This window comes from Chelatococcus albus (assembly GCF_030067675.1).
GTDB classification, from domain to species: domain Bacteria; phylum Pseudomonadota; class Alphaproteobacteria; order Rhizobiales; family Beijerinckiaceae; genus Chelatococcus_A; species Chelatococcus_A albus.
Genome location: NZ_JASJEV010000013.1, coordinates 1 through 55,640 on the forward strand (window position 1 = coordinate 1; position 55,640 = coordinate 55,640).

Consider the following 55,640-nt stretch of genomic DNA (forward strand, 5'->3'; position numbering starts at 1 on the left):
CCGCTTCACCCGCCCAGCAGGGCATAACCAATGCCGGAAGCGAACTCAGAACTGGATAGAGCTTGGGGGCAACGTCACCGATCATCTCGCGCAGAGAATCGGCATCGGAGCTCTTCTCCAGCAGCCCGCGCAGACTCATCATCTCGTCGTTCATCGGAGGTCTCTTGGGTCAGGTGTGGATCTCGCAACCCAAACCTAACCGGCAACCGCCGATGACCACCCAGCTACACCACCATCAGGGGCACGACCCGTCAGTTAGGTGCCCTTGTCGGAGACGATCATCAGCGGCCGGCCGCGCGTCTCGACGAGAGCATCGAGTTCCCGCGCCACCCGCCTGCCTGACAGCGATGCGTCCACCACGAGCGCCAGGCACTCGCGGCTGAAGTCATCGACCACCACCATCACGCGGAAGCGTCGACCGTCGGCCAGCATGTCCGCGACGAAGTCGAGGCTCCAGCGCTGGTTCGGGCCCTGCGGCAGTGTCATCGGCGCCCGCATTCCTAGGGCCCGCTTGCGGCCGCCGCGCTTCCTCACCGTCAGGCGTTCCTCCCGATAGAGGCGGAACAGCTTCTTGTGGTTCAGCTCGATGCCTTCTCGCCGCAGCAGGATGTGCAGGCGCCGGTAGCCGAACCGCCGCCGCTGCTGCGCCAGTTCCTTCAGCCTGCCCCGCAGGGCGGTGTCGTCCGGCCGCCGCGACACGTAGCGGTAGGTCTTCGGGTCGAGCCTGACCAGACCGCAAGCGCGCCGCTGCGAGCAGCACTTCTCTTCGATCGCCCAGGTCACGAAGCGCTTCCTTGTCCTGGGCGTCAGAACTTTCCCAGCGCCTCCTTCAGCGTCGCGACGTCCAGCATCGATTCCGCCAGCAGCTTCTTGAGCCGTCGGTTCTCATCCTCAAGGCTCTTCAGCCGCCGAGCCTCCGATACCTCCATGCCGCCATAGCGGCTGCGCCAGTTGTAAAAGGTCGCCTCCGAGATCCCATCCTTGCGGCACAGCTCCGCCGTCGGGATTCCCGCCTGGTGCTCCTTCAGCACGCCAATGATCTGATTCTCGCTGAACCGGCTCTTCTTCATCTCCGTCTCCTCTCGACGGAGTCCAGTTCAAACCGAGGGCACTCCAGGGGGCAACGTCAAGGCCATGACGGAAGAGCCGGCCATGGCGGCGTGACTCAAACCAAACGGCCTCCGGCGAACCCGGGGCGGTTCAAGGTCGTCGGAGTGACCGAGCGATGGCGGCGAGCGCCCAAGGTTGGTTCTGCAGTTGGTGCGGCAGCACGCTTCTAGCGTAGTGCCTCGCCACATGAAGAGGGATCTGCGGCGTTTCGCCTACGAGTGCCAGCTCCTCAGCGACCAAGGGATAAAGGAATCCCTTCTCAACGAGTTCTCTGAAGTATGAGGCAAGCCCTGCGGGTATCCCTGGGACGCGCGCGCGGCTGGCCGCTAGAAGCGCCATGGCATCCATCGTTCGGTAGGATATATGAGCGGCAGTCGTATTCACGTGATCTCCCGGATAGGCGGGTGTATTGGTTGAGACATCGTCTTCAACGGTCCATCCTTGGAAGAAGTCACCACTTGAGTATCTCCAGAATATGGGTCTGCTGGATATATTCTCCTCCCTCAAAAAAGTGTCTACCATCCTGCTAACGGTCATCATGAGATTTGGATTCTTGTCCAGGGCACCTAACATTGCCAGGGCTTCAATCCAAGCGCTTTGATAATTCCAGGCAACATTCACCCCGTCGGCCCAGAACGGACTGTTTCGCAAAAAGCGTATTTCCGTCCGTCCTTTCTCAGTTGAATCAAAAATACGTTCAACCGAAATGGTTGGACTCACTAGTTCCGCTTCAAGTGCCTCAAGGGTGCGATCAGTACCAGAATCTTGGGTTAGCTCGCGAGCTCGTTTGAGAACCCTGGCAATGCGCCCCAGATGAACAACCGAAGCGATTGGCTCTCTATTCAAACTATACCGCTTCGAGAGATACCAAGGATATGGCTGATCGTTTAGGCTTGCGATACGTCTCGCCTCCAGACGAGCACGTTCAGTCGCGTCTTGACGAAGTTTCTCAAATGCGCCAGGCAATCCAGATTGATTTCGTCCAAGCGTAATCAAGCCGTTCACGTAGTAAACACTGCTCCACGCGATTTGCCCCTCCATATTATTCTGCGAATAGCCCGCAACTCCTGATCCGCGCAGTCGGCGCAGATCGAAGGACAGCAGGTCCACTAGATCATCGACCGTGTGAACCGCTTGATAGGCAGGTCTGCCGTCTTGAACGCGCAACTTATATGGTATGATTGTCGCGGGCACATTCTCACAGTCGGGCTGGGCTGCAATCCGACATACAGAAAAGACAGGATCATCCGGACTTGGCGCTTTCGAGAGACGATCGTCGAACTGGACTTGGAATAGGCCCCAAGCCACCCGACCATCACTGGCCAACTCCACCAGAATCCCTTTCTCATTCAATGGGGTCTGGAGTTCTCTGACCTCAATAGCATTGTCACTGCCTGCGATCAGGCTGCAAGAAGTTTGACTACATACCAAGTGCCCTCCCGCGATCTGAGCGTCCAATCCTGCTATATCAAGGCCGGACGGCATTGGTGCCGTCGTAAGTTTTTCCAGTAAGGCGCGATCGCCATCAATTCTGATTTCGTACAGGTCATTGCCTTCAGACGGTCGGGAAAATCGTCTACCCGACGGAATATTCACTGAAGCGTCATACACAAGGAGAAAAATTCTCCCATTCGCCACAAAGGCATGTTGAATATTAAAGCTGTTCCTTTCGTCGTATGCCAAGTTTAGTGGCTTGAAGCCTTTTCCCTTAACTTCAGCGAGAAGAGCAAAGTGCCCAATAGGTGCCCTTCTGGCGATGATATATCGCGTCCCCGAACGCTCCAAGAGTGCCAGCGGAATGTATGAATTTGGAATGCTTGTCCCATCGGACAGGCAAGCAGGCAATCCATCTGTATTGATGATTATGTCACCCGCGCCGGTCGTTCGGGAAATATTCGCAAACGGGAGCACTGGCCCGCTGTTACAGGAAGTTTGAGTTTCTGCACTCGCCACTGTTGGCAGCATGCCGACAAGCCACAGAGCGGCAACGAAGATAAGGGCTTGCATTAGGCTCATGTGACGTGCTCCCCATTCTCCTGCCGATCATAAGTTAGGCCCGGCTGGTTTTGAGCCTGCCGCCGATGCTGGATCGGCCTGCTGGCCGCTTCCAGGAAACCGGAGGCAGATCAGTATAAGTCGGTCACCGCGGGCTGCACGCCGGTGGCCGATTGACGAGCGATATCGGGGGCTTGTTGCCGATCGCGCTGTGATGTCGTAGCTCGTTGTACCCCCTTGGCCAAGCCTCCACTTTCTCCCGGGCGTCAGGCAGGCTCATGAACCAGTGCGCGTTGAGGCATTCTGGCCGTGCCGCAGGGGTCGAACCAGCGCTGGAGCCTCGACTTCGTCTCCGACATGCTCGCCGACGACCGGCGCTTCTGCGTGCTGGTGGTGGTCGACGACTTCAGCCGGGAGTGCCTGGCGCTCGTCGTCGACACCTCACTGTCGGGCATCCGCGTCGCCCGCGAGCTCGACGCGGCCCGCGGCCGGCCGCTTATGATCGTCAGCGACAACGGCACCGAGCTGACGTCGCGGGCGATCCTGCAATGGCAGGAGGGCCAGGCCGTCGAATGGCGCTACATCGCGCCTGGCAAGCCCATCCAGAACGCCTTCGTCGAGAGCCTGAACGGCCGCTTCCGCGACGAATGCCTCAACGAGCACCTGTTCCGTAGCCTGCCGGCTGATCGAAGAATGGAGGATCGACTACAATGCCCATAGGCCGCACATGAGCCTCGGCGGCCTCACCCCGAACGAGTTCGCAGCCAGGTCCCAGATGGACCAGATCGAGAACAAGGTTCAATTATGAACGAGGGCAAAATGGGGGCAAGGTCATTGGGCCATGAGAAGGAACGCGGTGTCGAGCGCCATCGCTGTTTGCCTTTGAAAAATCGAGCGAAACAAGCCACTAATCACAAGAGTCGGCAGTGCCAGTCGACCCAATCTCGTGTGGCTTTAAAAAATCGTAACAAATGATTGGAAAATATCGGCAATTTTCCGTTGCGCCCATGCTCGACTGGACGGACCGCCGCTGCCGGTTCTTCCATCGCATCCTGTCGCGCCGGGCGCGGCTCTACACCGAGATGGTGACGACCGGCGCCGTCGTTCACGGGGATCGCGAGCGCCTGATCGGCTTCAGTTGCGAGGAGCATCCGGTCGCCGTGCAGCTCGGCGGCTGCGATCCGCGCGAGCTCGCGCTGGCGGCCCGCATCTGTGCCGATTTCGGATATGACGAGGTCAATCTCAATGTCGGCTGTCCGTCGGATCGCGTGCAGGACGGGCGCTTCGGCGCCTGCCTGATGCTGCGGCCGCAACTCGTCGGCGAGTGCGTCGCCGCCATGAAGGCGGCCGTGCGCATCCCTGTCACCGTGAAATGCCGCATCGGCGTCGACGACCAGGATCCCGAAGAGGCGCTGGACAGGCTGACGGAGGCGGTGGTCGCCGCCGGTGTCGACGCGCTCGTCGTCCACGCCCGCAAGGCCTGGCTGCAGGGCCTCTCGCCCAGGGAGAACCGCGAGATCCCGCCGCTCGACTACGAGCGTGTGCGGCGCCTGAAACGGGCGCATCCCGACCTGCCGATCGTGCTCAACGGCGGGCTTGCCACGCTCGATCAGGCCGTGGGCGAACTCGCCCATGTCGATGGCGTCATGTTCGGGCGCGCCGCCTACCACACGCCGGAGATCCTCATCGGCGTCGATCCGCTCATCTTCGGCGAACCGGCGCCGGTGGCGAATGCCGAGGAGGCGGTCGAGCTGTTCATCCCCTACATCGAGACCGGTCTTGCCGCCGGCGCCCGCCTCAGCGAGTATACCCGCCATCTCCTCGGCCTCTTCGCCGGCCGGCGGGGCGCGCGTGCCTTCCGACGGCATCTCGCGACCGAGGCGGTGAAGCCCGGCGCCGGGATCGGCGTCTTGCGCGCCGCGCTGGCGCATGTCACGCAGGCCGTCGAACCCGCCAGCACCGCAGCCTGACCGCCCATCGCGAGACGAGCACATGCCGGCCCATGTTCCGAAGGATACGGATTTCGAAGGGCGCGTGCGCCGCAGCTTCGCCCGACAGGGCGTGATGGAGACCATCGGCGCAGTGATGACGCAGGTCGCGCCCGGCGAGGTCGAGATCGCCATGCCCGTTTCCGCGCAGGTTGGCCAGCAGCACGGCTTCGTCCACGCCGGCATCGTCGCCACCATCGCCGATTCCGCCTGTGGCTATGCCGCCCTCACGCTCATGCCCGCGGGCACCGGCGTGCTCACGGCCGAGTTCAAGATCAACCTGATGGCGCCGGCCGCCGGCGAGCGCCTGATCGCGCGGGGCACCGTGGTGCGCTCCGGGCGCCTTCTCAGCGTCGCCCAGGCGGAGGTCGCGGCCGAGGGCGACGGCCAGCGCAAGACGGTCGCCCTCATGACCGCGACCCTCGTCAATGTCGAAGGGCGCGACGGCATCGCGGACTGATTCCATCGTCCGCAGGCAGCCCGCGCGCGACGCCGGCAGGCTCCGGCCCGCCGCGGGGCTGTCATGAGGCCTGCGCCCTTGCTCTCGCGGCACAAATGGCGGAGATGGGGTATTCCTGCCGGGTTGTGGAACGCTCCCCCCATGTTCTCCGGAATTCCAGTGTCGGAACTCGCGTGGCTCGCGGCCGCGCTGCTCGCAGCCGGGGCACTCACCGGCATTCTCGCCGGCGTCTTCGGCGTCGGCGGCGGCGCCGTCGTCGTGCCGGTGCTCTATGAACTCTTCCGCATGGTCGGCGTGCCGGAGGAGGTGCGCATGCCGCTGTGCGTCGGTACCTCGCTCGCCATCATCATCCCGACCTCCATCCGTTCCTTCAACGCGCATCGGGCGCACGGCGCGGTCGATCTGTCCATCATCAGGATCTGGGCGGCGCCGGTCGTCCTCGGCGTCGTGGCCGGCAGCTTCATCGCCCGCTATGCTCCGGCGGACCTGTTCAAGGGCGTCTTCGTCGCGGTCGCCGGCGTGTCGGCCGTGCGCCTCCTCTTCGGCAGGGATTCCTGGAAGCTCGGCGACGACATGCCGTCGACGCTCGTCATGCGCCTCTACGGCACGCTCATCGGCATTCTGTCGTCGCTCATGGGCATCGGCGGAGGCCAGCTCTCCAACCTGTTCATGACCTTCTACGGCCGGCCGATCCACCAGGCGGTCGCCACCTCCTCCGGCCTCGGCCTGCTGATCTCGGTGCCCGGGGCGCTCGGCTACATCTATGCCGGCTGGCCGCGGGCGGCCGAGTTCCCGGATGTCGCCGCCCTGCAGCCGCCGCTCGCGCTCGGCTATGTTTCGCTCATCGGCTTCATCCTCTTCGTGCCCACGAGCATCTGGACGGCGCCGATCGGGGCGCGCATCGCCCACGCGCTGCCCAAGCGCAAGCTCGAGGTCGCCTTTGGCGTCTTCCTGCTCACGGTCTGCCTGCGCTTCTTCGTGAGCCTCGTGACCTGACGGGACGGAACGGAGCGCCTACCGTCAGCGCAGGATCAGGTGCCCGTTCCGCACCTCGTAGGAGGCGAGGCGCTCGAGGAAGCTCATGCCCAGGAGGTTCTCGGACAAGGCACCGGGCCTTGCCACGAGGGCCGGGACGCGCCGCTCGATGATCGGCCCGACCGCGAGTCGATCGAGGACGACGGCCGCCGCGACGGTGCGGCCGTTCGCCGTCGTCATGGGATGCGAGTAGTCGAGTGTCCTTGCGTCGAAGCCCGCCACGCCGGCGGTCTCGCTCGTGAGCACGACCGTGCTGGCGCCGGTGTCGAAGACGAACTGCGCCGGTCGCCCGTTCACCTCGGCGGAGAGGATGAAACTGCCGCCGGCGTGCCGCGCGACGCTCACCTCGCCCCCGTCGGCGACCACGACATATCCCGGGGCGACTTCGCCGAGGAGGCGGTTGGCGAGGCGCGCGAGGTCGAAGCGGTAGCTGTAGAGCGCAACGAGGGCGACGATGAGGGCGAGCCAGAAGGCGAGCGCCTCGAGCGCCTGCGTCCACCGGCCGCGGAAATGCCGCACCACCCAGCCGAGCACAAGGATGCCGACGGCGCTCACCCAGGCGAGCGACGCGATCTGGTCCGGCCGGAAGCCGCCGATCGTCTCCTCGCCGTGGAAGACCAGGAGCAGCGCGACAGCACCGAGCACGATGGCGAGGGCGATCGCGCCGCGCATGGCTCAGGCCCCTTCGACGCCGGCGACGTGCGCGCGGCGGGCCCGAATCTCGGCGAGCCGCTGCGGCAGGCCGGTCATGATGCGTCGCCGCTGCCATTCGCTCATGCGCAGCCAGCGCGCCACCTCGGAGCGCGTGCGGCCGCAGCCCTCGCAGAAGCCCGTCTGGTCGTCGAGCACGCAGATCTTCACGCAGGGGGTCGATATGGTGGTCATCGTCGCTGGTTGCCTTCGGCCCTGCCCATCATTGCCCCGTTCGGCCCGTCGCCATCAAGAGGCCGATGAGGAGGCCGATCTCGGCAAGCTGCTGCACCGCTCCGGCCACATCGCCCGTCTGACCGCCGATCTTGGCACGCGCCACGGCCGTCGCGCCGAGGGCGAGGGCGGTGGCGAAGGCGAGCGCGAAGGCCAAGCCCGGCGCGGGAAAGCTCCCGGCCGAGGCGCAGAGCGCGGCAATGGCGAGGGCGAAGCCTGCCGCGAGCCCCAGCGTCCGCCGCGTCGGGCGGCCGACGGCGGCCGAGGCGCCGTCAGGCCGCGCCGGCGGCAGCAGGGCGAGCGGCACGAGCCCTAGGGTGCGGGAGACCGCCGCGGCGGCGATCATCGCGCCGGCCGTGCCCGCCACGCCGGTTCGCTCGAAGAGTGTGGCGAGGGCTCCGACCCGCAGCATCAGGGCGAGGGCGAGCGCCACGGTGCCGTAGGAGCCCACGCGGCTGTCCTTCATGATCTCGAGGCGGCGCTCGCGCGTGGTGCCTCCCCAGAAGCCGTCCGCCACGTCGGCAAGGCCGTCCTCGTGGAAGGCGCCGGTGACGGCAACGAGGGCCGCGACGGCGAGCCCGCTCGCGACCAGCGGCCCCGAACCGAGCCCCGCCGCCGCGACAGCGACGGCCGCGCCGATCGCGCCGATGAAGGCGCCGGCAACAGGCGCCATGCGCGGCATGGTGCGAAAATCCGGCAGGGCGTGCGGGTCGGCTTCGCCCGGCAAGCGAGGCAGGGGCAGGCGCGAATAGAAGCGCAGGCAGCCGGCAAGGTCGCGCATCAGCGGCGTGACGAGCCCCGCCGTTCCTGCCGGAGAGGCCGTATCGCGCCTGTCGTTCGAGGTTCTGCTCATCGCCTTACCTTCACCCGCGCCCGCTCGGGGGCTATAGGACGCCAGCCTTGCCTGAATCGCCAGCGCCGAGCCGGCCTCGCGGAGGAGACGAGATAATGGATGCGATCGCCACGGGCCTGCCCTTCGACGACGTGCGGCGGCTCGTCGCGATGATGCCGGGAGCGGACCTCGACGCCGTCGCCGCCGTGCGCGAGCGCGACCGCGAGCTCACGAAACCCGCTGGCGCCCTCGGCCGCCTGGAGGAGATCGCCCGGTGGCTTGCCGCGTGGCAGGGCAATGCCCGGCCCGCGGTGACGCGCCCGCTCGTCTGCGTCTTTGCGGCCAACCACGGCGTCGTCAAGCAGGGCGTGTCGCCCTATCCGCAGAGTGTGACACGCCAGATGTTGGAGAACTTCGCTGCCGGGGGCGCCGCCATCAATCAGATCTGCGCGGCCTACGACCTCGGCTTCAAGGTCTTCGACCTCGCCCTCGACCTGCCGACCGGCGACATCAGCGAGGAGCCGGCCATGGACGAGAAGGCCTGCGTCGCCACCATGGCCTTCGGCATGGAGGCCATCGCCGGCGGTACCGACCTTCTCTGCCTCGGCGAAATGGGCATCGGCAACACGACGATCGCGGCAGCGATCTACGCCGCGCTCTATGGCGGCCCCGTGGCCCAGTGGGTCGGCCGCGGCACGGGCCTCGACGACGCCGGCCTCGCCCGCAAGGTCGCGGTGGTCGAGAAGGCGCTCGCCACGCATGCGGGGCACCTGAGCGATCCCCTGGAAGTGCTGCGCCGGCTCGGCGGGCGCGAGGTCGCCGCCATCGCCGGCGCCATCCTCGCCGCGCGCCTGCAGCGCATCCCCGTGATCCTCGACGGCTATGTCGTCACGGCGGCGGCGGCGATCCTGCAGGCGCTCGATCCGACTGCGCTCGACCACTGCCTCGCCGGCCACTGCTCGGCGGAAGGGGCGCACGGCGAAGCGCTGCGGCGGCTCGGCAAGGCGCCGCTCCTCGACCTCGGCATGCGCCTCGGCGAGGGCACGGGCGCAGCGCTCGCGGCTGGCATCGTCAAGGCGGCGGCGGCCTGCCACAACGACATGGCGACCTTCGCCCAGGCACACGTCGACCAAGCCGAGGCGGCTCCGACGACGGCCGGGTAGGCGCGGGCAGCCCGTCGCCCCGCCGGGCGATGGGCGTGTTGCCCGTCAGGCGGCGCTGCGGCGGCGCTCATCCGGGATCGTCGACTGCGCCGACGGGACAGGCGCGAGCGCGTCCATCACCCGCTCCGGCGGGAAGGTGACGATGGCCTCGGTGCCCTCGCGCGGCTTCGACTTGAGCGTGAAGCCGCCGCCGTGCAGCTCGACGAGGCCCTTCACGATCGGCAGGCCGAGGCCCGAACCCTGCTCGGCCGTCTTGATGGCGAGCGAGCCGCGGCCAAAGGAGGCCATGACGACGGGGATCTCTTCCTCCGGAATGCCCGGGCCGTTGTCGCGGATGCTGATGTACTGGCCGCCCGCGGCCGTCCAGCCCACCTTGATGGTGACCTCTCCACCCTGGGGGGTGAACTTGATGGCATTGGACAGGAGGTTGAGAACCACCTGTCGCAGGGCACGCTCGTCCACCCAGAGCCGCGGCAGGTTGTCTTCGATCGCCTCGCGGATGGTGAGGCTGCGCGCTCGCGCCCTGAGGGCGAGCATGTGTTGGCATTCCTCGACCACCTGCGCCAGGGGCACGGCCTCCTCCTGCAGTTCGTAGCGCCCGGCCTCGATGCGCGACAGGTCGAGGATCTCGTTGATGAGGTTGAGGAGGTGCTGGCCGCTGGCGTGGATATCGTCGGCATATTCCTTGTAGGCCGGAGCGACATGCCGGCCGAAGATCTCGTTCTTCATCACCTCGGAGAAGCCGAGGATGGCGTTGAGCGGCGTGCGCAGCTCGTGGCTCATCGTGGCGAGGAAGCGCGACTTGGCGAAGCTTGCCTCCTCGGCGCGGCGGCGCGCCTCGTCGGAATTGGCCTTCGCCTCTTCGAGCTCGGCGAAGAGCGCATCCTTCTCAGCCCGCGATTCGAGGGTGGCGACGGCGCTCGAATAGAGGCGGTGGGCGAGGAAGATGAAGAAGAGCTGCGCACTCGCCCCCATCAGCGCCATGGTCAGGGCGTCGATCTCGCGCGAGGGCGTGAAGAAGCCGATGAGCGCGACGGCGACCGGTACGAGGCCGGCGTAGACCGCGATGGGAATGGTGGCCGACAGCATCGCCGTGACCGCGGCCACCATCAGCAGCACGAAGAGCACGAAGATGCGCGCCGCCGGCTGGTCGGTCGCGAGCAGCACGGTGACGATCAGCGCCCAGGCCGAACCCTGCAGCATCTCGCCGAGGACGAAGCGGCGCCGCCAGACAGCGACGTCCACGTCCTCGGCCGCCTGCGTGAGGAACCGGCGGGACAGCATCACCATGGCCGCGAGCGCACCCGTGACGGCGAGGAACCAGAGCGCCGCAGCCTGGGCCGCGATGAAGGCGCAGGCCATGGCGGCGATCGCCGCGGCGAGCACGATCTGCGGGACGAAGGCGCCGAGGCGGTACTGGCTGAAGAGGCGGACGAGCTCGTAGTCGAAGGCGCGCTGCAGGCCGGTCGAGGAGGTGAGGCGTTCGCGCGCGGCCCGCACGTCCTGCGCCAGCCTGCGGCGACGGGCGATCTCGGCGGGATCGGCACCGCCGCGCCCGCGCTGAATCATCTCGGCGGTCAGCTCAGTCATCGTCGTACGCGCACTCGACCGACGCCGGCCCGTTCTGGTCCGGTTGTACCCAGAATTGCCATGAAACCGTTAATGTGTGGCTCACACGAGTCGGAGGATTGTCGGCTTTCGTGGTGAATCGAACGCTAATGCGCCCGCGGGCGCGGCGCTCCCGCCGCCTGATCGACGGCATGGCGGCGCTCGCGCTCCTCGGTGGACTGGCCGTGCTCCTGGGCGTCCAGGAGAAGAAGACCCGCGTTTCGCTCGCCGGCCGCGGCGAGGCCATCGACGGCGATTCCCTGCGCCTCGGCGGGCGCGAGCTGCGTCTCGACGGCATTGATGCGCCCGAGCTGCATCAGCTCTGCGAACGCGAGGGACACCCCTATGAATGCGGCCGGCTCGCCCGGCGCGTCCTGGCCGAGAGGCTGGCTCGGGGCTCCGTCTCCTGTGACGTTGTGGGCGATGACCGCTACGGCCGCGGCCTCGCGCGATGCAAGGCCGAGGGCAAGGATCTCAATGCCGCCCTCGTGCGCGAGGGCATCGCCCTCGCCTACGGCGCCTATGCGAACGAGGAGGCGGAAGCGCGCTCCGCCCGCCGCGGCCTGTGGGCGGGCAGTTTCGAGCGCCCGGCGGACTGGCGCCGGCGGCATCCGCACCCGTGAGCCTCGAGCTGGAGGTTCGGCGCTGACAATCGGCGGCCATCCCGGTCGCAGCGGGGCCGGGAGGGCGGTTCCGGCAAGCGAAGCGACGGCACCCATAGCGCAAACGCGTGCGCCGCGATGTGCGTTGTCGCACCTGCCGTTGATCTGAATTCGTCCAGTTTCAGCCGGAGAGGCGGCGCACGTTTCTCCTCGCGCGTCCCCGTGTCTCTCCTTTCCAGACATGTGCGAGGCCGCCATGATCAAGCTCACGATCAATGGGACCGCCCGCGAGCTCGATGTCGATCCCGACATGCCGCTGCTCTGGGCCATCCGCGACCACGTCCAGCTCACGGGAACCAAGTTCGGCTGCGGCCAGGCGCTGTGCGGCGCCTGCACCGTGCATCTCGACGGCCAGCCCATCCGCTCCTGCCAGACGCGCGTGGGCGACGTCGGCGGCGGCGAGATCACGACCATCGAGGGCGTCAGCGGCAGGGTGGCGGAGGCCGTGCGCGCCGCCTGGCGCGAGCTCGACGTGGTGCAGTGTGGCTACTGCCAGTCCGGCCAGATCATGTCGGCCATCGGCCTCCTGTCGCAGACGCCGAAGCCGACGGACGCCGACATCGACGCCGCGATGGACGGCAACATCTGTCGCTGCGGCACCTACCAGCGCATACGCGCCGCCATCCACGACGCATCGCGCGGGCTCGGCTGAGTGGAGGGGATCCATGTTCGCCAAACCGCTTGACAAGGCCGCCCTCGCGGCAACTTCGCGCCGCACCTTCCTCAAGGGCGCCGGCGCGCTCGGCGGCGCCTTCGTGCTCGCCACCCAGCTGCCGCTCACCGGCAAGGCCTTCGCCGCCAAGCCGGGCGATCCGCCGGCGCCGAATGCCTTCGTCCGGATCACCCCGGACAACACAGTTACCGTGCTCATCAAGCATATCGACATGGGGCAGGGGGTGACGACGGGCCTGCCCACCATCGTCGCCGAGGAGCTCGATGCCGACTGGGGGCAGATGCGCTTCGCCTTCGCCCCGGCGAATGCAGAGGTCTACAACAACCTCTTCTTCGGGCCGGTGCAGGGCACCGGCGGCTCCACCTCCACCGCCAACTCCTGGGAGCAGCTGCGCAAGGCGGGTGCTGCCATGCGCAGCATGCTCGTCGCCGCGGCGGCCGAGACGTGGAGGGTGCCTGCCGCCGCGATCACGGTGGAGAAGGGCGTCGTCCGGCACGCTGCCTCGGGCCGGTCGGCCACCTTCGGCGAGCTCGCCGCCAAGGCTGCGACAATGCCCGTGCCGGCCGAAGTCAAGCTGAAGGACCCGAGGGAATTCAAGCTCATCGGCACGCGCCTGCCGCGCCTCGACACGCCGGACAAGATCACCGGCAGGGGGACTTACGCCCTCGACGTCCGCCGCCCCGGCCAGCTCACCGCCGTCGTCGCCCATCCGCCGCGCTTCGGCGGCAGGGTGAAGGGCATCGATGCGGGCGAGGCGAAGAAGGTCCCGGGCGTCATCGACGTGGTGGAGATCCCGACCGGCGTCGCCGTTGTCGCCAAGGACACCTGGTCGGCGATCAGGGGCCGGGAGGCCCTGCGCGTCACCTGGGACTTCTCGGCGGCCGAGAACCGCTCGAGCGAGGCCATCATGGCCGAGTACAAGGCGCTCGCGGCCAAGCCCGGCCTCAAGGCGGCGGCCCGCGGCGACGTCGGCAAGGCGCTCGCCGGCGCGGCCAAGGTGCTCGAGGCGGAGTTCGAGTTCCCCTATCTCGCCCATGCGCCGATGGAGCCCCTGAACGGCGTGATCGAACCCACGCCCGGCGGCGCCACGATCTGGACCGGCTCGCAGTTCCAGACCATCGAGCAGGCTGTGGTCGGGTCGATCCTCGGCCTCGCGCCCGAGAAGGTGGCGATCACCTCCACCTATGCCGGCGGCTCCTTCGGCCGCCGGGCGACGCCGAATGCCGACTATCTCGCCGAGGCGGCGACGATCGCCAGGGCCACCGGCATGAAGGCGCCGATCCACCTCGTCTGGACGCGCGAGGACGACATGAAGGCCGGCCGTTACCGGCCGATGGTCTACCACAAGGTCCGGGCAGGCCTCGATGCGCGGGGCCGGCTCGTCGGCTGGGAGCATGTCATCGTCGGCAAGTCGATCCTTGCCGGCACGCCCTTCGAGGGAATGCTGGTCAAGGATGGCATCGACGCGACGACCGTCGAGGGCGTGGCCGACATGCCCTATGCCGTGCCCGACTTCCTCGCCACGGTGCACAACACGAAGGAGGGCGTGCCCGTGCTGTGGTGGCGCTCGGTCGGCCACACCCACACGGGTCACGCCGTCGAGACCTTCATGGACGAGCTCGCCCATGCCGCCGGCAAGGATGCCGTCGCGTTCCGGCTCGACCTCCTCGCCCACCATCCGCGCCATGTCGGCGTCCTGAAGCTCGCGGCGGAGAAGGCCGGCTGGGGCGAGGCCCTGCCCAAGGGCCGCGGGCGCGGGATTGCCGTGCACGAGTCCTTCTCGAGCTACGTCGCCATGGTCGCGGACGTGACGGTGAGCGGCGGCAAGCTCAAGGTCGACCGCATCGTGGCGGCCGTCGACTGCGGCCTCGCCATCAATCCCGACGTCGTGCGGGCGCAGGTGGAGGGGGCCGTCGGCTTCGCGCTCTCCTCCGTCCTGCGCAACCGCGTCACGCTGAAGGACGGCGAGGTGCAGGAGACGAATTTCGACGGCTTCGAGCCGACGCGCATGTCGGAGATGCCGAAGGTGGAGGTGCACATCCTCCCCTCCGCCGAGCCGCCGACCGGCATCGGGGAACCGGGCGTGCCATGCCTTGCACCGGCAATCGGCAACGCCGTCTTCGCGGCGACGGGCAAACGCCTGCGCTCCCTGCCGCTCGATCTCGCGAGCCTGAGCGGCACGTGACATCTCGCGGCGCGTGCCATTTCGCACATCGCGTGCCTGCGACCGGGCGTAGGGTCATGACCATCAAGTGACCCTCCCTTGACCCCTGCCACTGGGGCGCGGTGCCGAACCGCGCCCCTCTTTTTTGCCGGTCGGCGAAGGCTCCCCGGGTCGGGTCCTCCGCGGCCTTGGCGGCTTCGTTGAGTCGGATTGTGCGGACGGGACGAGGCGGTGAACCGGCCTTTCAGGAATGCCCGCCAAGAGATTCACCCGACTCGTCAAATCGCGCTGCCTGAATCGAAGTCTCAACGCTCCGCGTCGATGGAGGGGCCGGCGTTGACGCTGTCCCGCGCGGGCGTGATCCTCCCCTGGAGGGAGGAGAATTCATGCAGCTCTACGACGGTGGCCGGGCGCCCAACCCGCGGCGCGTGCGCGTGTTCCTGGCCGAGAAGGGCATCACGCTGCCGCTCGTGCCGGTCGATCTCGGCAAGCTGGAGCACAAGCGCCCCGCCTTCACGGCGATCAACCCCTTGCAGCGGGTGCCGGCTCTGGTCCTCGACGCCGGCACCGTCATCGCCGAATCGGTGGCGATCTGCCGTTACTTCGAGGAGACACATCCCGAGCCGCCGTTGTTCGGCGTTGGCGCCATCGACCGGGCGACGGTGGAGATGTGGAACCGGCGCATGGAGTTCGAGCTCCTCTTCCCGGTCACGCAGGTCTTCCGCCATCTGCACCCCGCCATGGCGGAGATGGAGGTGCCGCAGGTGCCGGCCTGGGGGGAGGCCAACAAGCCCCGTGTCATGGCCTTCCTGGCCCTGCTCGACGAGGCCCTGCGCGGGCGCCGCTATGTCGCCGGCGAGGCTCTCTCCATCGCCGACATCACCGGGCTCGTCGCCATCGACTTCATGAAGCCCGCCAGGCTCGCCGTGCCGGAACACCTGACGCAGGTCAGGCGCTGGCACGCCGACCTTTCGGCGCGCCCCAGCGCAGCGGCCTGACCCCATGCGCCTCACCATCGTCGGCTCGGGCGATGCCTTCGGCTCGGGAGGCCGGTTCAACACCTGTTTCCTGTTGCAGGGCTCGGGCGGCACGCTTGCCGTCGACTTCGGCGCCACGTCGCTCGTGGCACTCAAGCGGCTCGGACTGAGCACGAACGACATCGACGCCGTGGTCCTCAGCCACCTGCACGGCGACCATTTCGGCGGCCTGCCTTTCCTCCTGCTCGACGGCCAGTTCGCCGCGCGTCGGGACAAGCCGCTCGCCATCGCGGGCCCCGTGGGCACCGCGGAGCGCCTGCGCCAGGCGATGGAGATCCTCTTTCCCGGCTCATCCGGCAATGCCTGGCGCTTTCCGGTCGTGGTGGAGGACCGCCCCTGCCGCAAGGCCTTCTCCCTGTGCGGCCTGCGCATCGAGAGCATCGAGGTGATCCATCCCTCCGGCGCACCGGCGACGGCCCTGCGCATCGGCGACGGCGAGCGCGTCTTCGCCTATTCGGGGGATACGACCTGGACCGATGCGCTCGTCGACGTGGCGGCTGGCGCCGACCTCTTCATGTGCGAGTGCTACAAGCCGGGCGCCGCGCCCGCCAACCACCTGGGCTTCGCCACCATTGAGGAAAACCGGCCGCGGCTTTCAGCGCGCCGCATCATGCTCACCCACATGAGCGACGACGTCCTCGACCGCCTGGCCGAGATCGAGGCCAAGGGCTACGAGATCGCGCGCGACGGGCTGATGGTTGACATGTGAACCATATTCGCGGGACACAGGAGCAACCGCAAGAGCTCGGCCGGGGAGAAACGCCGCATGACCTTTTCGACCATCCGCTTCGAGGTCGCAGACACGGTCGCGACCATAACGCTCGCCCGGCCCGACAAGCTCAACGCCCTCAACGCGGCCATGCACGCAGACCTGCGCGCGGCGCTCGACCAGGCGCAGGCGAACGAGGGCGTGCGCGTCGTCGTGCTCACCGGCGAGGGCCGCGCCTTCTCCTCCGGCCAGGACCTGACGGAGGACCTGCCGCGTGACGGCGACGGGCGCGTCGATCTCGGGCCCCCGCTCGCGCGCGACTACAACCCCCTCATCCTGCGCCTCGCGAACTTCCCGAAGCTGACCGTGGCGGCGCTCAACGGGCCGGCGGTCGGCGCCTCGATGAACATCGCGCTCGCCTGTGACGTGGTGGTGGCAGCGCGCTCGGCCTATCTCCAGGAGGCCTTCGCCCGCATCGCCCTCGTCCCCGATGCGGGCGGCACATGGATCCTGCCGCGGCTCGTCGGGCCGAAGCGGGCGCTCGCCCTGATGCTCACGGCCGAGCAGGTGAGCGCCGAGGAGGCCGAGCGCATGGGTCTTCTCTACAAGGTCTTCGACGATGCTGCCTTCCCGGCGGAGGTGGCGGCGCTCGCCCGGCGCCTCGCGGCGGGGCCTGGGCTCGCCTTCCGGTTCATGAAGCAGGCGGTGGCCGAGAGCCTCGCCAACGACCTGCCGGCGCAGCTCGCCCTCGAGGCGGAGCTGCAGCGCAAGGCGGGCTTCAGCCGTGATTTCATCGAGGGCGTGACGGCATTCCGCGAGAAGCGGCAACCCCGGTTCGAGGGGCGTTGAGGGATCCGGCTACCTTCGACAGGCGGCCGTTCACGTCGGGTTCAAGCGCTTTGGCCTTGTCTGCGTCGGGGAAGACCCCATCTCGACGGGAAAGGGAGGAAGCGCAATGGTGCGCCGAACCTGCCTGATCATCCTCGCTGCGCTGGCGATTGCACTCGGATCAGGCTACGCCACGGCACAGTCGAGACTGGGCCTCGTCATCGGCCAGTCGGCTTACACGACGGGTGAGTTGCCGACGACGCTCAACGACGCCGGCCTCGTCGCGCAGACCCTGAAGGACGCCGGCTTCGAGGTGCTCGGCGGAGCCAATCTCAACGGCAACGACCTGCGCAGCGCTGTCGGCGATTTCCTCGACAAGGCCCAGGGGCTCGGGCCGGATGCCGCTGTCGTCGTCTATCTTGCCGGCCGCGGCCTGCAGTTCGAGGGTGAAAATTACTTCCTGCCGGTCGATGCCCGCATCGCGCGCGATAGCGATGTGCCGCTGGCGGGCCTGCGCATCGGCGATCTCGTGCGTTCCCTCACGACCGCGCCGGCCAAGGTGAAGGCCGTCATCCTCGACGCCTCGCGGGAATTTCCGCGCCTGTCCTCCGGCCAGCCGCTGGCACCGGGGCTCGCGCTGGTCGAGGCGCCGCCCGGCTTCGCCATCGCCTATTCGGCCGCCCCGAGCACCCTCGCGCCGGAAGGGCAGGGGCCCTACGGCCCCTATGCCACCGCGCTGGTCGAAGCGATCCGCGAACCGGGCTTGCAGCTCGATGATCTCTTCTCGCGGGTGCGCCTGCGCGTGCACGAACTGACGGGCGGCAGGCAGGTTCCCTGGCACACGGCCAACCTCGGCTCGGTGGACTTCTCCTTCTTCGAGCCGGCGCCCGGGGCACAGGCCGCGCCGCCGCCCGCCCCGCCGCCCGGCCGGCGGATCGGCACCCTGCCGCCGGAGGAAGCCTATGGCCTTGCGGTGGAGGAGGACACGATCACCGCCTACCAGGAGTTCCTGCGGGCCTATCCCGACCATGCTCTTGCAAAGCGCGTCAAGCTGCTGCTCGCCGCGCGGCGCGAGGCGGCCTTCTGGCGCCGCACCATGACGACCGACACGCGCGAGGCCTATTGGACCTATCTCAGGCGCTATCCACGCGGGCCGCATGTGGGGGATGCCCACCGCAGGCTGGCCCGCCTCGCCGCGCCGTTGGCGCCGCCGCCGGACTTCGACATCGTCGAGTACGACGACCTGCCGCCGCCCTTGGCCGTCGAGACCGTCGAGGTCGTCGAGATCTACGAGGTGGTGGATCTGCCGCCGCCCCCGCCCCCGCCCGTGTACCTGCTGCCGCCCCCGCCGCGGGAGGTCGTCACCCTGCCACCGCCCCCTCCGGCGCCGTTGCCGGGCGTGCTGCCCGTGCCGGTGCCGATCCCGGTCCCGTTGAAGGCCAAGCCGCAGACCCCGGGTGTGGTACAGCCCGTCATCGCGCCGCAGGCAGTCCCAAGCGTGCCGAGCGCGCCCGCTCCTCAGCCGGCCCCGGGCGTGACGGCGCCGACGGTTCCCAGTGCTCCGGCCGTGCCCAGCCAGCCGCCGAAGCCGCCGGTCCCGGGCGCCCAGCCGACACCGACGCCGACGTCTCCGCCCGGTACCCAGGCCCCCGCGGCGCAGCCGGCCCAGCCTGAGCCACCCAAGCCCGCCGCCCCCGGCGTGCAGCCGCAGATGGCGCCTGCCGTTCCAGGCCAGCGGGCAAGACCGCCTGTTTCGGGCGCCCGGCCGGGCGAGCCTTCCGGTCCCGCGCCGCAACAGCCGACCGTGCAGCCGGGCGCGCCCGCTCCGACTGCACCCGGCAAGTTGCCGGTGCCCGGCAAGGAGGGCGCACCGCCGGCGCCCGCTGCCCAGCCGCCCGCCGAACAGCCGGCGAAACCCGGCCTGCGCGCGCCTGCGCCGGCGGCCCCAGGCAAGCTGCCGGTGCCGGGCAAGGAAGGCGCACCGCCTGCACCGACGCTGCAGGCCCCCGCACCGCAGCCGCCGAAGCCCGAGGAGGCGCGCCCCGGCCGTCCGTCCGCCCCGGTCCCGCCTGCCGGTCCAGCCGCGAAGCCGCCGGCCGGCGCTTCACCGCCGCCAGCGGAGGTGAAGCCGCAGCCGCCGAAACCGGCGCCAGAACAGCCGCCTCCCGCCGCCGTCCGGCCGCAGCCGCCGCGCCCGGCACCGGGCAGGCCGCCGGTCGTTCCCGGCGAGCCTGAACGCGAGGCGCCGGGCCGCGCCCGTCCGATGGAGCAGCAGGTCGTGCCACGCGCCCCGTCGCCACCGCCCGCGGCCGTCGCGCCGAGACCGGCTCCCCAGCCGCCTCCGGCCGCAGTCGCGCCGAGACCGGCTCCCCAGCCGCCTCCGGCCGCAGTCGCGCCAAGGCCGGCTCCTCCGCCGCCTGCGGCCGTTGCTCCGAAACCCCCGCCGCCGCCGGCCGCCGCTGCGCCCAAGCCCGCGCCACCGGCCGAGCAGAAGGGCAGGCCCTGCCCGCTGCCGGGCGGCCAGCCTTGCCCGCAGCCGCAGTGATCGCGGCCACGGAGCGGACAAAAGGAAAGGGCCGGCACCCGGCCGGCCCTTCGTCCATTTCTGTGCGGTTGCAGAACTGTCCCGGCGCTGCCGCCGTCACTTCTCCAGGCGGGCGATGAGACTTGAGGTGTCCCAGCGCCGACCGCCCATCTTCTGAACCTCCGAGTAGAACTGGTCGACGAGCGCCGTGACCGGCAGATGCGCGCCGTTGTTGCGGGCCTCGGCGAGGCAGATGCCGAGGTCCTTGCGCATCCAGTCGACAGCGAAGCCGAAGTCGAACCGGCCCTCGTTCATCGTCTTGTAGCGGTTCTCCATCTGCCAGGACTGCGCCGCGCCCTTGGAGATGACAGAGATCACCGCCTCGACGTCGAGACCCGCCTGCTTGGCGAAGTGAATGCCCTCGGCAAGCCCCTGCACGAGCCCGGCGATGCAGATCTGGTTGACCATCTTGGTGAGCTGGCCGGCGCCGGAGGGGCCGAGGAGCCGGCAGGCGCGGGCGTAAGCCCCGATGACGGGCTCGACCTTGGCATAGGGCTCGGCGTCGCCGCCGCACATCACGGTGAGCACGCCGTTCTCCGCACCCGCCTGGCCGCCGGAGACGGGGGCGTCGACAAAGGCGAGGCCGCGCGTCTTTGCCGTGGCGTAGAGTTCGCGCGCCACCTCGGCCGACGCGGTCGTATGGTCGACGAAGACCGCGCCCGGCGCCATGCCGGACAGGGCGCCATCCGGGCCCGCCGTCACCTGCCTGAGGTCGTCGTCATTGCCGACGCACGCGAAGACGATGTCCTGGCCGACGGCCGCCTCCTTCGGCGTCGGGGCGGCGCGCCCGCCGTGCTCGGCGACCCACTTCTGCGCCTTGGCTGCCGTGCGGTTGTAGACGGTGACCTCGTGGCCCTTGGCCTTGAGATGGCGGGCCATGGGATAGCCCATGACGCCCAGTCCGAGGAAGGCGACCTTCGCCATTGCGCTGTCTCCGCAAGGATGGAGGGCGCGGGCGGCCGCGGGCCGCCTCACGCGTGGGTGAGATGCCGGGTCAGGCGGCGCTCGAAGACGTCCCACACCCGGCGGATGGTCTCGACCAGCACGAGATACATGACCGCCGCATAGAGATAAACCTGCAGGTCGAAGGTGCGGGCGAAGGCGAAGCGCGTCGCTCCCATGAGGTCGAACACCGTAACGAGCGAGGCGATCGAGCTCGCCTTGATCATGAGAATGAGTTCGTTGCCGAGCGGCCGCAGGGCCACCGCCATGGCCTGGGGCATGATCACGTGCCGCATCGTGCGATACCAGCCGAGGCCGAGGGCCGCCGCCGCCTCCTTCTGTCCGCGCGGCAGCGACTGGATGGCCCCCCGCAGGATCTCGCCCTGGTAGGCGGCCGTGTTGAGCGTGAAGGTGAAGGCGGCGCAGAAGAACGCCTCGCGGAAGAAGCCCCACAGGCCCACGGCCTCGAGCGGTTCGCGGATCTGGCCGGCACCGTAATAGACGAGGAAGAGCTGGCACAGCAGCGGCGTGCCGCGGAAGAAGGACGAGTAGCCGCGCACCAGCGGCGAAAGGACGGGCTTGCCCGACATCCGCGCCAGCGCGAGGCCGAAGCCGAGCACGAGCCCGAGCGGCACCGAGATGGCCACAAGCTCGATCGTCACGCCGAGGCCGTTGAGCATGCGCCAGCCGTAACGCTCGAGCACGTCCAGGTTGAGGAAGAGGCCGAGGATGTCGGTAAGGCTCATGCGCGGGTCCTGTAGCCGCGGTTCGCGCGGGCCTCGAGCTGATCGAGCACGCCCGTCGAGACGAGCGAGAAGAGCATGTAGATGCCGGAGGCGACGCCGAAGAAGAGGAACGGCTCCTTCGTCACCACATTGGCGCGGTTGGCGACGAACATGAGGTCGGCGAGTGCGATGGTGGAGACGAGCGAGGTTTCCTTGAGAAGCACCATCCAGTTGTTGCCGAGGCCCGGCAGGGCGACGCGCAGGAGCTGCGGCAGGATCACGAGGCGGAAGGTCTGCCCCTTGCTCAGGCCGAGCGCCGCCGCTCCCTCGCGCTGGCCGCGCGGAATGGCGTTCAGCGCACCGACCCACACCTCGCTCGAGAAGGCCGCGAGCACGAGGCCGAGCGCGATCATGCCGGCGACGAAGGAGTTCATCTCGAAGGAGCCGGGGAAGCCGATCGCCCGCCACAGCCTCTGCAGTCCCATCTGCATGCCGTAGTAGACGATGTAGAGCGTCAGAAGCTCCGGCACGCCGCGGAACACGGTCGTGTAGACCGTTGCGACGCGCTTCGACATCCGGGAGGGGGAACGCGCCGCGAGCGCCACCAGCAGCCCGAGGGCGAGGCCGAAGGGAAGGGTCGCGATCGCCAGCCCGATGGTGATCAGGGCTCCCTGGACGAGTTCATCGCCCCAGCCCTCCGGGCCGTAGGAGAGAAGAAGAAGGTAACGGTCCATCGTGTCATGCCCGAAGAAGTGCGGCGGGCCGCCCGCGCGTCGGGCGGCCCGGGCTCTTCAGGTCACATGACTTCGTAGTCGAACCACTTGGCGGCGATCGCCTTGTGCGTGCCGTCCTTGAGCGATTCGTCGATCGCCTTGTTGAACATCTCGAGAAGGGCGGTGTCCTCCTTGCGGAAGGCCACGGCCACGCCCTCGCCGTGGATGGCGGGGTCGCGCTTCACGTCCGCGACGTGCTTGCAGCAGTCCTTGCCCTTGTCCTTCAGGAAGGCCCACAGTGAGGTCTTGTCGGCGACGACATAGTCGAGACGCCCGTTCGCGAGGTCGAGGTTGGCTTCCTCCTGCGTCGGATAGAGCTTGATCTTGGCGTCAGGATAGAACTTCTCGAGGAAGTTGGCGTGGATCGTCGAGGACTGGGTGCCGATCGTCTTGCCCTTGAGCGCGGCCGGCGTCACGTCGGTCGAGGTGACCTTCTTGGAAGCGATGAAGGCCGGCGGCTCCTTCACGTAGGTGTGGGAGAAGGCGACCTTCTGCTTGCGCTCGTCGGTGGCGTTCATGCCGGCGATGATGACGTCGTACTTGCCGGCGAGCAGGGCCGGGATGATGCCGTCCCAGTCCTGCGCCACGAAGGTGCAGGTCACCTTCATCTTGGCGCACAGCGCCTTGGCGTAGTCGATCTCGAAGCCTTCAAGCTCTCCCTTGGCGTTCAGGTTGTTGTAGGGCGGATAGGCGCCCTCCGTCCCGATACGGACGGTCTTCCATTCCTTCTGTTGCGCATAGGCGCCGCCGAGGCCTGCCAGCAGGATCGCAGCCGACAGGGCGGCCAGACGAGCAATCTTCATATGTTTGTTCTCCCTCTCGAAGGTTCCCCGCCGCGCCGGGCGCAGCCTGCGCCCCCGTCGCGTGGCTTCGTCGTTGCGGACCCTTCGCCTCTTGCGAGCGCCGACTGTGCAACAGGCGCTCACCCGAGCGCAACAGTCGCCGTGGTCCCCGTCCGCAACAATGAGATGCAGCCGGTGCCCCGGGATCGGGCAGGGGCGGCAGGTCTCGCGCGGAGTGGAGAAGCGCCCGCCGGTTCTGCTGCCGGCCGGGACGCAAGGGAGCCGAGATCGGAATGATGCGGCGGCCGCGGGTGCAGGGGTTGCGTTTGTGCGGCCCGGGCACTGCAGTTGCTGCGGTCTCAGCCGCGGCGGGCTCAAGATGCTGCGGCGTGACGACTCACCTCACGTCGAAGTCGAAGTAGCGGGCCCTGATCCGGTCGTAGGTGCCGTTGGCGACGATGGCGTCGATGGCATTGTCGAAGATCGCCTTGAGCTCGCCGTCCTGCTTGCGCAGGCCGATGCCGTAGCCCTCGCCGAAGAAGGCGGGTTCGTCCGGCGCGTCCGCCTTGAAGACGCAGCAATGCGCCTCGCGCGCCCGCTTCAGCCATTCCGCGAGCGCGAACTTGTCGCCGAACACGGCGTCGATGCGCCCGACCGCGAGGTCGAGATTCGCCTCGTCGAGGGTGGCATAGGTCTTCACCTCCACGCCTTTGTAGCGGTCGTCGAGGAAATCGGCGGCGAGCGAATGCTCCTGCACGCCGATGGCCTTGCCCTCGAGGTCGGCCGGCGAAATGCCCTTGATCGCGGCATCCTTGCGCGCGATGAGCGCCTGGGGCGTGCGGTAGTAGCGTTTGGAGAAGGCGATCTTGCGCCGACGCTCCTCCGTGATCGACAGCGAGGCGACGATGGCGTCGTAACGTCCGGCGCGAAGGCCTGCGATGAGGCTCTCCCAGTCCTGCGTCTGGAAATCGCAGGTCAGCGCCGCGTCGCTGCAAAGCGCCCTGGCGATATCGATTTCGAAACCCTGGAGCTGGCCGGTCGCATCGACATAGTTGAAGGGCGGGTAGGCGCCCTCAGTGGCGATGCGCACGGTGGTCCACGTTTTGCCGGGGGTGGCGAGGGCGGGGCCGGTGATGGTGGCGACGGCGGCGAGGACGAGGGCGAGACGCGATGCTTGCGACATGATCGGACGCGGGACGGTTCCTGTCGTCCCGCTGCGCCGCGAAACGACAGGGGCGGCGGGCGGGCGCCAGGGCTGCGGAGGCTGGAGAATGGTTCGCCCGGGAGCGTTGCGCAAGCGCGACCGCGCATCCGATTGACCGAGGGACCCGCCTCGGACCAAATGGCTGCGATTATAATGAGGCTCAGATGGTCACGAAGGAAATCGTTCTCGAACGTCTCGCCGCGATTCCGGGGCCGGACGGCGCCACGCCTCTGCCCCGCTCCGGCGCCCTGTCGGAGATCGTGGTGAGCGGCGACCGCGTCTACTTCTCCATTGCCATCGACCCGCGCCGCTCCATGGAACTCGAGCCGATGCGCGAGGCCGCAGAGGCTGCGGTGAAGAGCCTGCCCGGCGTCGCGGGCGCCGTCGTGACCCTGACCTCGGAGCGGCCGCCCGCCGCCACCCCCGCGGCGCGGCCGGCGCCGGGACCGCGTGCCGCCGCGGCGCAGGCAAAGGCGGCCGTGCCCGGCGTCAAGCACATCATCGCGGTCGCAAGCGGCAAGGGCGGCGTCGGCAAGTCGACCACCGCGGCCAACCTGGCGCTGGCGCTCCGGCGCCTCGGCCTGGCCGTCGGCGTCCTCGATGCCGACATCTATGGCCCCTCGATGCCCAAGCTCCTGGCGCTGAAGGGCAAGCCGCAGATCGTCTCGGGCCGCACCTTGCGCCCGCTCGAGGGCTATGGCCTCAAGGTCATGTCCATCGGCTTCCTCGTCGAGGAGGAGGCGGCCATGATCTGGCGCGGGCCCATGGTCATGTCCGCCATCCAGCAGATGCTGCGCGAGGTCGACTGGGGCGAGCTCGACGTGCTTGTCGTCGACATGCCGCCCGGCACCGGCGACGCGCAGCTCACCATGGCCCAGGCCGTACCGCTCGCCGGCGCGGTCATCGTCTCGACGCCGCAGGATCTCGCCCTCATCGACGCGCGTCGCGGCGTCGCCATGTTCCGCAAGGTGGAGGTGCCGGTGCTCGGCCTCGTCGAGAACATGAGCTACTTCCTCTGCCCGAGCTGCGGCACGCGCTCGGACATCTTCGGCCATGGAGGCGCGCGGCACGAGGCGGAGCGGCTGGGTGTGCCCTTCCTGGGCGAGGTGCCCCTCGACATGGAGATCCGCGAGAAGTCGGACGCCGGCCTGCCGGTCGTCGTCACGGTGCCGGACGGCCCGCATGCCGCCACCTATCTCGACATCGCGCGCCGCGTGCGCGACGCCCTCATGGGGGAGGCGACGCGGCGCGCCGCCCCGCGCATCGTGATCGAATAGCCATGCGCCGGGCGCGGCATGCCGCGCGGAGGGCCGCCGCCGTGGCGCTCGCCGCATGCCTCGCCCTTCTCGCCGCCGCGACGCGGACGGGGGCGCCGCGCGCTGCCGAGCGACCACCCGGCCTTGCCGCCTTCGCGCGTCCTCAGGCCCTGCCGCAGCCCCTGGCGCCCGAACGCGTCTCCCTCGGCCGGCGTCTCTTTCGCGACACGCGCCTGTCGCGCGATGGAAGCTTCGCCTGTGACAGCTGCCACTATCACGGTCTCGCCTTCTCCGACGCGCGTCCGCGCGCAGTCGGTGTCGCGGGCGAGCCGCTCGCCCGCAACACGCCCGCCCTGTGGAACCTCGCCTGGGCGCGGCGTCTCCTCTGGGACGGCAGCCTCGAGCGTCTTGAGGATCAGGTTCGCGCGCCCGTCGTGCATCGCGCCGAGATGGGCACCGACTGGGCCACCGTGCTCACGCGCCTTGGCGCCGATCCGGACATGCGGGCGCGCTTCGCGCGCGCCTTCCCGGACGCATCCGGACCGAGCGAGACGACGGCCGCCGAGGCGCTGGCGGCCTACGTGCGCTCGCTCGTGTCGCCGGTGACGCGCTTCGACCGCTGGGTCGCGGGGGAGGCGGATGCTCTGCTCCCCCAGGAGGCTGAGGGTTATCGCCTGTTCACCGGCAAGGCCGGCTGCGCCGGCTGCCACGTCGGCTGGCGTTTGACCGACGATGCGGTGCGCGAGTTTGCATGGGACGCCGCCGCCCTGCGCCTGCGCACGCCGAGCCTCAGGGAGCTCGCCTGGAGCGGGCCCTATCTGCACGACGGCTCGGCGCCGACACTGGCCGAAGCGCTCGCCCGCCATCCGCGGCCGTCGGCGCCGGGCGGCGACAGCCGTGCGGAGCGGCTGTCGGAGGCGGAGCGCGCCGCGCTCGCCGCCTTCCTCGCGACGCTCTCGAGCGAGGATGCGCCGCGGCCGGTTCCGCTGCCCTGATCGGCGCGCAGCGGGCCGGAATGGTGGTGCGCCGCGTGGTCTCCTCGCCTGCCGACATGCCCGCTTACGCGGCGTCTTTTCGGTTGCGCAGCCCACGCAACTCGGCTCTTGTTGCGCGCGATAAGGGGAACGCGGCAACGATCCGCAATCGCCAGACCAAACGGGAGGAATCCGAGGAGACGAGTTGATATGAAACGTCGCCAGTTTCTGCAGACGGCGGGCGCCGGTCTCGCCGCGGGCGCCGTCGCCAGCCCGGCCATTGCCCAGTCGAATCCCGAGATCAAGTGGCGTCTGACGTCGAGCTTCCCGAAGTCGCTCGACACGATCTATGGCGGCGCCGAGGTCTTCGCCAAGCAGCTCGCCGAGATGACCGACGGCAAGTTCCAGGTGCAGGTCTTCGCCGCGGGCGAGCTCGTCCCCGGCCTGCAGGCGCTCGACGCCGTGTCCGCCGGCACGGTGGAGATGTGCCACACCGTCGCCTATTACTACGTCGGCAAGGATCCGACCTTCGCCATCGCTTCGGCCGTTCCCTTCGGCCTCAACGCCCGTATGCAGAACTCCTGGATGTTCCAGGGCGGTGGAGCCGAGCTCTTCAACGACTTCTTCAAGAAGTACAACGTGCACGCGCTGCCGGCCGGCAACACCGGCTGCCAGATGGGCGGCTGGTTCCGGAAGGAGATCAAGTCCACCGCCGACCTGCAGGGGCTGAAGATGCGCATCGCCGGCATCGCCGGTCAGGTCGTGTCGAAGCTCGGCGTCGTGCCGCAGCAGATCGCCGGCGGCGACATCTACCCGGCGCTCGAGAAGGGCACCATTGATGCGGCCGAGTGGGTCGGCCCCTACGACGACGAGAAGCTCGGCTTCGCCAAGGTGGCCCAGTACTATTACTATCCGGGCTGGTGGGAAGGTGGGCCGATGGTCCACAACATGATCAACCTGGAGCAGTGGAACAAGCTGCCGAAGAGCTACCAGGCGGCAGTGATCAACGCCTCGACCTACGCCAATACCTGGATGGCGGCGCGTTACGACATGCAGAACCCGACAGCGCTGAAGCGCCTTGTCGGCGCCGGCGTGCAGCTGCGCCCCTATCCGCAGGACGTGATGGAGGCCTGCTACAAGGCGGCCGGTGAGATCTATGCGGAGATCGGCGCGAAGAACGAGGACTTCAAGAAGATCATCCAGGCCATGCAGGCCTACAGGAATGACCAGTACCTGTGGTGGCAGGTGGCCGAATATACCTATGACAACTTCATGATCCGGGCGCGCGCCCGCGGCTGAAGGGCCGCAAGGCCTTTCGCGCATCGCGCCGATCGCAGAGCCCCGGACCGCCCGGTCCGGGGCTCTTTCTACGTCGAAAGTCGAATGATGCTCGCCCGGATTTGAGTGCGATCGCAGTTGCGAAGGCAAGGCGGTTGTGCCCTCCTTGCACCTCCGACACGCCAAAAACACAGAGGGGGCGTGCCGATTCTGCATAACTCCGGGAGGAGAACCGTATGAAGCGTCGTCAATTCCTGCAGGCTGCGGGCGCCGGGCTCGCGGCCGGTTCCGTCGCGGCTCCCGCCATTGCCCAGTCCAGCCCCGAGATCAAGTGGCGCCTGACCTCGAGCTTCCCCAAGTCGCTCGACACCATCTACGGCGCCAGCGAGGTGCTGTCGAAGGCGGTCTCGGAGGCGACCGACGGCAAGTTCCAGATTCAGGTCTTCGCAGCGGGTGAGATCGTGCCGGGTCTTCAGGCGGCCGACGCGGTGCAGAACGGCACGGTCGAGATGGCCCACACCGCCTCCTATTACTACGTCGGCAAGGATCCGACCTTCGCATTCGCAACGGCCGTGCCCTTCGGCCTCAATGCCCGCCAGCAGAATGCGTGGTTTTACCACGGCGGCGGCATGGACCTGATGAATGAGTTCTACAGGAAGTACAACATCCACGCCCTGCCCGGCGGCAACACCGGCTGCCAGATGGGCGGCTGGTTCCGCAAGGAGCTGAAGACGCCGGCCGATCTGCAGGGCCTGAAGATGCGCATCGGCGGTTTCGCCGGCCAGGTGCTCGGCAAGCTGGGTGCCGTGCCGCAACAGATCGCCGGTGGCGACATCTACCCGGCGCTCGAGAAGGGCACGATCGACGCCGCCGAGTGGGTCGGCCCCTATGACGACGAGAAGCTCGGTTTCCAGAAGGTCGCACAGTACTACTACTATCCCGGCTGGTGGGAGGGCGGCGCCGCGCTGCACTTCTTCATCAACCAGGCGAAGTGGAACGAACTGCCCAAGGCCTACCAGTCGCTGCTCGTGACGGCCGCCGGCCTCGCCAATGTCGACATGCAGGCCAAGTACGACGCCAAGAACCCGGCCGCCCTCAAGCGCCTCGTCGCCGGCGGTGCGCAATTGCGCCCCTATCCGCAGGAGGTCATGGAAGCCTGCTTCAAGGCGGCCAACGAGCTCTATGCCGAGACGTCGGCCAAGAACGCCGACTTCAAGAAGGTCTATGATGCCATGATGGCCTTCCGGAACGACGAATATCTCTGGTTCCAGGTGGCAGAATATACCTTCGACAACTTCATGATCCGGGCCCGCGCCCGCGGCTGAGGCAACGGTCTCTTCATCTGCTGGACGAGCCCCGGGGCCCGGCCCCGGGGCTTCGTCGTTGCGGGCGGGAAAACGCCGGCTGCTCGTGATCGTTGCTTGCGCAAGCCGGGCGAAGCGGGACACATTGCAGCTCGCATGAGGGGGGAGCGCGGCAACGATCCGCAACAGCCGACAGGAGGGGGAGGGACCGAGGAGAGCCTTAGATGAAACGTCGCAACTTCCTGCAGGCCGCGGGTGCCGGCCTGGCCGCCGGCGCGGTCGCGGCGCCGGCCGTCGCCCAGTCGAACCCGGAAATCCGCTGGCGCCTGACCTCGAGCTACCCGAAGTCGCTCGACACGATCTACGGCGGCGGCGAGGTGCTGGCAAAGGCGGTGAGCGAGGCGACCGACGGCAAGTTCCAGATCCAGGTCTTCGCCGCCGGCGAGATCGTGCCGGGACTGCAGGCGCTCGACGCCGTGCAGAACGGCACCGTGGAGATGTGCCATTCGGCGCCCTATTTCTACGTGGGCAAGGATCCGGCCTTCGCCTTCGGCACGGCCGTGCCCTTCGGCCTCAACACGCGCCAGCAGAACGCCTGGTTCAACCACGGCGACGGCATGACGCTGCTCAACGAACTCTACAGCAGGTTCGGCGCCTACGGCCTGCCCGGCGGCAACACCACGGCCCAGATGGGTGGCTGGTTCCGCAAGGAGATCAAGACCGTCGACGACCTGAAGGGCCTCAAGATGCGCATCGGCGGCCTCGGCGGCCAGGTGCTGGCGAAGCTCGGCGTCGTGCCGCAGCAGATCGCCGGCGGCGACATCTATCCGGCGCTGGAGAAGGGCACGATCGACGCTGCCGAATGGGCCGGACCCTACGACGACGAGAAGCTCGGCTTCGTCAAGGTCGCGCCCTACTACTACTATCCGGGCTGGTGGGAAGGCGGCGCCTCCATCCACTTCTTCATCAACAGGCAGAAGTGGGAGGAGCTGCCCAAGCACTACAAGGCCATTCTGGCGCAGGCTGCCGCCTTCACCAACAACGACATGGCGGAGAAGTACGACGCCAGGAACCCGGCGGCGCTGAAGCGCCTCGTGGCCGGCGGCGCGCAGCTCAGGCCCTTCTCGCAGGAGATCATGGAGGCCTCCTTCAAGACGACCATCGAGCTCTTCGACGAGATCAGCGCGAAGAACGAGACCTTCAAGAAGATCTACGATTCAATGAAGGCCTTCCGCAACGACGAATATCTGTGGTGGCAGGTGTGTGAATACACCTACGACAACTTCATGATCCGGACCCGCACGCGCGGCTGACGCTGCCGTTCCCGCACCAAACAGGAAGGCCCCCTGGAGCTTGAGCTCCAGGGGGCCTTCCTGTTTGGCAGTGGCTTCTCTCGGGGGCGGCCGCTCCTCCCGGGTCACGGCCTCACTGGATCTTGGGCGGGGCGAGATCGAGCGGCGGGGCGATGCTGTCGAGACCGGGCGTGAGCTGCTGGAGCTGCTGCTCGATCTGCTTCTGGTCCATCTGTGGCCCGGTCGATTTGTAGTGCATTACCATCTGCGGGAAGAGGATGACGAGCGCCACCATGATGCACTGGATGACGACGAAGGGCACGGCGCCCCAGTAGATCTGGCCGGTGGTCACCGGCTCCATCGTCTTGCCCGTCACGCGGTCGACGTACGGAAGCTTCGGCGCCACCGAACGCAGGAAGAAGAGGGCGAAGCCGAAGGGCGGATGCATGAAGCTCGTCTGCATGTTCACGCCAAGCATGACGCCGAACCAGATGAGGTCGATGCCGATGCGCTCCGCCGCCGGCCCGATGAGCGGGATGGCGATGAAGGCGAGCTCGAAGAAGTCGAGGAAGAAGGCGAGGACAAAGATGAGCACGTTGACGAAGGCGAGGAAGCCCGTCTGCCCGCCCGGCAGCGAAACGAGTAGTTCCTCCACCCACTTGTGCCCGTCGACCCCGTAGAAAGTGAGCGAGAAGACGCGCGCGCCCACCAGGATGAAGAGCACGAAGGCCGAGAGCTTGGCCGTCGCTTCCGTCGCCTGGCGCACGAGGTCGAAGCGCAGGCGGCCCTTCATGATGGCGAGCAGGATTGCCCCCGTCGCGCCCATGGCACCGCCCTCGGTCGGCGTCGCGACGCCGATGAAGATGGTGCCGAGCACGAGGAAGATGAGGCCGAGCGGCGGCACCATGACGAAGGTGACCTGCTCGGCGATGCGCGAGATGAGGCGGAAGCCCGTGAAACGCTCGATGGCGCCCGCCACGAGCGCATAGAGCGTGCCGGCGATGAGCGCCTCGGCGAGGAGCGCGGTGCGTGCCCAGCCGGCGTTCTTGAGCATCACGTAGGCGACGGCGAACGCCACCGCGACGAGGGCCGTGAGCACGAGGCGCCTGGCACCGAGGAGGCGGTTGAAGAGCGCCGACAGGAACGACACCACGACCGCCACCGACATCGTCAGGATGACGAAGTCGGCGCCGGCGCGGATCGTCGTCTGCCTCATCACGTAGATGGCGACGGCCGCGGAGAAGGCAACGAGCACGCCGAGCTGCCAGACGCCGCGCGCGCCGCTCGGCTCGCGGAAGCCGATGGCGTCGACCGGCAGGCCAGGCGCGGCCTTCGGATTGAAGATCGAAACGAGGAAGACGTAGCCGGCGTAGAGGCCCGCGAGCACGAGGCCGGGAACGAAGGCGCCCTCGTACATGTCGCCCACCGAGCGGCCGAGCTGATCGGCCATGACGATGAGGACGAGCGAGGGCGGGACGATCTGGGCGAGCGTGCCCGATGCGGCGATGACGCCCGAGGCGAGCCGGCGATCATAGCCGTAGCGCAGCATGATGGGCAGCGAGATGAGGCCCATCGAGATCACCGAGGCGGCGACGACGCCGGTGGTCGCCGCGAGGAGCGCGCCGACGAAGATGACGGCATAGGCAAGGCCGCCGCGGATCGTGCCGAACAGCTGGCCGATGGTGTCGAGCAGGTCCTCCGCCATGCCGGATCGTTCGAGGATCAGGCCCATGAAGGTGAAGAACGGAATGGCCAGCAGCACGTCGTTGTTCATCGTGCCGTAGATGCGTTCCGGCAGGGCCTGCAGGAAATCAGGGCGGAACAGGCCGAGCTCGATGCCGAGGAGGCCGAAGATGAGGCCGTTGGCGGCGAGCGCGAAGGCGACCGGATAGCCGAGCAGCAGGAAGACGACGAGCGCCGCGAACATGATCGGCGCCATGTTGTGGATGATAAACCCAGCCATGGGGCGAGCTCCGGGGCAGATATCGGTCGCGAGGGGTCAGGCGATGGGGGCGTCGTTGCCGGCCTGCTGCAGCAGGCGTTCGGCCTCCGCCTCGGCCGCGGCGCCATGGCCGCCGCCGCCCGCATGCGGGTCTTCCATGTCGCCGCGGATGATCGCGATGCGCTTGATGAGCTCGGAGATGGCCTGGACGAAGAGAAGGACGAAGCCGATCGGAATGAGGAACTTCGACGGCCACTGGGCAAGGCCGCCGGCATTGAGCGACTGCTCGTTGATCAGGAAGGAGCGCTGCGCGAAGGGCAGCGAGGTGATGATCATCACGAGCGTGAACGGGAGCAGAAAGACCACGGTGCCGAAGACATCGATGAAGTCGCGCGCGCGCTTCGAGAAGCGGCTGTTCACGATGTCGATGCGGATGTGCTCGTTGTTGAGCAGCGTCCACGGCGAGCACAGCAGGAACACCGCGCCGAAGAGCACCCACTGCAGTTCGAGCCAGGCGTTCGACGACACGTCGAAGAGCTTGCGGATGATGGCGTTGACCGTCGAGACGACAACGGCCGCCAGAATGAGCCAGGCGACCCAGCGGCCGATGCGGCCGTTGATCGCGTCGATGGCGCGACTGATGGAGAGAAACAGGGTCACCGGACTTCCCCTCGTGCGTTCCGTGGGCCCCTCTTTGGAGGCTTGCTCTGGAAGTGGCCGGGCGCCGGCGGGTTCCCGCCCGTCGCGCCCACCCCATGGCGGGTCCTAGCCCAATGGCCACCGCGACACAAGGCGAACGTTCAACAGGGCTGACCTGTCCAAAAGTTTCGAAACGGCGCGCCGGCCCGTCGCGATCCTTCTGCGGGCGCCGCCAGCGGGGCGCTTCCTCGCATTCCGGATGCGGAAGGTGCGCCCGGTCTTGCCGCATGACGCCGGGCGCCGCATCAGCGCGGCGCGCGCCTCGCGGCGAGGCCGAAGCGGTGCGCCGCATAGCCGGCGAGCACGCAGGCGAGCATGAGGCCGACGAGCGCGAGCGGCCAGCGTGTGACCGCGGCGCCCGCGACGACGGAGGTGACGGCGCCGAGGCCGAGTTGCAGTGCCCCGGCGACGCCCGCGCTCGTGCCGGCCGCCTCCGGCCGCACCGACAGGGCGGCCGCCGTCGCGCCGGGCAGGGTGAGGCCGTTGCCGACGGCGGTGACCGAGAGGGGAATGAAGAGCGTGGCCGGCGTCCACGCCCAGGTCGTCGCGACGACGGCCTCGGCCGCGACGGCGAGCACCGAGAGCAGCGTGCCGATGGTGACCATGCGGTCCGTGCCGAGGCGCAGCGCATAGCGGCCGGAGATGAAGTTGCCGAGCATGTAGCCGCCGGCATTGACGACGAAATAGGCGCCGTAGACGTCGGCCGGCTGGCCCATCACCGCGACCACGATGTGCGGCGCGCCCGCCACGAAGGCGAAGAAGGCGGCCGAGGTGAAGGCCATGGCGAGCGCATAGCCGAGGAAGGCGCGATCGCCGACGAGGAGGGGGAAGGCCCGCAGCATGTCCGCGAATTTTGCCGCCGCCCCGTTGCGCGGGGCGGTCTCGCTCAGGGCGGCGAGGGTGAAGAGGCCGGCGGCGACGCCCAGCATCGCCTTGGCGCCGAAGATCCAGCGCCAGCCGAAACGCTCGTCGATGAGGCCGCCGACGAAGGGGGCCACCATCGGCGCGACGACCATGACCATGGTCAGGTAGCCGAGCCGGCTCGCCGCCTCGTCGCGACCTGATGTGTCGCGCACGATGGCGCGGGCGAGGGAGAAGGCGGTGCCCGCCCCCGCCGCCTGCACGACCCGCGCGCCGAGGAGCGCCGGTGTCGTCATGGCGAAGGCTCCGCCGAGCGACCCGAGCGTGAAGAGCACAATCCCGGCGAGCACACAGGGCCGCCGGCCGATCCGGTCGGAAATCGGGCCAACAACGAACTGCGTGACCGCCACGGCGAGGAGATAGAGCCCCAGCGTGAGCTGGATGGTGGCGTAGTCGGTCGCGAAGGCGCGCGACAGGGCTGGCGTCGAGGGCGCGAGGACGTTGAGCGCGAAGGGCTGCAGCGCCGAGATGGCGACGAGCACGGCAAGGCCGGGGCGGGCGGCTGCGGAAGGGGTCACGGCCGGGCCTCGCCGCTCGGGGCCGCGACGGCGGCCAGCGGCGCGACCGCCGCCCGGGCGCGCGCACGCTCGCGATGGATGGTGTAAAGGCCGCTCGCGATGATCAGCAGCGTGCCGGCGATGGTGGTCAGGCCCGGCAGGTCGCCCCCGACGAGATAGCCGAGCGCCGTCGCCCAGACGATGATGCTGTATCGGAAGGAGGACACGAGGGCGACATCGCTGTTCCGGCAGGCCACCACGATGCAGTAGTTGCCGATGGAGACGACGACGGCGGCACCGGCGAGCAGCTGCGCCTCACGCAGGCCGATCGGCCGCCAGGAGGCAAACCCCTCGCTCGCCCCCGCAGCGAAGCCGAGGACCATGACCGCGACCGTCGTGGCGAGCATCACCAGGAGGGAGGGAACCTCCGGACTGATCCTCCGCGTCACCAGATCGCGGGTCGCCGCGAGGACCGCCGCAAGCACGGCGACCGCCGACCAGAGGTCGAAGCCGGAGGTCGCAGGTCGGATGACGACCAGGACACCGGCGAAGCCGACGAGGATCGCTCCCCAGCGGCGCCAGCCGACCACCTCCATCCCGCTCACCGCCACGATCAGCGTCATGATCAGAGGGGTACCCTGCAGGATTGCGGTGATGTTGGCGAGCGGCAGGTGGGCGAGCGCGGTTATGAAGGTGAAGGCCGTGCCCGTTTCGAGCAGGGCCCGCAGGCCGACCGCCGGCTGCGCGACCCGCGGCAGGTGCCGCAACTGGCCGAACGCGGCGGCAAGCGTCAATGCCGCCAGCACGGCGAAGACACCGCGAATGGCGACGATCTGGCTGGTCGCGTGGGCGCCGGCGACGAGTTTCACCAGCATGTCGTTGGTGATGAAGCACGCCATCGCGGCGAGCATGGCCAGTATGCCGCGCCGGTTGTCGGCTGCCGATGCCACGGAAAATCTCCTGTGCGCCCGATGGCGCGCGAAAGGCCCTTTGAATTGCGGCGATATCGAAACTCAGGCGGTCGCCGTCAAACGCTCCAGCGCAAACAGGGACAGATCGAAGGCCGGTCGACGGTCCATGGCGAGGTCCGCAAGCACCTCGCCGACGACGCTCGCGAACTTGAAGCCGTGCCCCGAACAGGGCGAGGCCACGATCACCTGCGGCAGGTCCGGCAGCCTGTCGATGATGAAATGCTCGTCCGGGGTGTTTGTGAACAGGCAGGCCTTCAGGGCGAGCACGGGGCCGTCAGCCGCGGGGAAGAAGCGCCGGACGCCGTCGCGCAGAACCGCCTCGTCGCGCGCCGTCGGCTCGCGCGACAGCGTGTCGGCATGACCCGTCTCGTGCAGGTGGTGGTACAGTCCGATCTTGAAGCCCGGGATGCCCCACTGCGGGAAGACATAGAAGTGGCCGGCGGCATCCGAGAGGATGCCGACCGGAAACCGCTCCAGCGCGAAGAGGCTCGGATCGCTCGTGCGGAACCAGCCGAGCACCTGCCGCTCGGGAACCACCTGCGCGGCGAGGGAGGGCACGAAGTCGCCGATCCAGGCGCCGGCGGAGAGGACGAGGCGGCCCGCCTCGTAAACGCCCCGCTCGGTCGTTACCCGCACGCCCGTCGCCGTCGGCTCCCAAGCCAGGACCTTCTCGCGTGCCCGGATGTCGGCGCCCGCCGCGATCGCCATGGAGACATGGGCGAGGATGGAGCGCTCGGAGGCGACGAAGCCCGCGTCCGCCTGGTAGACGGCAATGTGGTCCTCGGCGAGCCGCCAGCCCGGGAAGCGCCGGGCGACCTCGCCGGCCGTCAGCACGTCGTGCGCAAGGCCGTGCTCCCGGCAGGAGGCGAGGGACCCCTGCACCACGCGGCTGTTCTCCGGGCCGGCGTCGAGCCCGCCCGTGACGAAGAGGAGTTGTTCGCCCCACGCCCGCTCGGCCTCCCGCCACAGCGCATAGGCACGATCGAGCAGGGGGACGTAGCGCGGATTCTCGAAATAGGCGCGGCGGATGATGCGGTTGTGGCCGTGGGAGGAGCCCATGCCGTGGCCGATGTCGAAACGCTCGAGCCCGAGGACGCGCTGGCCTCGCCTGGCGAGCTGCCAGGCCGTCGTCGATCCCATGCCGCCGATGCCGACGACAATGACGTCGTAGGTGCCTTGGCCCGCCGCCACGCTGCCCTCCCGTCGATTCTTTCTTGCATGGCCGTTCGGCCCGGCCGCGCAGGGTAGGGGCATTCGTGCGGGCCGTCGAGGCGGGGAAGCAGGGCGGGCTCCGCGCGCGCGGCAGTGCAGGGATGCAGGTGCGGCAGGGCGCGGCCGTCGCCGCGAGGCAATGTTGCGGAGCGCGGCGTCAGCCGCCGGTGACGCTCATGTGGCGGCCCACCGCCGGGCGCGCGTGGCGCCGGTCGATGACGAAGTCGTGGCCTTTGGGCTTTCGCGCTATGGCGCGCTCGATGGCGGCTTCGAGGGGCGCGTCGCTCTCGCTTGCGCGCAGCGGCGCGCGCAGGTCGGCCGCGTCCTCCTGGCCGAGGCACATGTAGAGCGTGCCCGTGCAGGTGACGCGCACCCGATTGCAGCTCTCGCAGAAATTATGCGTCATCGGCGTGATGAAGCCGAGCCGCCCACCCGTCTCGCGCACGCGCACATAGCGGGCAGGCCCGCCCGTGCGGTAGTCGATCTCGTCGAGCGTATAGCGCTCCATGAGGCGCGCCTTGACGAGCGACAGCGGCAGGAACTGGTCGACGCGGGCGGGCTCGATCTCGCCCAGCGGCATCACCTCGATGAGCGTCAGGTCCATGCCCCGTCCATGGGACCAGTCGATCAGGCGGGGGATTTCGTCCTCGTTGACGCCCTTGAGCGCCACGGCATTGATCTTGACGGCGAGTCCCGCAGCCTGGGCGGCGTCGATGCCGGCCATGACCTTGCCGAGATCGCCCCAGCGCGTGGTGGCGCGGAACTTCGCGGCATCGAGGGTGTCGAGCGAAACGTTGACGCGCCGGACGCCGCAATCGGCCAGTTCCGTGGCGTAGCGGGCCAGCTGGGAACCGTTGGTTGTCACCGTGAGCTCGTCGAGCGCCCCGCTCGCGAGGTGGCGCGACAGCGAACGGAAGAGATGCATGATGTCGCGGCGCACGAGCGGTTCGCCGCCGGTGATGCGCAGCTTGCGCACGCCGCGCCCGACGAAGACGCTGCACAGCCGGTCGAGCTCCTCGAGCGTCAGAAGGTCGCGCTTCGGCAGGAAGTGCATGTCCTCGGCCATGCAGTAGACGCAGCGGAAATCGCAGCGGTCCGTCACCGAGACACGCAAATAGGTGATGGTCCGCCCGAACGGGTCGATCAGCGGACGATCCGCGGTCTCCTGCATAAGGGCGAGGGCACCCTGGGCCACGAGGCTTACTCCACAGCCGTCGGTTTCTCGGCGCGACCAGCGGCCGCTATATGTGGTCAGATATAATTAGGATGGTCGGCAGCCGGGTCAATTCGCAAGGCGGCATGCCGGCTGCGGCTCTTCGCCCGGGAGACAGCCATGGAAGCGAGGCATTGGCCGGTGGAGATCAGGCTCGGCAAGGATCGCCGGACCTTGAGCGTGGCCTTCGATGACGGCTCGCGCTTCGATCTCGCCGCCGAATATCTGCGCGTGCTCAGCCCTTCCGCCGAGGTGCAGGGCCACGGGCCGAGCCAGCGCAAGACCATTGCCGGCAAGCGCAACGTGGAGATCATCGGCGTCGAGCCGGTGGGCCGCTACGCCGTCAAGCTCGTCTTCGACGACCTCCACGACACCGGCATCTACACGTGGGACTACCTGCACGAGCTCGGCGCCGAACAGACGGCGAAGTGGAATGCCTATCTGGGCGAGCTCGAGGAGAAGGGCCTGTCGCGCGAGCCCGTCCGGCGACGCTGAGCCACTCCGGGGCAGCGTCCCGCACGCGGCTCTCGTCCTGCGATCGGTCATTTCTCGAGGAGGCGGCGGCTTTCCGGAGCATCGCCCTCGGACGGACCGAGGAGGCGATCGCCGCCCTCGAACGGCGGCTGATCCGCAACCCCAATACCGATGTCAGCCGCGTGCTGCTCGCCGCGATCTGCGGCCACCTGGGTCGGCATGACGAGGCGCGCATCCACTGGGATCAGGCGATGAAGATCAATCCGGCCTACTCCCTTGAGCAACGGCGACGAATCCTGCCCTACCGCAATCCCGCTGATTTCGAACGGATCGTCGAAGGCCTGCGCAAGGCGAGACTGGCGGATTGAGGATCAATCCGTGAGGAGATTGCGCTCGGACGCCCCCGCCGAAGCGGGCGCCGGGCGCGCTCTGGCTCGGGGCGTGTCGGGACGGTTCACGGGCCGGCGCGGGGCTGCGACGGCAGCGACCCCGGCGCAACGAAAAGGGGCCGGTCGAAGCCAGCCCCGGGATCGAAGGAGGACCGTGGTATGTGTCAGCGCAGGACGACGACGCGTGTGCCGACCTTCACGCGCTCGTAGAGGTCGATGACGTCCTCGTTGACCATGCGGATGCAGCCCGAGGAGACCGCCTGGCCGATCGTCTCCGGCTCGTTGGAGCCATGGATACGGTAGAGCGTCGAGCCGAGGTACATGGCGCGGGCGCCGAGCGGATTGTCGGGGCCGCCGGGCATGTAGCGCGGCAGGTCCGGGCGGCGGCGCAGCATCTGCGCCGGCGGGCGCCAGTCGGGCCATTCGCGCTTCATGGTGATCGACTGGGTGCCGCCCCAGGTGAAGCCCGGCCGGCCGACGCCGATGCCGTAGCGGATGGCCTTGCCGCCCGGCTGGACCAGGTAGAGCCGGCGTTCGCCCGTCGAGATGATGACGGTGCCGGGCCCGTAGGGGCCGTTATAGGTGATGGTCTCGCGCGGAACCGGCGACGCCTGCGGCCGGAGGCTGTCCGGCTGGGCGGACAGGGGCTGGCGCGTCAGAGGGTCGATTTCATAGGCATTGGCGTTCGCGGCCGCGCCCACCACGGCGCAGAAACCCGCGATCGCAACGAGAAGGCGGCGCATCGGAAGCCTCGACAAGTCCAGGTGCAACAATCGCTCAACGTCACAAGGGCGCCTTGGTTTCGGCGCCCTTGTGCCCGCAATCTGTCCAAATGGTGCCAGAGCCGCAACGCTCGCGGTTGCACAAACGCGTGAAGCGCGGGACGAGTGGCGTGCCCGCCACACTTTCCGGGGCTCGTGGTGCCGGCTGGGTTAATTTCTGGTAACGAATTACCGTAAACGTTTGCTCAATTCTTCCATGATGACCTTGGGCGAAGGGGCCGGCGAGGTGGCGAATCGGGCCTCCCGGCCTCGATGTCCGCCGCCAGCCCGCACGATCATGCCCGTCCCAGTTTCACGCCTCGCACGTTTCACCGTTCGCACGCGCGTTCTCGTCCTCGCCGGCCTCTTCGGGGCGGGAATGTCCGCGACCGCAGCCGCCTATCTCGTCGGTCGCGACATGCAGGAGGCGGCCTTCCGGGACTATCGCGCGGCCGTCGTTCTCGCCACCGCGAGCCGCGACGTCGAGGCCGATCTCGCGATGCTGCGCATGGCCGAACGCGATTTCGTGCTCAAGCGGACCCGGGCGGCCGGCAACCAGATCACGCAGCTTGCGGCCGGATTCCGCACCCAGGTGGACCACCTCGGGGCGCTTGGCCGTAGCCCGGAGACGGCGGCGCCGCTCGCGCAACTGTCCGAGTTCGCCCGCCGCAACGGCGAGATGCTCGCCGAAATCCTGGCCTTGCAGGACGAGATCGGCTGGTCCTCCGAGGACGCGCTGAACGCCATGCTGGGGCGGACCGGAGACGCGTTCAGCGCATCCGTGATGCAGATCGCAGATCGCCACGGCGACGCGCAGGCCCACAGGCTGCAGCTCATCGCCGCGAAGATGCGCATGCTGGAGAGCGACGTCCGCTTCGGCCGCGAACAGCCGGACGTCGTGGCCGGCCGCTTCGATGCCCAGATGAGCATTCTCCGACGCATGCAGGCATCGCTTCAGCTTCCCGCCGAGGAGCTGAAGGCGCTCGCCGACGGCATCGAGGCCTATGGCGCTGCCTTCGGGGTCTGGGTCGAGCGGGAGCGCGCCCTTGGCCTGCGCATGGATCGTCTGCGCGACAATTTCGATGTCATGGCGCCGCTGCTCGCCAGCCTGCAGGACGCGACGGTCGCCATCGCCAAGAGGAATGCGGAAACTCTCGACAGGGTCCAGTCCCGCACGGGCATGACGATCCTGTCGGTCATGGTCCTCGTGCTGCTCGCCGGTCTGCCGCTCAGCATCGTCATCGGGCAGGGCCTGACGCGCGCGCTTACGCGCCTGCGCCAGGCGATGGAACGCCTGGCGCAAGGCGACCTCGCGGCCTCGATCCCGCCGGTCGACGGCAGGGACGAAATCGCCGACATGACGCGCGCGCTCACGGTCTTTCGCGACAACGCCATCGAGCGCGAGGGCTTGCGCGGCGAGCGCGAGGCCTTCAACCAGCGACAGGCGGAGCGCGCGCGCAGCCTGGAAGCGGCGATCCTCGCCTTCGAGAGTGCGGTGGCCGACGCCGTCGGCAGCGTCAGGCACGCCGCCTCGGCGCTGGAGGAGACCTCGCTATCGCTCGACAAGGCCTCCTCGGACGTGACCACCCAGGCGCGCTTCGCCGGCGAGGCCGCCGCCAAGGTCGCCGAATTCGTCACCGAGGTTGCGCGCGCGGCCGAGGAGATGTCCGCCTCCATCGCCGAGGTGTCCGGGCAGGCGGCCCGCTCCAGCAGCGTGTCGAACCGCGTCGTCGAGGAAGTCGACCGCGCCGTTGCCGCCATGGCGGCGCTCGAAGGCGGCGCCGGGCACATCGGCGAGATCGTCGGGCTCATCCAGGCGATCGCGGCGCAGACCAACCTGCTCGCGCTCAACGCCACCATCGAGGCCGCGCGCGCCGGCGACGCCGGCCGGGGCTTCGCGGTCGTTGCCGCCGAGGTGAAGGCGCTCGCGACCGAAACGGCCCGCGCCACGAGCGACATCGCGAGCCAGGTCGCGGCCATCCAGCAGGCGTCCGCCGAAGCCATCGGCTCGATTTCCCGCGTCAACGGCATCATGTCCGAGATGGCCCTTGCCACCCATTCCGTGGCGACCGCGGTAGAAGAGCAGAGCGTCTCGGTCGATCTGATCGCGAGCCGCGTGGAACAGGCCTCGAGCGAAGCCCATTCCGGCGCCATGGCCGTCGCCGAGGCGGAGACGACGGCCGAGGGCGCCAAGGTGGTTGCCGACCGCGTGCTCCTGCTGTCGGGCGACCTCGCGCGGGCGGCGGAGGGGCTCGGACGGGAGATCAACGCCTTCCTGGTCGCCGTGCGGGCAGCCTAGGGCCGATTCCCCACCACCGCCGCAATCCGCCGTGCTTTTCACGCACGGCGCCCGGCCCCATATCCTCGGGTGGCGGCGCGGCCGCATGTCCGACCGGCTGGGGGACGAGTCCTCGGGCAGGGGGCGGGAGCGAAGCGATGAAGCGGTGGCTGATCGGGATCGCCGCGGGTGGCAGCCTGATCGCGGCATCAGCCCATGGGGCGGGCCCTGCAGGTGCGCCACCGGGAGGCCTGGGCGAAGCAGGCAGGGCGGCCTTGGCTCATTGGCTGGCGCGAGAGGACGTCGACGCCTTCATCGACGCGAGAATCGCCGCGCTGCACGCGGGGCTTCGCCTGTCGTCTGAACAGGAGAAACTCTGGCCGCCGCTGGAGACGGCGATGCGCAAGGTGGTTGAGCGCCTGCGCAAGGACATGGGCGAGTGGCCCGACGTCACCCGCCGCGACCTGCCGGCTCTCCTGCGCGGCCTCGCCGACCGGCAGGCCGCGAGCGCCGACATGCTGCGCGAGCTGGCCGATGCGCTGACGCCGCTCTATGCGACCTTCGACGACGCGCAGAAGCGGCGCTTCAGACGCTGGCTCTGGACGCTGCCCATGCACGGCCTCGCGATCGAACTGATGATGCCGGATCTTTAGGAAGGCACCGCTGCCCCGCCGCGAGCGCATCGCAGGATACGTTTCCCCCGACCGCGTTGTCCCGGCAGGGCGTGCTCCGCGCACTGCAGGGCTGCTCACGGCCGATGGCGAGGCCGGACATGTCGGGAAGTGCGGAAACCGCCGGGGATGGTGGGCGCGACAGGGATCGAACCTGTGACCCCTTCGGTGTGAACGAAGTGCTCTTCCGCTGAGCTACGCGCCCCATGCCGCAGCCTTCTAGGTTTGCTGCGCCCGCTCGTCAAGCAACCAGTGCATCGCTGGCGCCGAAGCTGTGAGCAACGCGTCCGCGCCGGGCCCCCGACGCTTGGGGGACCTGCGTAGCTGCGGGCTTTGGCCGCTTTGCGCCACCATGAGGAACGGGGTAAGCAGGCGGCCGTTCAATTCGGGTTGCCCGTGACGCGTCATCGCTCCATCCGCTCGCTCCTCGGCCTGGCTCTCGCCTATTGCCTGGCGGTCCAGACCATCGTCGTCGGCCTCGGCGGCCCGATGCCGGCGGTCGGCGGCGATGCGCCATGGCCGGTCTGGTGCCGCCCGGGCGTCCTGCTCGGGGCCGAGACGGCGCCGGCCGGGCCGGACGCGCCGGCGGCACCGGCCGCCGACGGTCACGATCTCTCCTGCATCCTGACATGCGCGGCCGGCGCCGCCCCGGCCGTGGTCGCCGCATCCGCATCCGGCCCGGCGGTCGGGCCTGCCGGACATCGCGCGGGGCGCATCGCGCATGCGCATCTGCTCCTGCCCCGCGGCCGCAAGGGGCTCGTCGCCGCCCCGCGCGGTCCTCCGCTCTTCGTCTGACGTCCCTTTCCCGACGCAACGACCAGCCGCGCAATTCCGCTGCGGCTCAACGAGCTTGGAGCATGTCATGTCAAACCATCTTGTCGGCCGGCCGGCCGCCCCGTTCCGCCGCGCCCGCCGCCCGTCGCTCACCGAGGCCCTGCTTGCCGCAGCCCTGACGCTGTCGGCGGGCGCCGCGCTCGCCCACGACTTCAGGGCCGGCGCCCTGACCATCGACCAGCCGTGGTCGCGCGCCACCCCCGCGGGTGCGCAGGTCGCGGGTGGGTTCATGACGATCCGCAATGCCGGCCCCGCCGAGGATCGGCTGATCGGGGGCGCCTCCGAGATCGCCGGACGCCTCGAGATTCATGAGATGGGCGTGGTCGACGGCGTCATGCGCATGCGGCCCGTGGAGCAGGGCCTCGCCATCAAGCCGGGCGAGGCCGTGGAGCTCAAGCCCGGCAGCTATCACATCATGTTCTTCGAGCTGAAGCGGCAGCTCAAGCAGGGCGAGCGCTTCAAGGGCGAGCTGCAGTTCGAGAAGGCGGGCACGATTCCGGTCGAATTCGCCGTCGAATCGATCGGGGCGCAGGGGGCCGGCCAGGGCTCCGGCGCCGCCCATCAGGGCCACGGTGGCTGAGCGCCATGCGCAAGCTTCGCATCGCCCTCTGGGGGCTCCTGGCCGCCGCCGCTGTCGCCGCGGCCGGCCTTGCCTGGCAGGCCAGCCGCGGCGCGCCGAATGCTCCGGTGCGCACGGCAGGCGCCGGCATCGCCGCCGTCGGCGGCCCGTTCCGGCTCACGACGCACGAGGGGAAGACGTTGTCGTCCGCCGATCTGGCCGGCCGGCCCTTTGCCGTCTTCTTCGGCTTCACGCATTGCCCCGACGTCTGTCCGACGACGCTCTTCGAGCTGTCGGAACATCTGAAGGCGCTCGGCCCGCGGGGCGACGACCTCAGGGTGCTCTTCATCACGGTGGATCCCGAGCGCGACACCAGGGAGCTGCTCGCGACCTACCTGAGCTCCTTCGACCCGCGCATCATCGGGCTTACCGGCACGCGCGAGGAGATCGACGCCGTGACGGTGGCCTACAAGGCCACCTACATGAAGGTGCGCACGAGCGGCGACGACTACACGATGAACCACACCGCCTCCGTCTACCTCATGGATGCACGGGGCCGGTTCGTCGGTGTGCTCGACTATCAGGAGCCCAGGGAAACGCAGCTCCAGAAGCTGCGCCGGCTCGTCGCGGGCTAGCGCCGGTCACGCGAGGGGGGTGGCCGCGGGCAGGAGCGCCGAGGCCGCCTCCCACAATTCGTCGAAATGCTCGATCACCCGGTCCGGCCCGAGGGCCGTCACGGCCGTGTCCGTATAGCCGAAGGGCACGGCGATGACGGGAATGCCGGCGGCGCGCGCCGTGTCGATGTCCGTGCGCGAGTCGCCGATCATGACGGCGCGCGCGGGATCGCCGCCGGCCTGCGCGATGGTCGCGGTGAGGTGGCGCGGGTCCGGCTTGCAATAGGGGAAGCTGTCACGCCCGCAGATCGCCGCGAAACGGTCGGCGATGCCGAGGGCAGCGAGGAGCTGCACTGAATGGCTCGCGACCTTGTTGGTGCAAACGGCGAGCTGCCATCCGGCAGCGGTGAGGCGCGCGAGCGCCGCCGTGACACCCGGGAAGAGCCGTGTCTCCTCGGCGATGCGGTCGGCATAGATCGCCAGGAAGTCGGCATAGAGCGCATCGAGGTGGTCGGGTGCGATCGTCCGCCCATTGACGGCAAGGCCGCGCTCGATCAGCGCCCGGGCGCCGGCGCCGATCAGGTCGCGCGCCTGCGCCAGGGGCAGAGCGGGCAGTCCCTCCCGGGCGAGGATGATGTTCAGGGTGCCGATGAGATCGGGAGCCGTGTCGGCGAGCGTGCCGTCGAGGTCGAAGACGGCGATCGGAACGGGCGCTGTGGTCATGACATGCCGCTACAGGCTTGGGGCGGCGCAATCAAGGCGGGCGCGCCGCGATGCTATGATGCTCGCACGATTCGTTCCGCCCGTTCGTCCGGAAGCTCATGACCCTGTCCATCCCCCGCGCCCTCCGCAGCCGCCTCCTCGAGGCTGCCGTTGCCACACTCGTCTGCGCCGCGCCGGCCGCCGCCAGCCAATATGACTTCGTCCCGGCGCCGCAGATCGACCTCAATCGCATCTATCGCATCGATCGCGTCACCGGTGAGGTCGGGGCCTGCCAGTACGGCCTGAAGGACGGCACGATCGGCGTGACCTTCTGCTTTCCCGTGGGCGAGGGGGCCGGCAAGCAGGAGCCGGGCGAATACGGCCTCGTGCCTTCCAAGCATGCGCGCGAGGCGGGTGTCTTCCGCGTCAACTACCGCACCGGCGAGATGAGCGTCTGCTACGTGCTCAACGGCGAGGTCGTGGTCTGCACGCCCCAGGCCGGCACGCCCGCGGCCGCGGCCGCCACCCAGGCGCCCGACGCGGGCACGCAGTCTCCCGCCGGCGGCGCCTCCGCCAAGAAGCCCTGAGAAGGCCCGAGCGGCCGCGGAACGGGCGACCGTCACCCCGCGCGTCGGTTCCGGATCCCCGGCTCGCTCATCGGTGGCGGGATGACAGGGTACGGCGATCCGTCCCCCGGGGGGCTCCGCGAGACCGCAGGCGAGGCAAAAGCGGGGTTCCGCCTCCGGCGGTGCGCCCATGGGCTCCCTTCCCGCCGGCCGCCCGCGCGTGCTAGACACGGGGCCGATCCCACGCATTCCTGCTTCATTGCGAGGCTGAGCCATGCAGCTTCAGGATTCTTCGCTCCTTGTCGAGCGCTGCTACGTCGCGGGCGAATGGATCGGCGAGCCGGTCGACGCCGTGTACAACCCGGCCACGGGGGAGGTTCTGGCGCGCGTGCCGCGCTTCGGCGCGGCCGAGGCGACGCGCGCCGTCGAGGCGGCGGCCGCCGCCTTCACGCCCTGGGCCAGGAAGACTGCAAGGGAACGCGCCGCGGTCTTGCGCCGCTGGTACGAGCTGATCCTCGCCAACAAGGACGACATCGCCGTCATCATGACGAGCGAGCAGGGCAAGCCGCTCGCCGAGGCGCGCGGCGAGGTGGAATACGCGGCCTCCTTCGTCGAGTTCTACGCCGAGGAGGCCAAGCGCATCTACGGCGAGACCATTCCGAGCCACCGCGCTGACGCGCGCATCATGGTCATCCGCCAGCCGATCGGCGTCGTCGCTGCCATCACGCCGTGGAACTTCCCGGCGGCGATGATCACGCGCAAGGTGGCGCCGGCGCTCGCCGCCGGCTGTACGGCGGTGGTCAAGCCCGCACCCGAGACGCCGCTCACCGCGCTGGCGCTCGCCGTGCTCGCCGAGCGGGCCGGTCTGCCGGCGGGCGCCTTCAACCTGATCACCGGCGATGCGCCGGCGATCGGCAAGGTCCTGACCGAGCATCCGGCGGTTCGCTTCGTCGGCTTCACCGGCTCGACGGAGGTCGGCAAGCTGCTGATGCGCCAGGCCGCCTCCACGGTGAAGAAGGTGGGGCTCGAGCTCGGTGGCAACGCACCCTTCATCGTCTTCGACGACGCCGACATCGACGCGGCGGTCGAAGGCGCCGTGCAGTCGAAGTTCCGCAACATGGGGCAGACCTGCGTCTGCGCCAACCGCATCTACGCCCAGGCCGGCATCTACGACGAGTTCGTCTCGAAGCTCGCCAAGAAGGTGATGGACCTCAAGGTCGGCAACGGCCTCGAGGTCGGCGTCGCCCAGGGGCCGCTGATCAACGCAGAGGCGGTGGAGAAGGTGGAGCGCCACATCGCCGACGCCGTCGGCCAGGGGGCGAAGGTGGTGGTCGGCGGCAGGCGCCATGCCTTGGGTGGCACCTTTTTCGAGCCGACTGTCCTTGCCGGCGTGACGACGAAGATGCTGGTGACGCAGGAGGAGACCTTCGGGCCGCTCGCCCCCGTCTACCGCTTCACCGACGAGGCGGATGCGATCGCCCAGGCCAATGCCACGCAATATGGCCTTGCCGCCTATTTCTACGCCCGGGACCTCGGCCGCGTGTTCCGCGTCGCCGAGGCCCTGGAATATGGCATGGTCGGCATCAATTCCGGCGTCATTTCCACCGAGCTTGCGCCCTTCGGCGGCGTGAAGGAGTCCGGCCTCGGCCGCGAAGGCTCCAGTCACGGCATCGAGGAGTTTGTCGAGCTCAAGTATCTTCTTCTGGCGGGACTGGATCGTTGACGGGCGAAGAACTGAAGCGCCGCGCGGCGGAGCGTGCGGTTTCCCTGGTTGCCGACGGCATGCGGCTCGGGCTCGGCACCGGCTCCACCGCCAGGCACTTCGTCGCCCTCCTGGGCGCGCGTGTGCGGGAGGGGCTCGACGTCGTCGCGGTGCCGACCTCGGAGGCGACGCGGGCTCAGGCCGAGGCCGAGGGCATCCGCCTCACGACCCTCGACGAGACGCCGGAGCTCGATCTCACCGTGGACGGCGCCGACGAGCTCGACGACCGCCTGCGCCTGATCAAGGGCGGCGGCGGCGCCCTCCTGCGCGAGAAGATCGTCGCTGCCGCAAGCCGGCGCATGGTCGTCATCGCCGACGGCTCGAAGCGCGTCGCCGTGCTGGGACGCTTCCCGCTGCCCATCGAGGTCGTGCCCTTCGGCCTCGGCGCCACGCGCCGGGCTGTCGCGGCCGCCGCCGAGCGCGCGGGATGCCGTGGCGCGCTGAGCCTGCGCAGCGCCCCCGACGGGGCCCCCTTCGTCACGGACGGCGGGCATTACATCCTCGACGGCGCCTTCGGGCGCATCGAGGATCCCGAGGCGCTGGCCGGCGCCCTCGCGACGGTGCCCGGCGTCGTCGACCATGGCCTTTTCCTGGGCCTCGCCACCGGCGCCGTCGTGGCGAGCGAGGAAGGCCTCGCCGAACTCGGCCGCCTCTGATAACTGCCACGCTCCGGACTTCCAGGGAGAACGCCCCGATGAACCGCTTCCTCACCCGTGTCGCCGCCGCTTCGCTCGTTCTCGCGCTCGCGGGCGGCGCGGCCTCGGCGCAGACCGCCACGGCCACCGCGCCCTCGCATCTTCAGGCGGCGCGCGAGGTCGTGCTGGCCTCGGGCATGTCGCGCTCCTTCGATGCCATGCTGCCGACCTTCGGCGACCAGGTCCGCCAGATCTACGTCACCCGGCCGGAGATCGCGGCCGATCTCAATGCCGTGCTCGACCAGCTCAAGCCCGAGCTCGAGAAGCAGAAGGACGAGATGGTGACGACCGCCGCGCGCGTCCTCGCCGGGCGCATGAACGAGGCCGAGCTCAAGGAGGTGGGCGCCTTCTTCAAGTCGCCGGCCGGGCAGCGCTACGTGTCGACCCAGCCGCAGGTGCTCGACGAGCTCTTCAACGAAATGCGTGACTGGGTGCAGAAGACGTCGGAGTTCGTCATCACCCGCGTGCGTGCCGAGATGAAGAAGAAGGGCCATGAGCTCTGAGGGCTCGCCCTGCCGGCCTGACCCGCAAGAAACCCGCCGCGGAAGACGGCGGGTTTCTTCTTGCCTGTTCCTGACGTGCCTGTCGCCGCGCGGCCCGTGCAGGGCCTGACGAGCGTCAATCCTCCGCCGCCTTGAAGCGCTCGAGCCCCTTGAGGAAGTATGGCGCGACGAGCGCGATGAGCGCGATCACGAGGAGCGTCGCCGCAAGCGGGCTCTCGATCAGCACGGCGGGGTCGCCCAGGCTGATGGCGAGCGCCCGCCGGAGCTGGGTTTCCGCCATCGGGCCCAGGATGAGGCCGACGACCATCGGCGCGATCGGATAGTCGTAGCGCCGCATCAGGAAGCCGAGGACGCCGAAGAGGGCGAGCATGATGAGCTCGACCGGCGAGGGGTTGGCCGCGATCGTGCCCACGGAGGCGAAGACGAGAATGCCTGCATAGAGCCAGGGCTGGGGAATGGCGAGGAGCCGCACCCACAGGCCGACGAGCGGCAGGTTGAGGACCACCAGCATCACGTTGGCGACGAAGAGACTCGCGATGAGGCCCCAGACGAGGTCCGGCTTCTCCGCGAAGAGGAGCGGTCCGGGATTGAGGCCGTATTGCTGGAAGCCGGCGAGCAGGATGGCCGCCGTCGCCGAGGTCGGCAGGCCGAGCGTGAGAAGCGGCATCAGCGTGCCTGCGGCGGAGGCGTTGTTCGCCGCCTCCGGGCCGGCGACGCCCTCGATGGCGCCCTTGCCGAACTCCTCGGGGTGCTTCGAGAGCTTCTTCTCGATCGTGTAGGACATGAAGGTCGGGATTTCCGCGCCGCCCGCCGGCAGCGCGCCGATGGGGAAGCCGAGGGCCGTGCCGCGCAGCCACGGCTTCCACGAGCGCTTCCAGTCCTCCTTCGTCATCCACAGCGACCCGCGCACCGGCTCGATCTCCTCCGGCGCGTACTTGCGGCGGGAGGCGACGAAGAGCGCCTCGCCGACGGCGAAGAGCCCGACCGCGAGCGTCGTCACCTCCACGCCGTCGAGGAGCTCCGGCACGCCGAAGGTCAGGCGCGCCTGGCCCGTGAGCGCGTCGATGCCGACGAGCCCGAGCAGGAGGCCGAGGAAGAGGCTCGTGAGCCCTCGCAAGGGCGAGTCGCCGAAGGTGGCCGACACGGTGACGAAGGCGAGCACCATGAGGGCGAAATAGTCGGCGGGGCCGAACTGGACGGCGAGATCGACGAGGGCGGGGGCGAAGAAGGCGAGCCCGACCGTCGCCACCGTGCCCGCCACGAACGACCCGAGGGCGGCGGTGGCGAGCGCCGGGCCGCCGCGGCCGGCCTTGGCCATCTTGTTCCCCTCGAGCGCCGTGATCATCGAGGCGCTTTCGCCGGGCGTGTTGATGAGGATCGACGTGGTCGAGCCGCCGTACATGCCGCCGTAGTAGATGCCGGCGAACATGATGAGCGAACCCGTCGGGTCCATCTTGAAGGTGACGGGCAGGAGAAGGGCGACGGTGAGCGCCGGGCCGATGCCGGGCAGGACGCCGACGGCCGTGCCGAGAAAGACGCCGACGAGGGCGAAGAGGAGCTTCGCCGGCTGCAGGGCGACGAGGAAGCCTTGGCCGAGGGCCGCGAGCTGATCCAGCATGTCCGGTCCTCAGAACAGGTGCTCGAGCGGCCCCTGGGGCAGCGAGAGGGACAGAAGCCTGGTGAAGCCGAGATAGGCGATGAGGCCGAGCGCCGCGCCGATCCCGAGGTCGGTGAGGAAGGCCGCACGCCCGAAGGCGCGCGCCGTCAGCGCGAAGAGGAGCGTCACCGCGATGATGAAGCCGCCGCCGACCGAGATGACGCCGATGAGCGACAACAGGCCGGCGAGGATGAGGCAAACGGCCATCGGATCGAAGGCTTCGGGCTTCGGGATGTCGCCGCGGAAGGCCGCGACGACCGTCGCGAGGCCGAGGATCGCAAGACCGGCGGCGACGACGTAGGAGGCGGCATTGGGGCCGATGCGCGCATAGCCCGGCCCCGCCGTCGCCGCGCTCGCCGACCAGGCGACGACGCCGGCGAGGGCCAAGAGACCGACGGCGATCAGCAGGGCGGCCCAGTCCGGCCGACGTCCGGGGTGCGCGTGTTCCATGTTCGGTGCTCCCGCGGCAGGGCGTGAAGCCAGCCGTTCCGGCCGAAACCGGGGATCCGGCTCGCCGAGATCGCGCCGGCCGATGCGAGTGTATGACAGATCGGAGATCCCACCCAGCCGCGGTCGAGCGGCGGGTCGTTCACGCGGATCGGTGGGAGAAGGGGGCTGCGGTGCCGCCGCAGCCCCCGGGGCCTCACTTGGCGAGGCCGATCGACTTCAGCACGTCGCCGACGCGCGTCTGCTCGTTCTTCAGGAAGGTCGCGAAGGCGTCGCCGGCCATATAGGCGTCGTCCCAGCCCTTGGCCTTCAGCGTTTCCTGCCACTGGGGCGACTTGACCATCTTGTCGATGGCCTCGATGAGGGCCTTCTTCTGGTCCGCCGTGATGCCGGGCGGGGCGACGACCGAGCGCCAGTTGACGATCTCGAGCGCGATGCCCTGCTCCTTCAGGGTCGGGCCGTCGACGTTGGGCGCACGCTTGTCCGAGGCGATGCCGATGAGGCGCAGCTTGCCGGCCTTGATCTGGCCCTCGAACTCGCCGTAACCGGACACGCCGGCCGTCACCTTGCCGCCGAGGATTGCCGCCAGCGCCTCTCCGCCGCCGGAGAAGGGGATGTAGTTGATCTTGGTGGGGTCGACGCCGACGGCCTGGGCGAAGAGGCCGACCATGATGTGGTCGGTGCCCCCGGCCGAACCGCCGGCCCAGGTCACCTTGGCCGGGTCGGCCTTCAGGGCGGCGGCGAGATCCTTCGCATCCTTGATCGGCGAGTTCGCCGGCACGACGATCGCCTGATTCTCGCCCGTGAGCCGCGCGATGGGCGTAACCTGTTCGAGCGTCACCGGCGACTTGTTCGTGATGATGGCGCCCACCATCACGAAGCCGTTGACCATGAGCTGCGAGCCGTCGCCCTTCGCGCCGGTCACGAACTGCGCGAGGCCCACCGTGCCGCCGGCACCCGGAACGTTGGTGACCTGCACGCTCTTGGCCGCGCCCGCCTGCGTCAGCGCGGCCTGCATGGCGCGGGCCGTCTGGTCCCAGCCGCCGCCAGGCGCCGCGGGAGCCATGATCTTCAGTTCCATCTGCGCGAAGGCTGCCGTCGCGAAGCCGACGGCGGCAACCGTGGCCACGAGGCCGCGCGCCAGGGTCCTACCAAAGGCTGTCATCCGATCCTCCCGATTTCCCCGGCCTGCCCATGTGGTTATTGCGGGGGCGCAAAACCTATCGGCGGCCTTCCCGGCTCTCAAGTTCATCGCACTAAACACTTTATTGACATATTTCGTCCGGCCGCCAGTCATCTCTGCGGTGGAGCCTGTCCAGACCCAGCCTGGGGAGCGGGGGCGGCGCCGTTCCCCGGTATCGGCCTGCGCGGCCCGAGGAGCGAATGCGGAGGAGGAGGGCGGACATCGGAGGCGAGCGATGGCGGGCATGCGCCGACCGCCGGGGATGCGCGCCGTGTGCTGGCGCACGTGCCGCAACCCGGCTACTCACCATGTCTCTTGAAGCATGGTCGGGCGCGATGGCCGGGCGTCGGTGAAAGGGAGAATCATGAGCGATTTCGACGTCGATCTCTTCGTCATCGGGGGCGGTTCGGGCGGCGTGCGCGCGGCGCGCATCGCGGCCGGCCACGGGGCGAAGGTGATGATCGCCGAGGAGTACCGCTTCGGCGGCACCTGCGTGATCCGCGGCTGCGTGCCGAAGAAGCTCTTCGTCTACGCGAGCCGCTTCACCGACGAATTCGAGGACGCCGCCGGCTACGGCTGGAGCCTCGCCAAGGCCTCGTTCGACTGGCCGACGCTCGTCAGGAACAAGGACGCGGAAATCGCTCGCCTGGAGCGCATCTACCGGACCAATCTGGAGCGGGCCGGCGTCGAACTGGTCGACAGCCGCGCCGTGATCGAGGATCCGCACACCGTGCGCCTGCTGAAGACGGGCGCGCGCGTGCGGGCGCGCACGATCCTCGTCGCCACCGGTGGCTATCCGGTGAAGGAGCCGGCCATTCCCGGCGTGGACCTTGCCATCACCTCGAACGAGGCGTTCCACCTGGAGGAGCTGCCCAGGCGCATCATCGTCGTCGGCGCGGGCTACATCGCGGTGGAATTCGCCGGCATCTTCGCCGGCCTCGGTGTCCAGACGACGCTCGTCCACCGGGGCGACAAGCTCCTGAGGGGCTTCGACGAGGACCTGCGCGAGGGCCTTACGGAGGCCTACGCCAGGCGCGGCATCAAGCTCGCCCTGTCGCGCACGATCACGCGCATCGACCGGGGCGGGGAAGAACTCGTCGCGACGCTCGATGACGGCTCGCGGCTCGCCGCCGACCAGATCATGATCGCCACCGGCCGCCGGCCGAACACCGCGAACCTGGGGCTGGAGGCGGCCGGCGTCCGGATGAACGGCAACGGCGCCGTCTTCGTCGATGGCGCTTCCCGCTCGAGCGTGCCGTCGATCTACGCGGTCGGCGACGTGACCGATCGGGTCAACCTCACGCCCGTCGCCATTCGCGAGGGACATGCCTTTGCCGATTCCCTGTTCGGCGGCCGGCCGACGAGCGTCGACCACTCCCTCATCCCGACGGCCGTGTTCTCCACGCCCGAGATCGGCACTGTCGGCCTGACGGAAAGCGAGGCGCGGGAGCGCTGCGACGTCGTCGTCTATCGCTCCGCCTTCCGCACCATGAAGGCCACACTCTCCGGCCGCGACGAGCGGATGATGATGAAGATCCTCGTCGACGGCGCGAGCGACAAGGTGGTGGGCGTGCACATCCTAGGCGAGGGCGCGGCCGAGATGATCCAGCTCGTCGGCATCGCGGTGACCATGGGTGCGACCAAGGCGGACTTCGACCGCACCATGGCGCTGCACCCGACGGCGGCGGAAGAGCTCGTCACCATGCGCACGCCGCTCCCGCGCGCCTGACGCATGAGCGGGTCGGTTCAGGGCACGGGGTGGTGGGCCGCCGTTCCCGGCGGCTCCTCGCGTTCGAGGCGCAGGTCCGGCGCCGCGCGCTCGAACATGCGCCACAGCACGAAGCCGGCGAGCACCGCGTGGATGGCGGCATTGTGCACGAAGAGCATGCGGTCGCCGAAGCTCGTCATCAGGAACGACGCGAGGGACGGGCCGACGACAGCGCCGATGCAATAGAGGAAGAGCAGGGTGCTCGACAGGTGCACGGCCCCTTCCTGCGCCTGCCGGTCGTTGGCATGGGCCGAGATCAGCGGATAGACGACCGATGTGAAGAGGCCTAGCGCGAAGGCGAGCCCGTAGAGGAGCGTCGGCGGTCCCTTGCCGGCGACGACGAGGGCGATCTCCACCGCCATCGCAAGCGCCGAGACCGTCATGATGACGATGCGCCGGTCCACCACGTCGGACAGGCGGCCGATGGGATAGGGGCCCGTGGCCGAGCCGACGATCATTGCCGTCATGAAGCTGGCGACGACCGTCGCCCCGAGCGACATGCGCTCCACATAGGCCGGGGCGAGCGACCAGAAGGCGCCGTTGGCGAAGCCCACGAGCAGGATGCCCACGGCGCCGATCGGGCTCGTGCGGAAGAGGCCGAGGATGTCGAGCCGGCCCTTGGCCGGGAGGGGCGGTGCCTCGGCCCGCGTCATGGCGAGCGGCACGAGCGCGAACATGAGGAAGGCGGCGGCGCCGGAGAAGAGCGTGAAGGAGCGGGGGCTGTCGAGCCGCAGGAGCTGCTGGCCGCTGGCCGAGCCCGAGAAGTTGACGATGTTGTAGAGGCCGAGCATGCGCCCGCGGTTGCCGTCGTCGGCCTTGGCGTTGATCCACGCCTCCACGATCGCGTAGAGCCCGGCGAAACAGAAGCCGATCAGCCCGCGCAGCACCATCCAGACGACGGGCGACACGAAGATGGCGAAGCCGAGGCAGGCGACGGCGGCAACCGCCGCGAGCGCCGAGAAGGCGCGGATATGCCCGGCCCGGCGCACGATCGCCGGCGTCACCCAGGTGCCGATGAGCATGCCGGAGAAATAGACGGAGCCGATCGCGCCGATATCCGTCGGGGAGAAGCCCTCCTGCGTGCCGCGCAGGGGCACCAGGGTCGTCAGGAGGCCATTGCCGGCGATGAGAATGAATACGGCGACGAGAACCGGAACGACGGCGAGGAGGGGGGCAGGCACGATGAGCCTCTGACAGGAGGGGAGCGACGCGGGACGGCTGTGCCTCGATGCGGAGACTTTGCGGCAGGACTGCGTTTCACTGCTAGCGCCGCCACGGCGGGACTGCCATGCATTTCCGGCGAGGGCGCGCCCCGCCCGTGTGGTCGCCCGGCCGCAACGATGACGCAGTCGCCTGTACTGCCGACTTCGTGTATAAGCGCGGCCTTTCTGGCGCTACGATGATGGGGTTGCAGCAGACGTGATCCCGGCGGGAGTTAGAACCATGACCGAGCGGTGGACGCCGTCGAGCTGGAGAACGAAACCGATCCAGCAGGTTCCGGTCTATCCGGATCCCGAGGCATTGCAGGCTGTTGAGGAGCAGCTCGCCGGCTTTCCCCCGCTCGTCTTTGCAGGCGAGGCGCGCAAGCTGAAGAAGGCGCTTGCCAAGGTCGCGGCCGGCGAGGCTTTCCTGCTGCAGGGCGGCGACTGCGCCGAGAGCTTCGCCGAGCACTCCGCCGACAACATCCGCGATTTCTTCCGCCTGTTCCTGCAGATGGCGGTGGTGCTCACCTTCGCCGGCGCCTCGCCCGTGGTGAAGGTGGGCCGCATCGCAGGCCAGTTCGCCAAGCCCCGCTCGGCTCCCACCGAGAAGATCGGCGACGTGGAGCTGCCGAGCTACCGCGGCGACGTCATCAACGGCATCGAGTTCACGAGCGAGGCGCGCACGCCCGATCCGCGCCGGCAGCTCATGGTCTACCGCCAGGCTGCGGCGACGCTGAACCTCCTGCGCGCCTTCGCCCAGGGCGGCTACGCCAACCTCGACAACGCCCACCGCTGGATGCTCGGCTTCGTCAAGGACA

Annotated in this window: 50 protein-coding genes, 1 tRNA gene and 4 pseudogenes (1 of these 55 running past the window's edge); 30 read left to right on the forward strand and 25 right to left on the reverse strand. The window is 68.9% G+C overall.

Features of this window, described 5'->3' with window-relative positions:
* Positions 1-258: 258 nt before the first annotated feature.
* From QNA08_RS16305 to QNA08_RS16315, 3 genes and pseudogenes are all read right to left on the reverse strand, one after another.
* Positions 259-1,070, reverse strand: a pseudogene (locus QNA08_RS16305) (IS3 family transposase); the annotation flags it as partial.
* Between the two features lie 130 nt (positions 1,071-1,200).
* Positions 1,201-3,126: a hypothetical protein gene (locus QNA08_RS16310; RefSeq protein WP_283741790.1), complete on the reverse strand. Its 1,926-nt coding sequence runs from the start codon at positions 3,124-3,126 to the stop codon at positions 1,201-1,203.
* Positions 3,127-3,250: 124 nt separating this feature from the next.
* Positions 3,251-3,415, reverse strand: a pseudogene (locus QNA08_RS16315) (integrase core domain-containing protein); the annotation flags it as partial.
* Positions 3,416-3,462: 47 nt separating this feature from the next.
* Here QNA08_RS16315 and QNA08_RS16320 point away from each other — a divergent pair.
* The 4 genes and pseudogenes from QNA08_RS16320 (at position 3,463) to QNA08_RS16335 (ending at position 6,549) form a co-directional block, all read left to right on the forward strand.
* A pseudogene (locus QNA08_RS16320) lies at positions 3,463-3,913 on the forward strand (integrase core domain-containing protein).
* Positions 3,914-4,076: 163 nt separating this feature from the next.
* Positions 4,077-5,075: a tRNA dihydrouridine(20/20a) synthase DusA gene (dusA, locus tag QNA08_RS16325; RefSeq protein ID WP_283741791.1), complete on the forward strand. Its 999-nt coding sequence runs from the start codon at positions 4,077-4,079 to the stop codon at positions 5,073-5,075.
* A gap of 22 nt (positions 5,076-5,097) precedes the next feature.
* Positions 5,098-5,553, forward strand: a complete 456-nt coding sequence (locus QNA08_RS16330) for a PaaI family thioesterase (RefSeq protein ID WP_283741792.1) — start codon at positions 5,098-5,100, stop codon at positions 5,551-5,553.
* Between the two features lie 141 nt (positions 5,554-5,694).
* Positions 5,695-6,549, forward strand: coding sequence for a sulfite exporter TauE/SafE family protein (locus QNA08_RS16335; RefSeq protein WP_283741793.1), 855 nt, complete (start codon positions 5,695-5,697; stop codon positions 6,547-6,549).
* 24 nt (positions 6,550-6,573) lie between these two features.
* On the opposite strand, the gene QNA08_RS16340 is transcribed toward QNA08_RS16335, so the two are convergent.
* The 3 genes from QNA08_RS16340 to QNA08_RS16350 are packed head-to-tail and all read right to left on the reverse strand — an operon-like array spanning position 6,574 to position 8,293.
* Complete coding sequence (locus QNA08_RS16340; protein ID WP_283741794.1) at positions 6,574-7,260, reverse strand: TIGR02281 family clan AA aspartic protease; 687 nt, start codon at positions 7,258-7,260, stop codon at positions 6,574-6,576.
* A gap of 3 nt (positions 7,261-7,263) precedes the next feature.
* Entirely contained in the window at positions 7,264-7,473 is a 210-nt protein-coding gene (locus tag QNA08_RS16345) for a DUF1289 domain-containing protein (RefSeq protein WP_283741795.1), read from the reverse strand.
* A gap of 28 nt (positions 7,474-7,501) precedes the next feature.
* A complete protein-coding gene (locus QNA08_RS16350; RefSeq protein ID WP_283741870.1) occupies positions 7,502-8,293 on the reverse strand; it encodes an adenosylcobinamide-GDP ribazoletransferase in 792 nt (263 codons plus the stop codon).
* A 167-nt stretch (positions 8,294-8,460) separates the two neighbouring features.
* Between QNA08_RS16350 and cobT the strand changes: the two genes are divergently transcribed.
* Positions 8,461-9,507: a nicotinate-nucleotide--dimethylbenzimidazole phosphoribosyltransferase gene (gene cobT, locus QNA08_RS16355; protein WP_283741796.1), complete on the forward strand. Its 1,047-nt coding sequence runs from the start codon at positions 8,461-8,463 to the stop codon at positions 9,505-9,507.
* Between the two features lie 45 nt (positions 9,508-9,552).
* Here the strand turns inward: cobT and QNA08_RS16360 are convergent, their stop codons facing one another.
* A complete protein-coding gene (locus QNA08_RS16360) occupies positions 9,553-11,097 on the reverse strand; it encodes a sensor histidine kinase (protein ID WP_283741797.1) in 1,545 nt (514 codons plus the stop codon).
* Between the two features lie 113 nt (positions 11,098-11,210).
* Here QNA08_RS16360 and QNA08_RS16365 point away from each other — a divergent pair, with 113 nt between their 5' ends.
* The 7 genes from QNA08_RS16365 to QNA08_RS16395 all read left to right on the forward strand — a co-directional run bounded on the left by QNA08_RS16365 (position 11,211) and on the right by QNA08_RS16395 (position 19,733).
* On the forward strand, positions 11,211-11,738 hold the full coding sequence (locus QNA08_RS16365; protein WP_283741798.1) for a thermonuclease family protein: 528 nt from the start codon (positions 11,211-11,213) through the stop codon (positions 11,736-11,738).
* A gap of 235 nt (positions 11,739-11,973) precedes the next feature.
* A complete protein-coding gene (locus QNA08_RS16370) occupies positions 11,974-12,429 on the forward strand; it encodes a (2Fe-2S)-binding protein (protein WP_283741799.1) in 456 nt (151 codons plus the stop codon).
* 13 nt (positions 12,430-12,442) lie between these two features.
* Positions 12,443-14,635, forward strand: a complete 2,193-nt coding sequence (locus QNA08_RS16375; protein ID WP_283741800.1) for a xanthine dehydrogenase family protein molybdopterin-binding subunit — start codon at positions 12,443-12,445, stop codon at positions 14,633-14,635.
* A gap of 365 nt (positions 14,636-15,000) precedes the next feature.
* Positions 15,001-15,612 (forward strand): glutathione S-transferase family protein, encoded by a 612-nt coding sequence (locus QNA08_RS16380; protein ID WP_283741801.1) that lies wholly within the window; start codon positions 15,001-15,003, stop codon positions 15,610-15,612.
* Positions 15,613-15,616: 4 nt separating this feature from the next.
* Positions 15,617-16,360 carry an MBL fold metallo-hydrolase gene (locus QNA08_RS16385; protein WP_283741802.1) on the forward strand — a complete coding sequence of 248 codons (744 nt, stop codon included), beginning with the start codon at positions 15,617-15,619 and terminating at the stop codon, positions 16,358-16,360.
* A 57-nt stretch (positions 16,361-16,417) separates the two neighbouring features.
* On the forward strand, positions 16,418-17,209 hold the full coding sequence (locus QNA08_RS16390; protein WP_283741803.1) for an enoyl-CoA hydratase-related protein: 792 nt from the start codon (positions 16,418-16,420) through the stop codon (positions 17,207-17,209).
* Positions 17,210-17,315: 106 nt separating this feature from the next.
* Positions 17,316-19,733 carry a caspase family protein gene (locus QNA08_RS16395; protein ID WP_283741804.1) on the forward strand — a complete coding sequence of 806 codons (2,418 nt, stop codon included), beginning with the start codon at positions 17,316-17,318 and terminating at the stop codon, positions 19,731-19,733.
* A gap of 96 nt (positions 19,734-19,829) precedes the next feature.
* Here the strand turns inward: QNA08_RS16395 and QNA08_RS16400 are convergent, their stop codons facing one another.
* The 5 genes from QNA08_RS16400 to QNA08_RS16420 form a co-directional block, all read right to left on the reverse strand.
* Positions 19,830-20,696, reverse strand: a complete 867-nt coding sequence (locus QNA08_RS16400) for an NAD(P)-dependent oxidoreductase (RefSeq protein WP_283741805.1) — start codon at positions 20,694-20,696, stop codon at positions 19,830-19,832.
* 47 nt (positions 20,697-20,743) lie between these two features.
* Positions 20,744-21,460 carry an ABC transporter permease gene (locus tag QNA08_RS16405; RefSeq protein ID WP_283741806.1) on the reverse strand — a complete coding sequence of 239 codons (717 nt, stop codon included), beginning with the start codon at positions 21,458-21,460 and terminating at the stop codon, positions 20,744-20,746.
* Positions 21,457-22,173: an ABC transporter permease gene (locus tag QNA08_RS16410; RefSeq protein WP_283741807.1), complete on the reverse strand. Its 717-nt coding sequence runs from the start codon at positions 22,171-22,173 to the stop codon at positions 21,457-21,459. Before QNA08_RS16410 ends, QNA08_RS16405 begins: the two co-directional genes overlap by 4 nt.
* Positions 22,174-22,235: 62 nt before the next feature.
* A complete protein-coding gene (locus QNA08_RS16415; RefSeq protein ID WP_283741808.1) occupies positions 22,236-23,015 on the reverse strand; it encodes a transporter substrate-binding domain-containing protein in 780 nt (259 codons plus the stop codon).
* 376 nt (positions 23,016-23,391) lie between these two features.
* Positions 23,392-24,177, reverse strand: coding sequence for a transporter substrate-binding domain-containing protein (locus QNA08_RS16420; protein WP_283741809.1), 786 nt, complete (start codon positions 24,175-24,177; stop codon positions 23,392-23,394).
* 185 nt (positions 24,178-24,362) lie between these two features.
* On the opposite strand from QNA08_RS16420, the gene QNA08_RS16425 reads away from it, so the two are divergent.
* The 5 genes from QNA08_RS16425 to QNA08_RS16445 all read left to right on the forward strand — a co-directional run bounded on the left by QNA08_RS16425 (position 24,363) and on the right by QNA08_RS16445 (position 30,323).
* Positions 24,363-25,475 carry an Mrp/NBP35 family ATP-binding protein gene (locus QNA08_RS16425; RefSeq protein ID WP_283741810.1) on the forward strand — a complete coding sequence of 371 codons (1,113 nt, stop codon included), beginning with the start codon at positions 24,363-24,365 and terminating at the stop codon, positions 25,473-25,475.
* A 41-nt stretch (positions 25,476-25,516) separates the two neighbouring features.
* A complete protein-coding gene (locus tag QNA08_RS16430; RefSeq protein ID WP_283741811.1) occupies positions 25,517-26,449 on the forward strand; it encodes a cytochrome-c peroxidase in 933 nt (310 codons plus the stop codon).
* Between the two features lie 189 nt (positions 26,450-26,638).
* Positions 26,639-27,727, forward strand: coding sequence for a TRAP transporter substrate-binding protein (locus QNA08_RS16435; RefSeq protein ID WP_283741812.1), 1,089 nt, complete (start codon positions 26,639-26,641; stop codon positions 27,725-27,727).
* A 215-nt stretch (positions 27,728-27,942) separates the two neighbouring features.
* Positions 27,943-29,031: a TRAP transporter substrate-binding protein gene (locus QNA08_RS16440; protein WP_283741813.1), complete on the forward strand. Its 1,089-nt coding sequence runs from the start codon at positions 27,943-27,945 to the stop codon at positions 29,029-29,031.
* 203 nt (positions 29,032-29,234) lie between these two features.
* Complete coding sequence (locus tag QNA08_RS16445; protein WP_283741814.1) at positions 29,235-30,323, forward strand: TRAP transporter substrate-binding protein; 1,089 nt, start codon at positions 29,235-29,237, stop codon at positions 30,321-30,323.
* Between the two features lie 112 nt (positions 30,324-30,435).
* Here the strand turns inward: QNA08_RS16445 and QNA08_RS16450 are convergent, their stop codons facing one another.
* From QNA08_RS16450 to moaA, 6 genes are all read right to left on the reverse strand, one after another.
* Positions 30,436-32,265 carry a TRAP transporter large permease gene (locus tag QNA08_RS16450; RefSeq protein WP_283741815.1) on the reverse strand — a complete coding sequence of 610 codons (1,830 nt, stop codon included), beginning with the start codon at positions 32,263-32,265 and terminating at the stop codon, positions 30,436-30,438.
* A gap of 36 nt (positions 32,266-32,301) precedes the next feature.
* Positions 32,302-32,904, reverse strand: coding sequence for a TRAP transporter small permease subunit (locus QNA08_RS16455; protein WP_283741816.1), 603 nt, complete (start codon positions 32,902-32,904; stop codon positions 32,302-32,304).
* A gap of 284 nt (positions 32,905-33,188) precedes the next feature.
* Positions 33,189-34,382, reverse strand: a complete 1,194-nt coding sequence (locus tag QNA08_RS16460; RefSeq protein WP_283741817.1) for a multidrug effflux MFS transporter — start codon at positions 34,380-34,382, stop codon at positions 33,189-33,191.
* Positions 34,379-35,311, reverse strand: coding sequence for a DMT family transporter (locus QNA08_RS16465; protein WP_283741818.1), 933 nt, complete (start codon positions 35,309-35,311; stop codon positions 34,379-34,381). The genes QNA08_RS16460 and QNA08_RS16465 overlap by 4 nt, the downstream gene beginning before the upstream one ends.
* Positions 35,312-35,374: 63 nt before the next feature.
* Positions 35,375-36,523 carry an N-methyl-L-tryptophan oxidase gene (gene solA, locus QNA08_RS16470; protein WP_283741819.1) on the reverse strand — a complete coding sequence of 383 codons (1,149 nt, stop codon included), beginning with the start codon at positions 36,521-36,523 and terminating at the stop codon, positions 35,375-35,377.
* A 178-nt stretch (positions 36,524-36,701) separates the two neighbouring features.
* Complete coding sequence (gene moaA / locus QNA08_RS16475) at positions 36,702-37,715, reverse strand: GTP 3',8-cyclase MoaA (RefSeq protein WP_283741871.1); 1,014 nt, start codon at positions 37,713-37,715, stop codon at positions 36,702-36,704.
* Positions 37,716-37,877: 162 nt separating this feature from the next.
* Between moaA and QNA08_RS16480 the strand changes: the two genes are divergently transcribed.
* Together QNA08_RS16480 and QNA08_RS16485 are read left to right on the forward strand one after the other, a co-directional pair.
* Positions 37,878-38,252, forward strand: a complete 375-nt coding sequence (locus tag QNA08_RS16480; RefSeq protein WP_283741820.1) for a gamma-butyrobetaine hydroxylase family protein — start codon at positions 37,878-37,880, stop codon at positions 38,250-38,252.
* A gap of 86 nt (positions 38,253-38,338) precedes the next feature.
* Positions 38,339-38,599: pseudogene (locus QNA08_RS16485) on the forward strand (adenylate/guanylate cyclase domain-containing protein); the annotation flags it as partial.
* A gap of 185 nt (positions 38,600-38,784) precedes the next feature.
* On the opposite strand, the gene QNA08_RS16490 reads toward QNA08_RS16485, so the two are convergent.
* Positions 38,785-39,363 (reverse strand): L,D-transpeptidase, encoded by a 579-nt coding sequence (locus QNA08_RS16490; RefSeq protein ID WP_283741821.1) that lies wholly within the window; start codon positions 39,361-39,363, stop codon positions 38,785-38,787.
* A 397-nt stretch (positions 39,364-39,760) separates the two neighbouring features.
* On the opposite strand from QNA08_RS16490, the gene QNA08_RS16495 reads away from it, so the two are divergent.
* A complete protein-coding gene (locus QNA08_RS16495; protein ID WP_283741822.1) occupies positions 39,761-41,680 on the forward strand; it encodes a methyl-accepting chemotaxis protein in 1,920 nt (639 codons plus the stop codon).
* Positions 41,681-41,934: 254 nt separating this feature from the next.
* On the forward strand, positions 41,935-42,312 hold the full coding sequence (locus QNA08_RS16500) for a Spy/CpxP family protein refolding chaperone (RefSeq protein WP_283741823.1): 378 nt from the start codon (positions 41,935-41,937) through the stop codon (positions 42,310-42,312).
* 148 nt (positions 42,313-42,460) lie between these two features.
* On the opposite strand, the gene QNA08_RS16505 is transcribed toward QNA08_RS16500, so the two are convergent.
* Positions 42,461-42,535, reverse strand: a tRNA-Val gene (locus QNA08_RS16505).
* A 191-nt stretch (positions 42,536-42,726) separates the two neighbouring features.
* Here QNA08_RS16505 and QNA08_RS16510 point away from each other — a divergent pair.
* From QNA08_RS16510 to QNA08_RS16520, 3 genes are all read left to right on the forward strand, one after another.
* Positions 42,727-43,125 carry a hypothetical protein gene (locus tag QNA08_RS16510; protein WP_283741824.1) on the forward strand — a complete coding sequence of 133 codons (399 nt, stop codon included), beginning with the start codon at positions 42,727-42,729 and terminating at the stop codon, positions 43,123-43,125.
* 67 nt (positions 43,126-43,192) lie between these two features.
* A complete protein-coding gene (locus QNA08_RS16515; protein WP_283741825.1) occupies positions 43,193-43,744 on the forward strand; it encodes a copper chaperone PCu(A)C in 552 nt (183 codons plus the stop codon).
* Positions 43,745-43,749: 5 nt separating this feature from the next.
* Positions 43,750-44,358 (forward strand): SCO family protein, encoded by a 609-nt coding sequence (locus QNA08_RS16520; protein WP_283741826.1) that lies wholly within the window; start codon positions 43,750-43,752, stop codon positions 44,356-44,358.
* A 6-nt stretch (positions 44,359-44,364) separates the two neighbouring features.
* On the opposite strand, the gene gph is transcribed toward QNA08_RS16520, so the two are convergent.
* Entirely contained in the window at positions 44,365-45,060 is a 696-nt protein-coding gene (gene gph, locus QNA08_RS16525; protein WP_283741827.1) for a phosphoglycolate phosphatase, read from the reverse strand.
* A gap of 98 nt (positions 45,061-45,158) precedes the next feature.
* Between gph and QNA08_RS16530 the strand changes: the two genes are divergently transcribed.
* The 4 genes from QNA08_RS16530 (at position 45,159) to QNA08_RS16545 (ending at position 48,565) form a co-directional block, all read left to right on the forward strand.
* Entirely contained in the window at positions 45,159-45,626 is a 468-nt protein-coding gene (locus QNA08_RS16530) for a hypothetical protein (RefSeq protein ID WP_283741828.1), read from the forward strand.
* Between the two features lie 253 nt (positions 45,627-45,879).
* Positions 45,880-47,328, forward strand: coding sequence for an NAD-dependent succinate-semialdehyde dehydrogenase (locus QNA08_RS16535; protein WP_283741829.1), 1,449 nt, complete (start codon positions 45,880-45,882; stop codon positions 47,326-47,328).
* Entirely contained in the window at positions 47,325-48,023 is a 699-nt protein-coding gene (gene rpiA / locus QNA08_RS16540; RefSeq protein ID WP_283741830.1) for a ribose-5-phosphate isomerase RpiA, read from the forward strand. Before QNA08_RS16535 ends, rpiA begins: the two co-directional genes overlap by 4 nt.
* 38 nt (positions 48,024-48,061) lie before the next feature.
* On the forward strand, positions 48,062-48,565 hold the full coding sequence (locus tag QNA08_RS16545; protein WP_283741831.1) for a DUF2059 domain-containing protein: 504 nt from the start codon (positions 48,062-48,064) through the stop codon (positions 48,563-48,565).
* A gap of 115 nt (positions 48,566-48,680) precedes the next feature.
* Here QNA08_RS16545 and QNA08_RS16550 read toward each other — a convergent pair whose 3' ends face one another.
* From QNA08_RS16550 to QNA08_RS16560, 3 genes are all read right to left on the reverse strand, one after another.
* Positions 48,681-50,183 carry a tripartite tricarboxylate transporter permease gene (locus tag QNA08_RS16550; protein ID WP_283741832.1) on the reverse strand — a complete coding sequence of 501 codons (1,503 nt, stop codon included), beginning with the start codon at positions 50,181-50,183 and terminating at the stop codon, positions 48,681-48,683.
* 9 nt (positions 50,184-50,192) lie between these two features.
* Positions 50,193-50,672 carry a tripartite tricarboxylate transporter TctB family protein gene (locus QNA08_RS16555; RefSeq protein WP_283741833.1) on the reverse strand — a complete coding sequence of 160 codons (480 nt, stop codon included), beginning with the start codon at positions 50,670-50,672 and terminating at the stop codon, positions 50,193-50,195.
* A 193-nt stretch (positions 50,673-50,865) separates the two neighbouring features.
* Positions 50,866-51,834 carry a Bug family tripartite tricarboxylate transporter substrate binding protein gene (locus QNA08_RS16560; protein ID WP_422679936.1) on the reverse strand — a complete coding sequence of 323 codons (969 nt, stop codon included), beginning with the start codon at positions 51,832-51,834 and terminating at the stop codon, positions 50,866-50,868.
* Positions 51,835-52,216: 382 nt separating this feature from the next.
* Between QNA08_RS16560 and gor the strand changes: the two genes are divergently transcribed.
* A complete protein-coding gene (gor, locus tag QNA08_RS16565) occupies positions 52,217-53,581 on the forward strand; it encodes a glutathione-disulfide reductase (protein ID WP_283741834.1) in 1,365 nt (454 codons plus the stop codon).
* 17 nt (positions 53,582-53,598) lie between these two features.
* Here gor and QNA08_RS16570 read toward each other — a convergent pair whose 3' ends face one another.
* Positions 53,599-54,801, reverse strand: coding sequence for an MFS transporter (locus tag QNA08_RS16570; protein ID WP_283741835.1), 1,203 nt, complete (start codon positions 54,799-54,801; stop codon positions 53,599-53,601).
* Positions 54,802-55,063: 262 nt separating this feature from the next.
* Between QNA08_RS16570 and QNA08_RS16575 the strand changes: the two genes are divergently transcribed.
* A protein-coding gene (locus tag QNA08_RS16575; protein WP_283741836.1) for a class II 3-deoxy-7-phosphoheptulonate synthase crosses the window boundary here: on the forward strand, positions 55,064-55,640 show its start. It continues 806 nt past the right edge of the window; 577 of the gene's 1,383 nt are visible here — the first part of the coding sequence; the start codon lies at positions 55,064-55,066; its stop codon lies off the right edge, out of view.

Bases quoted from the DNA above. Each gene is read 5' to 3' on its own strand.
- QNA08_RS16560 (WP_422679936.1), bottom strand. From the start codon at position 51,834: ATGACAGCCTTTGGTAGGACCCTGGCGCGCGGCCTCGTGGCCACGGTT.
- QNA08_RS16400 (WP_283741805.1), bottom strand. From the start codon at position 20,696: ATGGCGAAGGTCGCCTTCCTCGGACTGGGCGTCATGGGCTATCCCATG.
- QNA08_RS16420 (WP_283741809.1), bottom strand. From the start codon at position 24,177: ATGTCGCAAGCATCGCGTCTCGCCCTCGTCCTCGCCGCCGTCGCCACC.
- QNA08_RS16360 (WP_283741797.1), bottom strand. From the start codon at position 11,097: ATGACTGAGCTGACCGCCGAGATGATTCAGCGCGGGCGCGGCGGTGCC.
- gor (WP_283741834.1), top strand. From the start codon at position 52,217: ATGAGCGATTTCGACGTCGATCTCTTCGTCATCGGGGGCGGTTCGGGC.
- QNA08_RS16310 (WP_283741790.1), bottom strand. From the start codon at position 3,126: ATGAGCCTAATGCAAGCCCTTATCTTCGTTGCCGCTCTGTGGCTTGTC.
- QNA08_RS16445 (WP_283741814.1), top strand. From the start codon at position 29,235: ATGAAACGTCGCAACTTCCTGCAGGCCGCGGGTGCCGGCCTGGCCGCC.
- QNA08_RS16335 (WP_283741793.1), top strand. From the start codon at position 5,695: ATGTTCTCCGGAATTCCAGTGTCGGAACTCGCGTGGCTCGCGGCCGCG.
- QNA08_RS16480 (WP_283741820.1), top strand. From the start codon at position 37,878: ATGGAAGCGAGGCATTGGCCGGTGGAGATCAGGCTCGGCAAGGATCGC.
- QNA08_RS16530 (WP_283741828.1), top strand. From the start codon at position 45,159: ATGACCCTGTCCATCCCCCGCGCCCTCCGCAGCCGCCTCCTCGAGGCT.
- QNA08_RS16520 (WP_283741826.1), top strand. From the start codon at position 43,750: ATGCGCAAGCTTCGCATCGCCCTCTGGGGGCTCCTGGCCGCCGCCGCT.
- QNA08_RS16415 (WP_283741808.1), bottom strand. From the start codon at position 23,015: ATGAAGATTGCTCGTCTGGCCGCCCTGTCGGCTGCGATCCTGCTGGCA.
- moaA (WP_283741871.1), bottom strand. From the start codon at position 37,715: ATGCAGGAGACCGCGGATCGTCCGCTGATCGACCCGTTCGGGCGGACC.
- QNA08_RS16495 (WP_283741822.1), top strand. From the start codon at position 39,761: ATGTCCGCGACCGCAGCCGCCTATCTCGTCGGTCGCGACATGCAGGAG.
- QNA08_RS16550 (WP_283741832.1), bottom strand. From the start codon at position 50,183: ATGCTGGATCAGCTCGCGGCCCTCGGCCAAGGCTTCCTCGTCGCCCTG.
- gph (WP_283741827.1), bottom strand. From the start codon at position 45,060: ATGACCACAGCGCCCGTTCCGATCGCCGTCTTCGACCTCGACGGCACG.
- QNA08_RS16435 (WP_283741812.1), top strand. From the start codon at position 26,639: ATGAAACGTCGCCAGTTTCTGCAGACGGCGGGCGCCGGTCTCGCCGCG.
- cobT (WP_283741796.1), top strand. From the start codon at position 8,461: ATGGATGCGATCGCCACGGGCCTGCCCTTCGACGACGTGCGGCGGCTC.
- QNA08_RS16440 (WP_283741813.1), top strand. From the start codon at position 27,943: ATGAAGCGTCGTCAATTCCTGCAGGCTGCGGGCGCCGGGCTCGCGGCC.
- QNA08_RS16405 (WP_283741806.1), bottom strand. From the start codon at position 21,460: ATGAGCCTTACCGACATCCTCGGCCTCTTCCTCAACCTGGACGTGCTC.
- QNA08_RS16345 (WP_283741795.1), bottom strand. From the start codon at position 7,473: ATGACCACCATATCGACCCCCTGCGTGAAGATCTGCGTGCTCGACGAC.
- QNA08_RS16380 (WP_283741801.1), top strand. From the start codon at position 15,001: ATGCAGCTCTACGACGGTGGCCGGGCGCCCAACCCGCGGCGCGTGCGC.
- QNA08_RS16385 (WP_283741802.1), top strand. From the start codon at position 15,617: ATGCGCCTCACCATCGTCGGCTCGGGCGATGCCTTCGGCTCGGGAGGC.
- QNA08_RS16370 (WP_283741799.1), top strand. From the start codon at position 11,974: ATGATCAAGCTCACGATCAATGGGACCGCCCGCGAGCTCGATGTCGAT.
- QNA08_RS16450 (WP_283741815.1), bottom strand. From the start codon at position 32,265: ATGGCTGGGTTTATCATCCACAACATGGCGCCGATCATGTTCGCGGCG.
- dusA (WP_283741791.1), top strand. From the start codon at position 4,077: ATGATTGGAAAATATCGGCAATTTTCCGTTGCGCCCATGCTCGACTGG.
- QNA08_RS16515 (WP_283741825.1), top strand. From the start codon at position 43,193: ATGTCAAACCATCTTGTCGGCCGGCCGGCCGCCCCGTTCCGCCGCGCC.
- QNA08_RS16410 (WP_283741807.1), bottom strand. From the start codon at position 22,173: ATGGACCGTTACCTTCTTCTTCTCTCCTACGGCCCGGAGGGCTGGGGC.
- QNA08_RS16395 (WP_283741804.1), top strand. From the start codon at position 17,316: ATGGTGCGCCGAACCTGCCTGATCATCCTCGCTGCGCTGGCGATTGCA.
- QNA08_RS16350 (WP_283741870.1), bottom strand. From the start codon at position 8,293: ATGCGCGACCTTGCCGGCTGCCTGCGCTTCTATTCGCGCCTGCCCCTG.
- QNA08_RS16425 (WP_283741810.1), top strand. From the start codon at position 24,363: ATGGTCACGAAGGAAATCGTTCTCGAACGTCTCGCCGCGATTCCGGGG.
- QNA08_RS16535 (WP_283741829.1), top strand. From the start codon at position 45,880: ATGCAGCTTCAGGATTCTTCGCTCCTTGTCGAGCGCTGCTACGTCGCG.
- QNA08_RS16390 (WP_283741803.1), top strand. From the start codon at position 16,418: ATGACCTTTTCGACCATCCGCTTCGAGGTCGCAGACACGGTCGCGACC.
- QNA08_RS16340 (WP_283741794.1), bottom strand. From the start codon at position 7,260: ATGCGCGGCGCGATCGCCCTCGCCATCGTGCTCGGTGCTGTCGCGCTG.
- QNA08_RS16490 (WP_283741821.1), bottom strand. From the start codon at position 39,363: ATGCGCCGCCTTCTCGTTGCGATCGCGGGTTTCTGCGCCGTGGTGGGC.
- QNA08_RS16555 (WP_283741833.1), bottom strand. From the start codon at position 50,672: ATGGAACACGCGCACCCCGGACGTCGGCCGGACTGGGCCGCCCTGCTG.
- QNA08_RS16545 (WP_283741831.1), top strand. From the start codon at position 48,062: ATGAACCGCTTCCTCACCCGTGTCGCCGCCGCTTCGCTCGTTCTCGCG.
- QNA08_RS16375 (WP_283741800.1), top strand. From the start codon at position 12,443: ATGTTCGCCAAACCGCTTGACAAGGCCGCCCTCGCGGCAACTTCGCGC.
- QNA08_RS16330 (WP_283741792.1), top strand. From the start codon at position 5,098: ATGCCGGCCCATGTTCCGAAGGATACGGATTTCGAAGGGCGCGTGCGC.